Origin of the sequence: Enterococcus sp. 125944, from assembly GCF_051909435.1 — a bacterium.
Taxonomy (GTDB): Bacteria; Bacillota; Bacilli; order Lactobacillales; family Enterococcaceae; genus Enterococcus_D; species Enterococcus_D gallinarum.
This window is the reverse complement of the sequence record NZ_JBQASY010000020.1, coordinates 1-57,671: the sequence shown is the minus strand read 5'-3', so window position 1 is coordinate 57,671 and position 57,671 is coordinate 1. Positions and strand designations below refer to the sequence as shown.

The window sequence follows — 57,671 nt, the reverse complement described above, 5'->3', positions numbered from 1 at the left end:
CCACCTAGAATATAAGCTTGCGGGTTTTTAGTCGGATTCATCGAATAAGTTAAGTCTTCAATTAAATCCTCAAAAATCGCACAATACTGCTCCTCTGAGTAAGCGAATAAGTCGTCCATCATTTATGCCACTCGTTTCTTGGATAGATCTTTTGTAAGCTGATTCATCGAATGCCAATATGCTTTGAGCTCTTCCAATTCTTTCAAGTTTTTATCGAATAAATTACTCCTTTTGTGCTCTTTAAATTGTTGTAAAAGTAAGCACTCAAAAATAGACATATCCGTTTTATCATATCCTGCTTCTAAAATCATGTTTAGTAATCGACCATATACTCTTGCGGACAACTCTTTAATTAACTCAACTTGGTATACTTCATCATAGTTCACTTTCACGCTTATACCTCCTTAGCTTCAAATAAATTCTACTTTCATTTCTTTTCCCATTGCATGCGCAATGGAAGCTAATTTTTCAAAAGAGACGTTATCTCCACGTTCAATTCTAGCAATGGTTGCTTGTGTTGTATTTGCTCGCTCTGCCAATTCTTGTTGTGTGAGTCCTGCTTGTTCACGAGCATGATATAAGGCAACAGCTGTCTGAAGCTTTTCACCTTCTGCTTGATACAACTCCGCAAATTCTGTGTCTTTTTTCATCTCATGAATTAACTCATTGATTTTCATTATCATACCATTCCTTTCTTAATTCTTTTGCATGTTCAATTTCCTGTTTTGGTGTTTTTTCCGTCTTTTTCGTAAATCCATGAGTAATGATATAGCGATTGTCTACTACATGAAAATAGAACGCTCGTTGAATATTTGATCCTACTTTACTCCTTAATTCGTATAGATTTGTGTCAATCTTCTTGACCCATTTCAAACGTTGCGCAACTAATAACCCATTTTTTTCTGTTTCTGCAATGATTCGTAACAGTTTCGCACTGTCTTTTTTTGGCAATAATTTTATCCATTTTAAAAATTCATCGTGTCCATTTTTTCTCTGGTAACTTTCAAATACAATTTTTTCCATAGTATTATTATATCATAAATTTCTTTTAAAAACTATATATCATATGCAAAAAAATCATTTTCCACGGAAAAAGTCTATTATAACCGAGGTTTCGTCATCCGTTTCGTTTTTTCTTGTTCATATTCCTCATAGCGTTGAACAGACTTATTATAAAACAAAATGTCTCTTTCGACTTTTTGAAGTGTTTTTCTTAATTCTGATTGTTCTTTTTGTAGATTTTCAATTGCCTTAACAATTTGTGTATTTGTTCTCGCATACTTTTTATTTTTTTCTACATAATTCACAATTCTCTCATCCAATTGATCTAAAATCGCTTCCGTTTCTAGATAAGTATTTTCAAGATCTGTCCCTATCGCTTCAAAAGATTTATCAAAGCCTAACCCTTTACTGATAAGAAAATCAAACTCTTTCAAAATTTGTCGTAACTTTATCCTTGCTGAATTGGCATAAAGCGGGACATTCCCACTTTGATTTTCAAGATTTTTCACAACAGTTGATCCTAACATGATTTTATTTTTCCCAGGATTCTTTTCGTCTACAAAATAAAAACGATCTTGCTTCTTAATAAAAATCTGGTAGTTGCCATCTTCTAATTTATCGACACATCGTGCTGGAATTTTGATTGCTGCTTCTCGTTCTATCCCATAATCAACAGTTACATACAAAAATTTTTCCGTTTCTTTTTGGACTTGCCATTCTTCTACAAGAATTTCGATTTCTTTTTCTTGACTCTCATTTTTTATTTTTTGTTGCTGCTTCCAAAGGGTAACTACTTCTTCTTTAGAATAGCCCACCGTATTTCTTTTTAACCTGGCTATAAGATTTTCCTTCATCAATGTTTGATTTTTTAAACTTCGGTCTCGAATTTGTCGCTCTTGTTGACTATCCATCAATTGATACGTTACATATTTTTTTGTATCGTCTACTTTTATATTTAACGCACCTGCTTTTTCTTTAAAATCTTCCCAACTATTCGCATGTGTCATTAAAAATTTTAGTTTCGTTTTTATTTCATTCCGATAGGAATTTTGTGCAAGATACTGTTGATATTTTTTATGCGAATTTTTCAATGTCCGATCAATCACTTTCGCTCCATATTCCAAAGAAATTTGATCTGAAATTTCTTTTAACTCTTCAAATTGTATACTAGTTTGATGAAATTTTTTCAACGTTCTTGGATTTGTCGCATTTAAAACAATATGATTGTGTAAATGTTTTTTATCTGTATGCGTCGCAATGACAAACTCTGCTGAATCTCCTAGATATTTGTTCATCGTTTTTCTCCCAATTTCATGAATTTGTTCTGGTGTTAATTGATCTTCTGGTGAAAAAGACTGGACAAAATGATAGGCAAACCGTTCATTTTTTCTTGGTTGATTTCCCACTAACTTTGCAACTTCTCGAGTCAATAACATTTCTTCTAATGCTTGTTGTGGAACACGAATATTTTGTCCGGAAACCAATTCATAATTATTTGTCTTTTTTGGGTCAACAATATAATCCAATGTATTCGCTAATTGTTTTTCACTGTGAATGACACCGTGTGACTTTTTGGGCAAAGACATAACCGGCAATTTTATCCCTCCGAAAATTTTTTTAATACACTTTTTAATTTTATTTGAAGAGCTTTCAATTCATTTTGATAATTCTTCATTAATTCTTTTGTTTGATTTTGTTCTGACTCATTCAAATATTTTGCGATCTGATTTAAGTTATTTCCAATTCGATTCATTTCAAAGTTTGCTTGTGCAATGACAGAGATAATTTCTTCGAAAGAAGAAATATCCGCAACATAAATTTTTTTGTTTAAGCAACACTTACGCACATACAAACCAAAATTTTTTATTTTTGCTTTTTGCATATTTTTTTCAATCGCTTTTTGTTCTGGTTCATTTATCCAAAATTTTTTTGGAATATTTCTGGTTCTATTTTCTTCTTTCCACATTTTCTTTCTCCTACAAAAGTAAAAATCTTTTCCATTTTTTCGAGAAAGAATTTTTCTTTTCTCAAAAAAATCTTCCCACTTTCTTAAAAAATTTTTCCCGAAGGAAAAACTGCCACACTTTTTTTGCTTAGTCGAAAACTTCCTTGATTGCTTTTTGCTCTTTTTTTCAAAGCTTCTCTAGCCTCAAAATAGAATATCTCTTAAAATGCGCTGTTGCGAGCATCGCATGTGGGTTCCCACATGCCTAAAAAAATCCATCTGGCACAAAGCAACAACTAAAATAGTATTTTAATTGTCGCTTATTTCAGCTGGATTTTTTCTTCTTTGGGGCGCTGCCCCAATCCCCTTATTCTAAAAAAGATTTTGCTTTTTTATTTTTTGATTCAAAAAAATCCGACAACCAAAGTCAAAAATATATTTTTCAAACCAAATGTTCTCTACTTTAAAAAAATTTGAATTGAATAGTTTTGTCTCCATAGAGATTTATTTTTCTTTCCTCTAAAAATTTTGTTTTAAAAAATCAAATTTTTCATATTGTTTTACTACCAATTCGCAAATAGCTTCTATCGAAAACTCAGGTAATGATTGAATAAAATTTTTTGCTTGTATATATTCTTCTAATTCCTCTTTCTCAAGAAATGGTTCTAATTCTTTAACTATTACATTAAATGAATGAATTAACTTTTTCTTTGGAACTGGAAATTCTCCCGAATAAGAAATAGCCTCAAAGATTTCCCTTCCATATCGTTCTTCTTTTTTTAATACTTCACTCATAGGGGAACTCCTTCTTTTATTTTTGTTTCTTCCTGAAATTGTTTTTTATTTTTTTGTTGGTTTATTTTTTCTCTTAACTCATTTTGTAATTCGTTTTGTTTTCCTTTTGCCAATTCAATTTCAGATTGTAGGGTTGTTTTTTTCATTTGAACTTCTTTTTGCCTTTTCAATTCTAAATCAATATTTTCAATTAATTCTTTTGCTGCAGCTTGAACTTTTTCCATCACATCATACAAATCTTCACTGCTAATTTTATCTAATCCCCAAGAATTGAGATAGCCTATTGTATACTTTGATGTATCAATTCCATAATTATTTGCGACAATATACGCAGTCGATTCTGCTTCTAATTCTTGAATGGAATATTGTTTTTCTCCAAACGAAGTCTCAGTATTTTGATGAAGTTTTGCGTGCGTCACTTCATGAATGAGCGTATGAATTAAGTCCGCACCATGTAATTTCGAATTAATGAAAATCTTTTGTTCAGTCGAAGAATAATAACCGTCTATTTCTAACGGTTTTAGTTCAACTTCTACCTTGCTTATTTCTGCTAAAGCTATAAACAGCTCTTTCGTAAGACTTGTGTCTTGATTAAGATAAGCTACTGGTTTAGGAATTTTTTCATATTCTACAAGTTGTTTATCTTCAAATACTGTCCCCAATTTAAACCCTTTTACTTCCATTACTTTTTCATTTTTTTCGTTTAAAATAGGCTGGCCATCTTCGTACTTTGCACCGATAATAGGCATAAAAATTTTATACCCCTTCGATCCCTTTTTTATGTGATAACCTTGTTCTTTCCATTTTGTAAAAGTTGCTACATGTCCAATAGTAGGTTTTTGTTTGAGTAACAACTGAATATTTTTTATCGAATATTTCGGACACTTTGCAACAAAGTCTAGATAATTTTTAAATTGATCCGATTGTTTAAAATCTTCAACCTGATCTTTTAAAAAGTTTCCTAACTTACGTATATCTCGTTCTGCTAACAACGTTTGAAGTTGATCTGATTGTTTTGATGAATCTTGTACCATTCCTATACTCCTTTCAAAATGACCACGAAAAAAAAGCTCCCTTCACGCAAGAGAGCCCTTTAAAAATATTTTCGTCGTTAGAATATTTTCGTTTTCTTATAACCAAAAAACGTGGTGATGCTGACTAAAATTAAACCAAGAACTGACAGGACTGTTCGAGTTTCTTCACCGGTTTTTGGCAAGACTTTCGTTTTGCCGTCCACTGTTTTAATTTCGATATTACCGCTAGGAAGTTTCTTCACAGGAATCGACAGATCTTTTTCGAATTCCCCTTGTTCGTTTTTCACTAATGGTACCCCATCTAATACTCCGACAATCTCTTGACCAGTTGCGACTTTTAGTGGCGTGGTTGGGGTTGGAATATAAGTCAATTCATCCACATCACTAGTGACAATTGGAACACTTGTGCCTTGGCTCTTGTTTGATGTCGGTTGGCCACTTGGAGTTACTGTAACTGTCATTTCTTCTGCCGGCTCGGCTGGTTTCGATGGATTTGGTCTTTCCTCTGTTGGTTTTTCTACTGGCTTAGTCGGTTCCTCACTAGTAGACGGCGTGGTACTTGGTTCGGTTGGCTTGGTCGGTTCAGTCGGTTCAATAGGTACCGTAGGTTGGCTTGGCTCAGTTTGATCTACTGGTTCAGCTGGCTCACTTGGTACTGTAGGTTGACTCGGTTCGGTTGGTTGTTCTGGTTCTACAGGGACGGTTGGTTCACTTTGCGTGACAGGTGGTATGTCAGGGTCAACCGGTGTCTCCACGGGTGTTGTCGGTTCTGTTGGCGTAACAGGGATACTTGGATCTGTTGGTACTTCAACTGATGGTGTACTTGGATCAGTAGGAACTAATTCATCTGCAAATGCAGCCGTTCCAAATGAACCAAATAAAAGGGTTGCACTAAATAAACTGGTTAAGACAATTTTTTTCATAAAATATTCCTCCTAAAATTTTGGGTTCAGTGATTAATTTCAAAATGTTCCTCTTTAGGAACTGTCGTGACTTTGTATTGTTGGTCTTGTTCCTTGATAGAAAAGGACACTTGCTGGGTAGTCGTTTGTTCTTGACTATCTTGAAAGGTTAGGATATACGCAAGGTACCATGTCGAGCCTTTACGCTTAGCTTCCCAAGGTAAAATACTTTTGACTTGTTTGTCTGTCCCTTGAAAGTCTTTTAATACACCTTTATCAACAAATCGGTTGATCTTCTCTTGCACTTTCTCCCCTTCTGTTGTGCCGGTGTAATAGTTCGTTAAAAAATAGCGACTAAATGTGTCGATTTGTGGTTGTTGTTGTACTTGTTTTTCTAACTCATTCCATTGAGCATTGACTTCGTCAGAAATCTTAGAGTGAGACGGAACCATCGTTCCTAGATAAAATGTGCCTAAAAGTATGAAAAATAGACATATGATTTTAAGAAACATCGTAAGTTTAACCGTCATTCTTCCCTCTGTGTAAGGAGGATGAATGACGAATCTTCGCTTTTCTTTTTCTGGGGAAACTTTCTTTCGCTTAAGTGGCTTCTCTTGATTGAACGAAGCCAATAAGGCTTCGAAATTTGTCTCTTCCGAAACAGGGAGACGAATCGCTTCCGTGTGAATCACTTTTTCATCTTTCGTATATTTTGTAATTACTACTTTTAATCTCTGAATAGTAGATATTTTTATTAATTTTGCGTTTATATCAATTATTCGCGTAATAAAATCTTCAAAATAGAATAATTCTTCTGGATGTTGCAAAAAATCGTCTATTTCTGTCTCAGAAAACACATATTTAAAAGGTCTTTTAGTAATCATCTTTATGTTCCTTATAATCAATTCCCAATAGCTCAATCGCTTCTGCGACACTAACGTTGGATTCTTCCAACATTTCCATCAAATAATCCTTTTCAACATTCTCCATTTTCTTTTTTAGATCTTTCAGATCCTGATTAATTTTATTTCGTTTCCTAATTAATGCTTCTTGACGATCCAATAATTCTTGTTTCTTTTCTTGTAACGTCTGATCCATTTATTCATCACTCCTTTTTTCTAAAAAATCGCCAACAGCCTGTCGATTCGTACCTGCATACATATGATTTCGATAAATAAACGTTGGGACAGAATGAATATTGTATTGTGAGACAAAGCGCCAATTCTCTTTCTGATTAAGATTGATGAATTGGACATCTTGATGTAAAAAATCCCATAAATAGACCTGTAAAAATACTTTCTGGCAATCTGGACAATCGTCTCGGTAAAAAAAGGCAATTTTTTCATCTTGAATACTAGATACCACTGCCAGACTTTTTTCTTGCTTGGAATAGTCAGAACCGATGTGTCCAATAACTAGGAAAACAAGAAACACAAACAAAAGAATACATTTCTTTCGTCTATTCATTTAATGTCCCCATAGACTTTATTGAAACAAACTGGTTTCTTAGTGAGTCATATTCTGCTCGATACGTAAATTGTGCTTCTTGTGGCGTACTGCCTGCGATTGACACTGTATTTTTGATCAGAATGAATACGTTCTGTCTTTTGTCTTTAGTTGCCGAATAATAGATGGCTATCGGTTCATCGATCCGAGAAACCGATTGAACAGAAGCCTGATAAGAAGTTGCTTCTTTTGGAAAAATCTCTTCCAATGCCTCTTCACTTACAAATTCACGTGCTTTCTCACGTCTTTCTTTAAGCGTATCTTTTGCTGAATCATAATTAAAAAGACTTGAAAAAACCTCCGTAGCGGCATGTACTAACATTTCATTCTCAGTATTATTTTTTTGTGTAGATAATTGTTCGTATCGTTCATTTACCTCTTTTACTTTTAATACTAACTCCTCAATCTTCGCTTCTTGCTTTTGTACTTCTTTTTCTCCTTCAACATGAATACCAATAGAAACAATGAGCAACACAAAACAAATAATTGCCACTATCAGACAGATTCTTTTCCATACCGTCACGTTCTCTTGCATCTCATCTTCTCCCTTGTATAAATTCCACTTGTGCCACAGTCGCTTGATCAATCACACGCCAAGAACGTGTCCCAGAACCTGGATTCACCACATTCGTCTCGCTGACTAAGATACTCCCATCAGAATTGACATATTCAACGACGGCGATATGCCCGTAAGGAGGCGTAGACCCAGCTAAACCACCATAGAAGCTGGCCGCCCAACCAACTTGCGGCTTGCCTTTCACCACAGTATAGCCTTTTGCACGTGCAGAAGCGCCCCAGGAGCCACCATTTCCTCCCTCTCCTGAGAACCATGCGATCGGTGTTCCAAGTTGTGCCATGCGATTATAAGCTCCCCATGTACACTGTCCAAAAGGATAATTGTTACCGGCATAGTTTTTATTATCTGGTGGTGGCAAAGTTAGCTTACCTTCGTATTCTTCTGGAACATCTAACGTAGGTGCACGATTTATTCCGACAGACTCTTCGCTAGCAAATTGATTCACCACACACCCATCTTCATCTGTTCCAGTATCTAAATCATTTGATAGTCCATCAACAGAGCCAAACCAATAATCGCCATATAATACATTTTCTTTACAGGTTTCTCCAGGTTGTGGCTCTTCGATAATCTTGCCATCTCCAAGATAAATCGCCACATGGTGGGCATTGCCAGCAGAACCCCAAAAGACTAAATCTCCTGGTTTTGCTTGGTCTTCCTCCACTTTTTTTACCTCTGCTGATTGCGTTTCCGAAGTTGGCGGTAAATCAATCCCAACTCGTTGATACACCAACATGGTCAATCCACTACAGTCCATTCCAGTTTCCCATTCACGACCACCCCAGACATAAGGCACACCGATACGACTTTTGGCCAATTCAACGATTTTGTTCCGTTTTGATGCATTGACAGAAGTCTGATCTTCTTTCTTCTGAATTAGAAGCGGATCTCTCAGACTAGCTCCTGCTTTATAGGGGGTTGTCCCATATTTAGTGATCGCTTCTTGATCGAGCCATTGATACTTCTTTCCTAAACTCTCATAAGCTGCCAACAAGCTTGTTAAATAACCTGGATCTGTAGCCCAACCACCACGAAAAATCGCTTGTAACGTATTGGGGCCATTTGTATTGTTAATCGCTCCTGTATACAGCGTCTGATGTGCCATGAACTCAGCTTTACCAACAATGCCGGCATTGTAATCCTTAAAGTACGTGTAAGCACCACCGGTATTATCCCCCACATTGGTTCCAGGTTTCGTTCCAGTGATATCCACCGCATCTTTACCAAACGTTGCTAATGTGATGGGAAAATCTTCTAAACGTGAAGTTTTGACCCCTCCCATGTTGTGTGCCTGCCAAAAGGAGGTTCCCGAAGGATTCGTAAAATTAAACCCATTTTCTACCATAGTTTGCGCAATACTCGCAGATGGTAAGAACCCTCCTGCCTTCCAAGAAAGAATGTACGCATCTTTATGACTTTTAATAAAATCATCAATTGATCGTGGAGTCTTAGAAAGATTTTCTGTTGTGATACCACTATAACTAGGTCGAGAACATTGATTTTCTTTTATAGAAACAAATAGCGACAAAAATAAAATGAGCAAAATCCCTGTACCAACTATTCCAATTAAAGGAAAAGAAAAAGTACTCACAAACGAAATCGTTGTGGAAACAACCGATTTAGCTATGGTAACGGTTGAGGTCACTGCCTTTTCTGTATATACTTTTGCCTTAGACAGTGGTTTCATTTTAGGTAATTGTCGATTTTTTAAGGAATATGAAGGTTTCTTACTTTCTGGTATGGGTCGAATATACTTCTTCATTCCTCGATTATTTGTAAACCCATTTTTCTTGATTAATTTATCTTGTATTCCTTGTTTGGAGAGATAAATCATCTTTTTTGTGGGCTTTTTTAATAACTGTTTAAACGTATTCGTTGCTTGTTCTTCTTCATTTTCACTAGCATTTTGTTCTACAAATAGATTTACAATTGGTGCTGCTTTTTTTAGTTTTTTTCCTGATCTGTAAAATAAACTTTGACTTGATTGATACTTTTGTAGTTTCTTTAAGCTATGCTTTTTTAACAAAGGAATAGTTGAAGAAAAAGAATTGGAACGAGCAGAAACTCTTCTAACGTTTATAAATCCTTGTGTATGTTTAAATCTTCTAAACTTCGTTGGATAAGTTTTTCCTTTTTCCAATCGATAGTTTTTCCTAAAACCTGCTTTTCGTGTAGATTGGCACAAGTTTTTGGTTAATTTTTCATTTGTTTTAAACGTAAATTTATCTGATTGTTTTGCAGCCATATGAATCCCTCACTAATCTGTCTGCATAATCCGATACAATTCTGTTTCTTTAGGAATAGTGTTTTCAAAAGGAACAATTGTATTTCCCGCTATGATCAATCCGCTGCCTTTTGCTGGCGTTTTTAAATATTGTTCTTGTTGTTCGGTTAAGTTGTAATGCTGTTTGATAATATTAATCGCAAATTTTTTCTGCTTCAACAATACTAAGAATTCAGAATTAAAGAACATCGAACGTCCTTCTTCTGTTGTCAGTACGGTATCGATAAATTGGGTAATACCTGTCGGATTCCCACCATATTTTCTTATTCGTGCCCAAATATCTTTGAATTTTTCTCTCGTTATTTCACTTGATGTTCCGGATAATAATACTTGTATTTCATCAAAATACACCCAAGTTGTTATCCCTTTTGCATTATTCTCTACGACGCGTTGCCAAATTTTTTCTTCTAATGCCATAAAACCAAATGGCTTAAATTTATTTTTTAATTGGCTGATATTGTACACGGTGAATCTTGAAGTCAAATCAACATTCGTCTTATGGGCAAATATATCCATTGAGCCTGTAATATAAAGTTTTAATTTATAGGCTAAATCTTGTGCTTCTTCATTATTGATAGTAGCTAAAATCTGATACCAATCATGTAATGTTGGATACTGATGTTGTCTATACGTTTTAATTGTGACTTCATCAATGATCGATTCTTGAATTTCTGAAATATTCTCAAACAATGAAGAAAATAAACTAACTAAAAAGCTTGATTTTAAACCGATAGGATCATCATCGGTTTCCAACCACTCTTCATCCGGTAAATCTAAAATATTGATATGTTGCTTTGTCTTAGGTGCAATTTTCACCAGTTGTCCATCAAAGATTTGTGTCAACTCATCGTATTCATTGTCTGGCGAAAGAATAATCACTTCATCCTCTGGATTTTTTAAAAGAGTCGTAATGATTTCGTATTTTGCAGTCATAGATTTTCCTGAACCCGAAATTCCGGTAATTAACCCATTGGAGTTATCCATACTTGGATCTCTTCGATTAATAGCAATAATATTGTTAGAAAATAGATTAATACCATAGAATTTCCCTTTGAAATGGTTGATATCTACTGTTGTAAAAGGTGAATTAATCGACAAATTAGGGGTGATTAAATCTCTTTGATATGTTTTTTCACAATCAGTAAAATTCATTCCGATTGGCAAAATAGAATTTAGTGCCTCTTCTTGTAGATACCCAAGAAAAGCAAAAATTGCTCCGTATTTCTCCCCAATCGCTTTAATCATTCGTGCATTCTCGTCTCTTTCTTCAAGCGTTTTTCCTGTTACATAAATAAGAAAAATGGACGAAAATTGTTTGTCTCCTGTCTCACGAACAAATTTAATCACTTCATCAAGATCTGCTTGGGCTTCTTTCGTCGCTCGCCCTATAAAATCTGGTGAATACCCTTCTTTATACGCCACTTTTTGTTGTTTGATTACTTCACTTTCGACATTCGTCGCTTGTGCACGTAGCCGTTTATTTGTTTCCATAATAGAATACGGTTGTGCTTGAATTGTAATCACCAGTTCTTGTCCACATTCTGCCAAATCCTTAAAAAGATGATCAGAAAGCTCCATTGGAAATCCTCTTAAATACAACACTTGAGTGAAGCGTTCTTCTATATCAATCGCTGTTTTAGTAAATTTAAGCGAAGTTGGAGCAATTAAATCCTTTGTAGTCAACATTGATCGTTGAATATCACCAAAATTCCCGTATAGTGGCTTATCAGGGTTTAGAATCTTATTCATCACACGCAGACGATCTAAACCAGATAATGACTTGATTGGTACCTCAATACTGGCCAATGTATTTGCCATAAGTGTGTGCGTATTTTCCAATTTTCCTAATGCTTTTACTTTGTTTTCTGCTTTTGTACCGATAGTAATATATCGATCAATCTGATAATTGTTTAATCCTTTTTGATAGTTTGTCATAATCATTTCATTTAATTCTTTTCGTAAAGAATCATATTTATCCTTTTGTAGAGGGAATTCATTTTGTAACCGATACTCTTGTTCATCTATCTTTGAAACAACTAACGTAAGTTGAAAATGTTGATCATTTGATAATGTATTGATCATCGAATTATATTGCGTAATAATGTTAATTTGTTCCTCATTTGTTGCTGTTGCATAATTAGTCGATCCCAACTCATAAGTCATCGAATAATGATCATCGACAATATGCATCAAGCCATTTTCAAAAAGAGAAGTATAACGTAATACATTCTGACTTGAACTATTTTTTGCCTTCTGCGCATTTCTTTTTAACCGATTCAGCCTAAGTTTCTCAGTTTTGGATAAAGGTGGCTGTCTCTTTGACTTTTTTCGATTGAATAAATTCTTTACGTTCATAATTTACGATCCTTTCTGTTTGATACGTTCTTTTTTTGGGCTTATGTAAATAAGCCCGTTTCAATTTGAACCAATGATCACTTGGCAAGCCATTAATTTTTATCAGAAAGAAAAAAAGACCGATAAAAAGACTTACTATGAGTGGCAATTCAAAAAAAAGCGCATCAATATGAAAAAAAAACGAATTTAGAATCATAAAAATCGTCACAGTACCAATCAATAAAAGAGCAAGAAATTGTCGCAGTGTTAATCCGACAATCTTACTCTCTATCTTCGAACCATCTTTATATACTTTTATTTCCATACTATCCTCCTAGTCCTACAACGGATTTCGAAATTTTACCAGATTGAACAATTAGCACCATCACAATAACTGGTTGTACTAATGAAGAAAAACCTCCTGCGACTGCACCTTCTACTTGTGGTGCAGAAAATGCATTACTGATCCCTAAAATAATCAGGATCACAAAACCTTGTAAGGAAAGTGCAGAGTATTGTTTTAGAAAACCAATACCAATTGACCGATACTCACTGGAAGCAAACGAGGAAAACGCTATGGGAGCTAATATAGTATATACATAAAGCTGAAACGTACGCATACACACAATCACAACAATAACCAAAGAAGAGATAGAACCAACTAAAAAAGAAATCGCCCAGGAGAGAATTTTACCTAGTCCATCAAAAACACTAGGAACCGCTGGAGAAGCAAATGCAAAGAGTCGATAAGAGCCTGTTCCTTTGATTAAATTAATCGCACCAACGACAATCTCATTAATAAACGGCAAGATAAAAATTGCCCCAGAAACTAATGCACCAGCAAGCAGTGTATTCACACAGGCTTGAAACATCGTAATCGGTACAACTGTTCCTTCATTGTTTTTATTTGCAGTTTCAAAAATTTTTGCCAATTCAAAAATTAAGAAAAAAACAAGTAAATAGATCCCTACTTTCGTCGTGGACTTTGCCATAATCGTAGTAACATAATCCCACCCTTTTTCATTCAAATGCTCTGCTTGTCCACCGAGAACTTTAAATAAATCCATAGTACTCCCTCCTTCATTTTTTTAGAAAAAAGGGATAGTGAGTGGTTGACTATCTCCATTTGATCCCTTCGGTACAACGACGAACTATTAGCTGCCTGGAGGCGCCGTAAGCAACTGTACAAGTCCAGCAGCACCCCCTAAAAGTAAACCACCTAAAATTAACATGATTCCTCTTGTTCGTTGTCCACCATTGGCTTCTGCCATACTTTCTGCAATTTGGATAACCCCAACAATAATTAGGCCAATTGCACCAGCGCCAAAGAACCATGTCAATAATTTTTTTATCGTATCTAATGCTGTCGCACCAACTACTAAATGAGGCGTAAGACTTTCTAGCCATAATAATGCTTTTGTTTTCATTTAAGCCGCTCCTTCTATTTCTACAATTTGTTCGTGGGATAACATTTGATTGTAATAATCATATGCTTCACCCAACGTTCGAAATTCTGGTTTAAATTCATACCAGTTTTCGTCATTTTTATATTTACTCCATTCTTTTGATAATGGATGTCCTCCAAAAGGATATTTTTTTCCTTTATACATTGGCATTGAAGAAATCGAAACTAAACATTCTTCACGAGATAGTTCAGCAATCTCTGATTGGGTAATTAACTCTCTTCCTAAAACTTCATGACTAATAGAATACGAACCATTTCGTCCTCTGTTTTCCGAAATTTTTTTCATACGAATCGTTTCTTTCCCTGCACGTTCTGAAAAGAGTTTTTGTGTATCTGGTTCTGTAGAACCTGCCAGATAAAGCAATGTGTCGCAATTCCCAATAAAGCTTTTCCAGTCATCTTTATACATACTGATCAATTGATTGAGATTTTGTATGATAATATCAATGCTCATTTCACGAGAACGAAACACAGCCAGTGCTTCTTTTATATTGGGAATCTTCCCTAGATTCGCAAACTCTTCTAGGATAAAACGAATATGATTCGGTGGATTACCGCCATATACATAGTCAACTTGATATTCCAATGTTCGAAAAGCTAGAATAAAAATCATTGTAACGAGGAAATTGAATGTTTTGTCCATATCTGGAATAGTAAGGTAGACAACGGTCTTTTTTTCAATCCAAGTTTCAATTTCTAAATCATCGTCTTCTAATAGCTCACGGATATCTTGTAAATCGAACATAGAGAATCGTGCAGTGGCAATAGCTAAGACACTACTTCTCGTTTCACCTTCATAGCTTTTGAAACTCTCAAATTGCATTACAGCGTAATTGTCTGAACCAAATCGTTCTTCAAATTGTGAAAACATAATCTCTAATACCGAAGGAACTGCTTCATTTTCTCTTTTTAGTAAACGAATCAGCTCAGAAACATGGTATAGAGCTGGTAATTCATTCGTTCCTACAATTCCTTTTTTAGGATCGCCTTTGTATTTGTAGTACAAAAAAGAAAACAATGCGCTCAGCAATAACTCTTCTGATTTATCCCAAAAAGGTTCCCCTTTTCGATTATTTTCTCCGTTGGTCGCATCTATAATCACTTGAATCACACGTTTTAATGTAATCTCATCGTGTATATACTTAAAGGGATTGAATCGATTGCAGTTTTTAAATGTATTTACATCAAAGTTCTTTATCTGATAGTGGTGACTTTCCATCATTTTTCCAGTTTCATGAAGGAGTCTTCCTTTAGGATCTGTCACTACATAGGAGGAATGAAGTTGAGATAGATTAGGCTTCACAAATAGTTCTGTTTTACCTGCACCAGAACCAGCAACTAGAAGAATATTTTTGTTTCTTTGATATTTCAACGGCATATTTTTCGTTGTTAAACTCATTTTGACATCTTTTGAAAGGACAATATTATTCTCTTCCCACTTATTATCAGCAAAATTCTTCAATTCCCTTACAGTTGCCCAACGAGCAGAACCATATTCTTTTCCTTTCCGATGTTTTCCGTCTCCCAAACTTAATAAAAACAAAAGAAAGGCGATAATGAAGCCTAAAAAAAAGGCAACTAATGGATAAGCTTCGAAGTGGAAAAAAAATTTCCCAGCTGTAAGAGAAGTTAACGCATTCGTTGCACTATTTATTAATTTATATATCCCTTCTTCTTTCTCAATAAATAGAAAATAAGTAAATAGGTGAAAAAAATATCCCAAAATGCATCCTAAAAGTATAAAGCACACGAGTTTTAGTTTTGTTGCAAAAGAACTATCTTGCATCAAACAGTCTTCCTTTTCTTCATTGTTTTATTTAGCGATTGTTTCGGTTCATTCTTTAAGAGTTCTTGTTGGATTTGTTTAGCATTTTGGATTTCTTCCTTCAATGTTGGTTCTTTCTGTCCTTTGATTGGTTTTACCACTCCTTCTTTCTTTTGATATTTTTGCGAATTCTCTTGCATATCTCGCATAATTTTTTCTGTTGTTGCTAGAATCATATTTCGATCTTTCGCATGAAAAAGCAACTCAATTTTCCCATCTGGTAATTTCCGATAAAAGAAATCAACACCATTTGTTTTATACTCTTTTTTCAATACCTTTAATGCTGTTTCGCTATTGGCTAAACTTTCGTTTAATACTTCACTGTCTGTAAAACGAGCGATTTTTGCTTGTGTATTTAACTTTGTTTTTAATAAAGGATATAAATAGCGGATACTATCTTTCCCAGCAGTTAAAATGACTCTTACCGCTAATTCGTCTTCCAATTACGACCACTCCCTCATCAATTTAATCCGATGCTTATCGAAAAAGAATTGTCAGTTGAAGAATTAATTTCCATGTAACAAGCCAGGCCTTTAGTAATACACGAAGAGGTAAAATAAACGTCCAATAAAAAAACTTCTTCATTTTTTCGTCTCCTTCTTCCTTTAACGATTCATTGATTTATCGCTCAATTCAGAGCCTGGTACAAACTCCACATATTTGACTGGATGGCTTTTCTGTTCACCTGTTTCTTGATTCGTAAAGTAGATTACTTCCTCAATAATTAAAAATTTTCCAAATCGATTAAATTTGATTTCCTGTCCATTTTGCAAGTGTTCAATCATTTTATCCAACAATAGACTAAACAACTGATTAATCGTTCGGCTATCCATTTCCATATCTAAAGCAATTTCTTTTGCCAAATCACGCTTTCCTATCATTGAAATTCCTTCCTTTTTTCTGACGCTTATGCTTTGCGACTTCATGCCAATATTTTCTTGAAAATTCTCGATTTTGTATTTTTCTTCTTTCCTCTAAAGCCTCTCGATTTCTTATGCGACTTTTTGAATAAATTTTTCGTAATTCCATAAATGTAATATCATAACCATTTCGTTGTAGTTCTTCTATAAAAAATTTATCAAGTGTCATTAACACTGAACACTTCACCTCCTGAAAATAAAAATAACCTCTAAAATGATCTTCTATGATGTTTTAGAAACAATCTCGAAGTTTCTTTATCGATTGATTAAAACACCTGAAATCGCAAAATAAAGCTTATTTCCATAAATCAATGAAGAAATAGAAAACATAGCCCTACACTTTCCGAACAAGACCATCATTACTTCTCTATTTATATTTTTTGATTTTGAAGTATGAGTTCTATTGCTTTATAGAACGCTACTTCCTTTTTTGTAGCAGGAACTAAATCTAATTCTTTAGTGTCTACACAATCAAGAAACATGAGCTTTTTCAAATCAATTTCTTTTGGATCAACCACAAAAAAATAGTAATAATTTTTATAAACCGCCTCACTTTCCTTATCCCTGTACTTATCTGGCAACGGTTGATTGTCAATTGCTTTGTATAGATGATTTGATAACTTTTCCTTATAATAGTTTCCTTGTATGATTTCCATGAGAATCCTCCTGTATTGAAACTATTAATACCAAAAACCTCGAGAATCACTTTCTCTGAGGCTTTAAAAATATTTCTGATTAGATTTCTTTATTGATCAAATAAAATAGCTAAAATCGCAAATAACGCCTTGATAAGAAAACAAGCGGCTAGTTGTCTAACCGCTTGTTCGTCCTTTTTAGTCTTTGGCCTTGTATAAGTCATAACCAATCAATCCTGCCGCAAGAACAAAGATCAATCCAATTACGACCCATACACCATTGTCTCGAGAGCCTGTTTTTGGCAACATCGGTACCGTTGCAGCTTCTTTGACTTCTGGTTGTGGTTGTTCAGGTGCTTTTGGCGTTTGAGGTTTTGGCGCCTCCACAATTTGTACCGTTTGATCTTTATTCGTTAGATCCACATTGTGTTTCGCCACCTCTTCGAACGTTTCTTCCTCATCTTCTGTTTTCGCTTGAAGCCATTCCGCAAAACTCAAGCCTTTTCCAGCAAGATTACGACCATCTACCAAGAATTCAAACAAGAATTCCATGGTTTCTTTGTCTGCCGTAAAGATTTTTTCTGCATGGGTGCCTTCAAATGGCGTGCCGTCTGGTGTTAAGTAGCCTTGAACAATCAGCTTGTACAACTGACCAATTGCTAGACCGTCTACTTTGACCCATTCCAACACGGTTTGATTTGGCAAAGCGAAAATCTCTTTTCCACCATTTTTATTGGTGGCTTTGGTGGTAATGGTTGGATTGACAATTTTGATGGTTTGGTCTTTATCGGTAATATCTGCGTGAGAGGCTAATAGTACGCCTTCTCTGAAGAGATTTTCAAAGACAACGACTTCTTTTCCACGTAATGCACGTGCGTCCAACACAAAGTCTAGATTTACTGTACCGTCGGTACTTTCTGCCACAAACGTTAACGTACTTGTGACTTCTTTACCATCAACTAGCACTGGTTTTTCTGTTGCTTTGTCCATTAATACCCCATTGACTGTGTAGGTTTTACCAACGATCAAATCGTGGTATTTCACGGCGTCTGTAATGGTGACTTTTGTTAATGGATTGACCACTTTCAAGCCAGTTGTTTTGTGTGTAGCGGTGGTACGAACACTTGGATTTGTGATACGTACCGTTTGCCCTTGGTCATTGATGTCTTTGTGATTTGCCAGTTCTTCGTCATTTCTGAATAAGCTTTCAAACACGACGATTTCACGACCATTTAAGCCGGTTAGATCAAAAGTAAATGGTACGATCACCGTTTCATTTTCTGCTTTGGCAATAAAGCCAACCGCACTTTCTACCGGTTGATCATGCACAAGCAACGGTTCACCGGTTGCTTTGTCCATTAAGATTCCTTTGACCAAGTAAGCTTTTCCTGGAAGGATCTCGGTAATTTCAACGGTATCGTTTAAGGTGAACAGCCCCGTTGGGTCTGCGACCGTCAACCCGTCTTCAAATACAGCTGTGGTATGAACCGTTGGATTGTTTACCCGAACGCTTTGATTTTCATCGGTAATATCTTCGTGTGCTGCGACTTCAATACCATCACGGAAAAGTTTTTCAAAAACAACGATTGTTTGACCTTTTAAGACGCTGGCATTGACCACAAATTCCAGGTCTTTTGTGCCATTGGTTTTGTCTGCCACAAACGTCAACGTACTTGTGATTTCTTTGCCATCCTGCAAAATCGGCGCATTTGTGGCTTTGTTCATCAATACCCCTGAAATCGTGTACTCTTTGCCGACAAACAAGTTCGTATAAGAAACACTGTCTTTGATTACCACTTTTTCAAGTGGATCAATGACTTTTTCCCCGTCTTCTTTATTCGAAGCTTGTGTTTCCAAGGTTGGTGGAATCAAGTAGTTGCGTACAGAAACTAACAAGGTTTCGCCATCATCTGGCGCATTTTGTTTGAATGCGACGGTAAATGCTTGTTTGTCTGTATTTGGTTGAAAGCTTTCTAATGGCGCTTTTTCGACAAAGTAGTAAGCCCCGGCTACTAAACCTTTTACTAGGAGTTCACCGTTGGTATCAGTGGTGTATTCCCCTAAGGCTTTTCCTTCGCCGTTATACAGCGTAAACGTCACACCGGCAAGCGGTGTTTTCTTCTTGTTCCATTCTTCATACTTGAACAATTTCACGTTTTTTCGTGCTTGACGGTTCGCAAAATTGATCACTTTGATCGGTTCTGTATCATCGGTAATCGAGAACACCAACGGTGTTTTGTTCAACACATAATTTCTCGGTGCGTTGATTTCTTCGATACGGTAGCGATTGTTTCCATAGGTAAACGTACCGTTCGTAACAAGGTATCCTTTGTCATTTGTCCGGAAAATATCCGTTACTTCGGTATCGTTTGGAATCGCAAAAGTAACATACTCATTCGCTAAGGTGTCAAAGATCTTGAACTCCGTATTAGCAAGTGGAATCACTTTGCCTGTTTCTTGATCGACTTTGACAATTTTAACTTGTTGCTCAATGATTTGATCTTCTAACACGTAACGGAAGGTTTGACCTTGTTCGGAAATCGTTACTTCGAACGGTTCAAACAATTTGTAGCCTTCCTTGCCTTTGGTTTCAGAAACAATATAGGTATCAAAAACAACAGCATTTTTACCGAAGGTAAAGTAACCGTCTTTGTCAGTCAAGACTGCTTTAACGACTTTCCCGGTTGTTTTCGAGGTCAAAGAGATTTCAATGTCTGCAAGTTTTGGTTTATTGTCAGGATCTTTCGTGTCCACAAAGTCTTTATTGCCGACTTTGACCCCTTCAATCGTTCCTTTGATCACTTGGTCTTTTGCCGTAACTTCTTTTGTGACGGTTTCTTTGTTTTGATCCCCATAGACTAATTCAAAATGAATCTTATTCGTATTGAGATTGTATCCAGCTGGCGCTTTTTCTTCTAGCCAATAGTAAGAGCCGAGTTTCAGATCTTTGACTTCTGCTTGGACTTTCCCATTGATATTTTTCAACGTAACAGATTTGATTTTCTTCCCGTCTGCTTGATACAATCCATAGACTGCGCCTTCTAAGGTCGCAGCACCTTGTGCGTTGTTTCCAGTTTCTGCATCTTCTTTGAAAATGCGCGCAATCCCTTTTTGTTCTTTGTTTTCAAGGGTCACTTTGATTGTTCTATTCGCTTCGATCGTGAAATCTTTGCTTGTTTTGTTCAACACGTAGCCACTTGGGGCTTTGATCTCCACAACAGTCCCTTTTGTGCCATGCGTTATATTCTTGATCGTCGCAATCCCTTTCTCGTTGGTTTTCACGGTTTGGTCTTTGCCATTGATCGTCACTTTGATTTCTGCATTGGCTAGGGGTTCTTTTGTGTCTGCATCGATTTTCAATATTTCAAGGTTGCCTTGTTTTAGGACGTTTAGGTTTAAAACAGAAGCTAATGGATCATCAGGAGTTAACACTGCAACAGTTTGAACACCTGCTTTTCTGTAAACTAATGGAGTACCTACTACTTTAATACGATCTAAAGTAATTTTTGCCTTTTCAGATGCATCTTTCGTTGCAGTGATTACCAATTTATTGCCTTGAATTTTTGCGGTAATCCCTTTAGGTACATTAATTTTCGCGATATTCTTTAAAACATTATTGGTATCTGGTACTTCAATTGTTTCGCCAATTTTTATCGTCTTTGTTTGATTGTTAAAAGAAGCTTTTTTCGTTGCATTATTCACTAAACCTAGAACTTCTTTTTTGAACGCATCGTAGTTCAACACTTTATTAACCATCATAGGTTTTGAATCCAATTGCTCATGAATTAATAATTGTGTTGCGATTCGACGATGAAGTGACTTATCTTTACTATTTTCCCAGCCAAAATATGAAATTAACGCTAATTTTTTTCGAAGTTCAGGATCTTTTTTATATGTTTCTAAAGCTGCTTCTGTAAATGTCCCTGAAGCACCTTTTACCCCAGGTTCAATACAAAAGGCAACTTTCCCATTGACTTCAAAAAGATCAATTTTATCATAAGCAAATGGCGTTCCATTTGGTAAACGCATCTCTGCCCAATAGACACCTTCTGTCGGTTGTGGGGCAACTTCTGTCATTTTTACATTTGCCGTATTTGCGGCACGTGTAGAAACAGCAGCACGACGAACACGAGCAGACCGAGGTTGCGTGACAACGAACGTTTCTTCTACTTCTTTCTCCGACAACGCCGTTTCTTTCGTATCAGTAGTCACTACGGAGTCTTCTGTCTTTTCTTCCGTATCCTTAGTGTCTACCGATTGTCCCGCTGGTTTTTCTGTATCAGTAGCGGGTGTATCTGTTGCGTTTTCTACAGAAGGCTCTGTTGAGTCAGACAACTCAGGTGTTGGATTACCTTCTGCCGGTTTTGTCTCTGATGTATCTGTTGTTTCGGCTGGTTCAGAAGAGGATGTCGTATTCGACGTACTTTCTTCTGAAGATTCCGGTAAAATGGCTGTTTCTGATGTTTCTACCGGTTGTGTGACCGCTGGACTGTCTCCTGGGTTTTGCGCTTCCCCAATCGTTTGATCAAGAGCTGCTTTTGAGTTGGTTGTCGGCGCATCTGTTCCTGGCATAGGCTCAGCTGGTGTTTCTATAGCTGGGACTGCTTCTTCTGCCGGTTGAATTTCAACTGCTTCAACGGGAGCTGGTACCGTTGTTTCTACTGTTGGTTGACTGGGTGTCGTTTCTTCTGCTTGTGCTTGAAACCTCCCGGTCAAAAAGCAGAACTGAGAAAAAGCCAGAAGCGCAGCTGCTTTTAACCATTTCTTTTTCATTCTTGTCCTCACAAGAATCGCTTCCTTTCTTAAATTTTTCTATAATAAAACGCCGTTACCAAAAGCTATAACGACGTGAATGATTATTTTTATTCTATTTGGTCCGGGGATCTTGCCCGCGGGAATTTTCTCATCATGTTTTCCTCCAAACAAAAAAGGCACTAAGAAGTTTCTTAGTACCTAGCTATTCAAAAAATTCTGTTTTATTATTGATCTGCTTCATAAAAATCAACACTAAATTTATTGATAGGATCATTATTTTTGTTTACTAAATCATAAAAAGTAAATCCATAACCATACCATTTACTATTTTCATCTTTAATTTCTTGCCAACCATACGCTTCTGCCTCATCTCTAGAATTAAATACTTTTCCACTGTTTCCAATCATAACTGGGTCTGGTTCTTGATCCGTTACTGTTGAAGGATCAATGACAGGAATTGTTGTCGATCCACCTTGTTCCCCACCTGTACTTGGTTTTTCTGCTGGTTTGCTTGGTTGCGTTGGTTGACTTGGCGTAGCTGGCTTACTTGGTTGAGCAGGTGTTTCTACTTTCCCTGAAGAAGTTGTTGTCCCCTCAACAGAACCGATTGTCCCGGTTTGACTACCGTTTGTCCCACTAACTGCAGCACTTGTTCCTTGACTGCTTGTAGCCGTTTTGCCGCTAGTCGCAGGTGTTCCTTGCTTGTTTTGTGATTGAGAAGACGCGGTTGTTCCTTGTGCTTTTTCTTCTGCTTGTTTTGCAGGTGCTTGTTTGCCTACGGGTTTATTCGCATCATTCTTATCTTGTGGTTGAACCACAGTTTGAGCTACCGTTTCACCCTTATCATTTTTGGCAGTAACCACATTGCCGTCAAATACTAACGTATTGCCTGCGTAGATTAGATCCACATTCGCAATCTTATTTATGTCCGCAAGTTTCTGCACCGTGATATTCGTTGCTTGGCTGATTCCACTCAATGTATCTCCCCAGACAATCGTATATTGATTGTCCTTGGCTTTCGCAATGTCTGCTTTAATTTGATCGACTGTACGAGGCGTCCAAACCCCATCAGCTTCTGACGCATGAGCATCGGTACCACCTGTGACAAATACGACTCCTAAAGCTGCACCTACCACCAAACTTGCAAACATCTTTTTCATTTTTTTAGTCCTCACTTTCATTTATTTGGTTATTTTTCATAAGCTCCTCATATAATTTATGAACAGCTATTTTTATTATTGAGCGTCTTGAAAAGGACGCACCATAATATTGTTTTTCGAAAATTTCTTTCACAATTTCTACTTCTTTTTGTGTTTCTTCATCTACATTAATTGACGAATATCTAGACATTTCTATCCCTTTCTTGTACTATTTCCATAAGATCTTACGAAAATATTTTACAACAAGAAACATTCACATGCAACGGATTATATTCCTATTTCGGTAAAGTTGTTTTTTGTTGTTCACTATGAATACGAACGTTCATTATTAAATAAAGAGGTGTGTTTTCAATGACAAATCGTTTTAAAATCATTGTTTCTTTGTTATCTATTTTACTAATAATTTTTGTGTTTTTACAAATTATTTTTCCTGTCCCTTCTTACGCCCCTACTAAAAACAGTGAAACGATAGAAACAGCTTTAACTTCTAGTTCTACAGAAAGTAAACCTACGATACCTCTTTCTTTTGAAGAATTACAGAAAAAAGAAGGAAATGAACTAATCAATCTCGGAAGTTATCAAATCACAACAATCGTCTTTCAAGGAGATCCCAAAGCAATCCTTACTGGAGATAACGGCCAAAAACAAACATTCCCAATCAAAGTAACCAATAAAGAGAAAAACGAAATCGTACTTTCTACAGTCAAATATTCGCCAACCAATCTTGTGATTGAAAAACGAGTTGGATTAGCGCATAGAGATAGTGAATATTTCATGTATCGAATAGATTAAGTGAACTCATATGCTCTCCTCCGAATTAATGATTTCTGTCACTAACAAACCGACCATCCTAATTCATCTAATCGTCTTTGTTTTTTTAGTTTCTGAATTTCCAATGGTGGTAGTTCCGTCACACTGAAGCCTTTTAACTCGGTGACTACATCAATAAAGCGATACTTGATTTCTGTGATTTCCTTTGCAATGTAAAAAGTATTTTCTCCCAATTCACAAACATCTCCAACGTTTACCGTTCGCTTTTTTTCCCAAGAAGACATCGAATGTATCGAAGATACTTTGTAGGTGCTTATGATTCTTGTTTCTCTGGAAACTCGATTATTTTTATCAAATGTACCGACTTTTTGTGCAACTACTGTTGCTTCGATTAAGTCATGCTGAACCCCTTTCATTCCACCAACATTTACATGTCGGGCTTTGATTCGATTTCCACAGATGGCTCGTATAATCCATGAAGTACCTTCATGATTAAAGAAATCATTTCGTTTTATGGAGTGATTAAAGCCAATTTTTTCTAATTTCATAACTTTTAGCATTACTTCACCCTTTCTGACTTTCTATCATTCGTTGACTATTTTCTTCCAAGTTTCCAATGAATGAATTCTTCCATCGTTACTCCATGCATGTTGCAGTAGCGCTCTAATTCATCTTTTTTCCAAGTAATTTCTGATTTGCCTGTATCTAAGTTAATTGTCCGGATTGAAAACAAGTTTTTATATTCCCAAACAATTTCAAATCGTTCTTCTTTCGTAAGAGGCTCTTGGATTTCAACTAATTCCATCACTCGTTTTATAATTTGTAACTTTTGATTAAAGGTTATGTCTTCTCTCAAAAGTTCATCATTTATCAGTTCTGCTAAAAGCATTTCTTTGTCACTGATTGTATCCGTATTTTCACTGATTATTTTGGCTATCGTATCCGATCTTTTTTCTACAATATCCATGTTCTTTCCCCCATTCTATCTTTCCATACATCTAATCTGCTGACTTCTATAAATGTCGGGCAAGGTTTAATTTCTTCCAGTGATAAATTAAAAAACACTCCCTGCTTCTCTAGTCAATCTATTTTACAACATATAGAAACAGTTCATATTCTCTGTTCTCTTCTTCGATCTACCCTAACGGGTATTCGACTGGATTATGGCGTCCGGATCCAGAACCCTAGTAGACAACGGTAAATGCTCGCCTATCTTTTCCATAGGGTCCTGGCAAGTGCCTACATGTACTCCCGCATACGCTTAGGGAAAAGTCTTTTAAAAAACTTCCCCTAAGTGATCTCCTCATTACTGGAAATCTAATTTTCTATTTCAAAAATGTACGTAACCTTATCCCCTTAGTAGCGGTTCTGATTAAATAAGGCGCTATAGCTGATCATTAGTCCCAATTCCCACAATCTTCATTCTTGTGTCATCCATGGTTTACCGAAAACCCTCATTGTTTTCGTTCATTTCCGTTCCCAGCTCCTACAGCATGGACTCATAAGCACCAATTCGTTGTTGTACTTACGTAAAAGAGAACCGACGTTGGTATCAAAAAAGGTCTAGCTAGTATGCCCTAACTTTAGCCGCAGACTCTCTAAGTCTACTATGCTCACTAAGTTCTCCATGGATTTTCCAAGTATCCAATAGCTTTCCTTGTTTCCTTTGATCAGATGTTAAGGTACATCGAAAAAGAGAACATCAATTTTTGTGTATTCATTTTTATTTTTCATCCACTGGAAGCACCCACCGTAACGGATGACCAGGTCTCAACCGATGTGCGATTATCTTTCCACAGGCATTGGTTACTTGCTTAATATTTGGATAAATATCTTTCAACGGAACGGTTTGTTTTTCATACCGTTTGCACTCTACCCCTTCCATGTATTCTTCAAACTCAACAACATTTCTGCCATCAACACGAAATTTTCGTAATCGCCGAACGATACGCGTCTTTTCTTCAGGAAGAGAAACTGTTTCAAATACAGGGAAACAATGACACTCTTCACCAAAATGTTGAATATCTGTCATACGAAAAACCCTTTGATCTTTTGCTCGTGAAACTGTTTTTTCAATTTTATCTTGTTCTTTCCCCATATTTTTTGCCTCCTTTTTTAGACAATTGCTTTAATGCAGGAAAGTGACTATGCTCTGCTTATTTCCGATCTCTGTCATTTGGGATATCTTCTTTCTGCTTAATCGATTCAAACATGAAAGAGCCTTTAGGTAAACGATATTTCTGTCCGCATACTGGGCATTCCCAAATCCATGTCTGAATGAAATGTGGTGCCCCGCAGGGCAAGCGTCTATAACGAACGATATGTTTCGCTAGATTCCCGCAATCACATTCAATATAAGTTGGTGGCCAGCTAGCATGTGCCATCGTCTCAAGCGGCACATGATACCCGTTATAACATCTTCGATTCGTGTTTCGAAACATTATCTTCCTCCTTCACACACTTCAGCACTGTTTTACGCAAATTAATCAACTCTTGATCCAATTGTGACAGTGTAAATTTATCAGGAAAAACAGCTTGAATCACACTTCGTTCTGCCAATTCATTCGCTAAAAGTTTTTGTCTCAAAGATTCAATTTCAGAAAAAGAAACAACCGTTTCTGCCAACAACACTAATTTCCAGAATTGAGTCATCATCCGATAAAAATAAGCAAATATATCTTGAATCGGTTTTCTTTCATGGCAACTGGTACGATATTTAAAAATAAATTTCTCTACCTCGTGTTCCAAATCTTGTGCCCAAAGTTCTCCGTTTAATCGTAATAAAAGACGAAAATGAATGGTTAGTATATCCGCATACTCTTTTTCTACTTTTCGTTTCGCAGCATAAATTTTATTGATCATTTTTTTTGCATCTGTTCCAAAATGAGAAAGTAAGTCAATTGTTCGATCCGTCAAAAATGGGAAATCCCCCATTTTTATTGCTTCTTTTTCTGAGATCTCTGAAAGAGGAATATTTGTTGGTTTCTCGTATCGATTTGTATCGTTATTATTTTCAGTATTACTAGAGTAAGTATTACTAGTATGTAAATTTTCCACGTCCGTACGTGTATTTTCTACACGTGTAAAATTTACACGTCCTTGCCTCCCAAGGGATTCAGCCGTTTTTTCTGTTTCTCTAGAAAGATCTTCTTTCGGAAGCGGAAGTTCATTACCAAAATAATCAAGTCGTTTTATTAAGCAATTATTCGAATCATATTCTTCAATAATTTGATGTTCAGCTTCTACTAATTGAAGATAGAGCCGATTGGGTTTATTTAAGCCTTGTTTTTCTTCTCGTAATAGTTTTTTCTGTTTTAATTCTTTTTTGATCTTTGTAATCGTCTTATTCGACTTATCTAACAATTCCATCAATTCTTCCACCGTAAAAATTAAAAATACCGAGCCATACTCATCAACAAAATCAACTTTTCCAGATTCGTAAGAACGAATCGATAATTGACAACGATTATACAGTGCCCCATAAGCCAATTTGGCATCATTTGATAATTGTGCATAGTCACTCGTATATCGAATCTTTTTGATAACTTTTCCCGTTTTGTCTTTGATTCGTTCTGTCCGTGTCATAAAGATTTGGGGAATTTGATAAAATGTTTGGGTAGTTAATTGGTTAACTGTAATATCTGCCATATCATGATCTCCTTTCAGATTTTCTACTTCTCCGCCAAGAGAAATATGAAATATCCCATAAAATTTTTAAGCAGGCAACGGGAGTCGAACCCGTACTCGCCAATGTCAAAACATCTGAATACCTGCGGCTCAGCATAGTCATCAATAAAGATTTGGCGGAAACTATACTGATAGATTAGAAGGAGAAATAATTAACTTACCCTTGGAGCTATTTCTAGCTCCTATACAAATATAAGGAATCGAACCTTTAAACCGACCATTTCGGATATTTGTTTTATTGCTCTCCATATCCGCCTAAACAACAAAAAAGAGGACAGATTTTCTCTATCCTCTTACTTCTAATTTCTTTTTTTTAATCCTAACTAAACACTAGACACTTACAGCAGGATTTCTCCAAAAACTTTCCCTCTATATATCAGCTTAATGCCACATCTCGTTTGTTGAACAACCAGTTTGTCAAAAAGTAGATCAATAAGCTGTATAACAAAAGTCCAATCGTCATTTCCCAATAATTCAAACCCGGATCAATTATTGCATTTTGCATATCCGTTTGATGCAATAATGTGGGAACGGTATCTTTGATATTCATAAAATTAAATGGATTCCACTTCAACCAAGGATATTTTTCTATCGCAAAAAGCATGATGGAGTTGATGATGCTGCTCCCGAACAACACAGCTACTCCTAATCCCACTGCCATACTTTGAGAGCGAATGACGGCAGAGATGAACAGAGTCATGGTCATATAAAATACAATCAACAGTAAATTCGTTGCTGCATAGACAAGAGCCACAACTATAGCAGGCAATTGATTATAATCCGTTGATGTGAAGGGAGATTCAGCTACCAAAAACAAATTGCTGGCAAGAAAACTGCTTAGAAATAAAACCAGTGTGCCAAGCAAAGCAAATAAGAGTGTGTTGATGGCTTTTGCGGCTAATATCTGACTTCTTGAAAATGGCCGAATCAACAAAAACTTGATGGTCCCTCGACTAAATTCTTCTGCTACCGCTGAAGCTGCCACAATAACAACAAATAAATTCAAAAATGACGTCATGTCGCTTAGAAAAATAAATAGATCGTTGGCTTTAGTATCAGGCGAGCCTAAGCGGACCACATAGGTGAGTCCGAATGTTAAAACCACCAAAAGTCCCAACATGATCCATGTGGACTTTTTTTTCGTGACTTTGATCCATTCATTTTTTATTAGTGTCCTCATTCTAGAGCCCTCCCTCTTCCGTCCAAGCCAAAAATGTTTCTTCCAACGAAGATTGCTGCAATTTCATTTCCTTTAAACCAATCCCTGCATTAACGAGGGCAGCAGCGATCTCAGAACGATTATCCGTTTCAAGTGAAATCTGTAATCCATCCGTCAAAGCAAGCCCATCGATTTGGAATTTAGTCTTCAAGACATTTAATGCTTCCTGATCGTCATCTGTTTTGATGATCAGTAGGCTTTTTTCTGCCTTCAAGGTATCCATCGCGACTTGATGGGTCACTTTCCCTTTTTGGACAACGATCAGATGATCTGCAATCTGTTCGATATCACTTAATTGGTGACTCGATACTAAAACAGAAACACCCTGTTCTCTTAACATGAGAATCATTTCCCGAAACTCTCTCATACCCTTTGGGTCAAGTCCGTTCATTGGCTCATCTAATACTAAGAGAGTAGGACGATGGATTAATGCCTGCGCCACACCCAATCGTTGGCGCATCCCTAGTGAATACGTTTTGACTTTTTGATTGATATATTCTTCTAAATGAACTTGGCGAATCAAGTCATCCATCTCAACTGCCGTCATTTTTGTCTTCGCCATGCGCTGGTATTGCATCAAATTTTCGTAACCAGTCAGATAATTGTAGAACTCAGGATTTTCTACAATCGCTCCTACCGAGGCAATGGCTGCTTTAAAAGACGTTTCTAGGGAATTCCCCATGATCGTAATTGAGCCTTTATTGTGCTTCATTAAGCCAACGATCATTCGAATAATCGTCGTCTTACCCGCACCATTCGGTCCTAATAACCCGACCACTTGCCCTTGTTCCACTGAGAAAGAAGCATTATCAATGATTTGCTTGGTTCCAATCAGTTTCGATACATTTTTCAGTGTTAGTATTTCTGTCATTTCATCCCTACTTCCTATTCGCTATTTTTTTACTTTCATGATAATAGTTATTACTACCATCCCACTAGAGTATTAAAAAGTCAACAGGAAAAAGAATGATCTTTTCAATTTGGTCTTCTTACTTCCGAATGAACTTCAAAGAATACGAGCCAGCTTCATCAAATTGGGATTTTAAATTAATGACATGATTTAATAAAAAATAAACGTAGTAGAAATCAAATTGTCATTTAACAAATGATGGAATTGGACTGAACATATAAATTTATAAAGAGGAGTTTTCTCCGAAATGTGAATAATTCACCTGCTGCTAGGAAAACTGATGGAAACTTAGGCTGTCAAAAACTGTTTATGCTTTTCGCTCCGAATTTTATGAATCTTTTCTTTCAAACGTTCCCAGTCACTGCTGGTGGGCTGACCATTCCAATAAAAAATCTCCATTTGTTTGTTTGCCCCTAGCTGGCGATAGATTGGGTAATCACTGATTAGAATATCTGGTTCATCAACTGAAGGAACATGCTGGATTGCTCGATGGGAGGTGTTCAACAATCGATTTTTGATCCATAATTCTTGTGTCTTGCCAAATTTCGATTGAATAGAAAAAGTTACTGGACGCTCATATTTAATAAAGACTGTTCGAACGAGCATGCAGTATTGAAAGATAAGACGATCATTCTTCTTTGCAAAACCAACAAGTGGAGGGATTTCTCTTTTTATTGCGATCAAAAATCGTCTCATCGTTGGGTACATGACTGGGAAATAAGCTTCAAGCTCACTTTTCCGCGTTTGTTTTCCAAACCCATTTATTTTATGTTCTGTTCCAAAAACTGATGAGTAGGAATGAATCATGAGTAAGTTGACCAATAAATAATTTTTTTCTTTCGGAGTGAGTGCCAAATCAAAGTATGCAGACAGTTTGTCAACAATGATCTCCTCAGTCGAATACTGCTCATTATCAAACCAATCCTGATGGATTTCAGTCAGATCCTCTTCCAAATATGTATTCATTACTGCAAACATAAAATAAAGAAAACTGATTTCTTCGTCCGTGAGATCACTCACAGCGTAAACATTTGCCTGAAAAAAAGGTGCCAGTATGCATTCGGTGAACTTTCTTTTAGTCATCAATGGATGCTCGAAAGTCGTTATTTCATCAGGAATTTCTACGATAAAATGTTGCTGTTTGATTCGCTGCAATGAAATAGCCAGCAGAGATAAAAATTTATTGCAATCAATTTTTCGCATGTAAGGAGCGTGACGCTCAATTTGAGTAGCAATAGTTTGCTTGTCCCTTATCGTTGCTAAAAGATCTGAATCCGTTTCATCAAACAACTGCCAATACATGACATGATAAAAATAACGTATGTAGTACTCTTTTCCTTCAAGTGGATTTCCTTTTCTTAAACTGTATGATAAATGATAATTTGCTAACACTTGATTCAATTCAGTCAATTTTCTTTGAATCGTCCGTAAACTGCTATATGTCTCTTGGCTTAATTGCTCTAATGAGTGGTACTTTCCCTTAAACAACAAATCAAGAAAGGTAAATCCGACAGTTCTTTCCACCAAGATTGCATAAACTTTGCTTAGCAGAAATCTAGGTGAAAATTCTATCTTGATAGTTTTTGATTCTGATTGATAATTAACCGTATACTCAGAATATTGCTCCTGAAATAGTTCTACCTGTTGAATAACAGACAATAGCTTGCTAGTTTTATAGTTAAACACAGCCATCAGCTCTTTGGTTGAATAAGTTGTTTGATTCCTTTCATAACAATAGGTGAGAAACTGGTTGATTTGTTTTTCTGTTGTGTCAAATAATACATGAAACACTGATTGACCCTCGCTTAAATAGTTATTCAAACTTTGCCTTCATTTAAGTTTGATTTCATCTGGACAAGTAAAAAGATCTTACAATATTGTAAGTTAGTGAATGTTTTGCGATCATACCACTTCAAAGGAACGATTGTCAAACTACCCGTCAAAGTCTTTTATTAAAAAATATCAGCTCAACAAATCTTGCGATTTGTTGAGCCGAATAAATTGTAACTGTTCATTTCTGGGGAAGAAATTTCCAATCATTTTGCTTGTGCTGCCTTTTTGCGACAATCTCTCAAGAGAGTTTACATGCCAATCTGTCTATTCTTTATTTACTTCATTATCAGCAGCGACCGCTTTTTTATTTACAATATTAAATGAACTTCTTAAATGTCTTTTTCTGTTCTGAGTGTTTGTCCTGCCACAATTAATTTTCATCATTATTATCGTATGAGGAAAGACTATTGGGATTGCTCGTCTCCTTAAGTATACTAGTGTCAATGCTGGAACTCTCAGAAGAAGACGGTAGATCAACAATAATCCATTTACTTGGCTTTAAATTCTCTATAGTTGTAACGTCACCATCGTAAACAATCACTAAATCCACTTTGTTTTTACACTTGATCTCAGACATTGGTAAATCTCCACGAATTCTTAAAAAATTCTCAATACCGGAAACCCATTCTACATTCGTTAAAGTCGTTTCACCAATGACCTTATTCTCAGTACCCTTACCATCCCAACCATAAGTTAACACTGCTCGAACCGATTTGGCTGATCGTGTTTTATTCGGACGAATAGGTATCGTGATCCACTTTGACTGCTCATCATAAATGATACGGTTCGTTCGTAAAGTCAAAGATAGTTTACTGGGAGCTCGTTCATTTGCCAAACTATCTATTTTAAAGAAAACAATAAATAAAATAATAAAAAAAGCAATCAACAAGGGGATTTTATTCATTTGCCTCACTTCCTAAATCTATTTCAGGTTAACTTGATAATGAGATTATAGTAGTTTTTTTAGGTAACCACGCGCCAAAAAAAAGACAGAATCAGGTGGAAATTGGCATTTTTCAGAAAACAACCAAAAAAGACTGACACAAGAAAGACAAAAAGTCGCAGTGAATTCTTCGAAAAATCCAGCAGCAAACTACCACTAACTAGATCAATATTTTGTCTCTTCTTATGTTCAGCCTTTTAAATCTGTAAGGATATTAGATTTGAAGCGATACATTCACACGTTCATCCAATCTCCAATTCATTTTTTCTTTTTATTTTCGTTTATAGATAACGTAAGAAATCAAAAGCATGCCCCCGAGAATCATCCATTTATCATTGGTCATTCCGGTTTGCGGTAATTGAGGATTCCCTCCATTCTTTGGCGGTGCCCCACTCTGACTTACTTTAGGAGCGGATAATGAAGAGTTGTCCACGCTATTACCGTTACTGTTGGAAGTCGCACTCTCGCTACTTGTTGTACTCTCACTGCTTGTGGTCGTACTTTCGCTACTTGTGCTACTTGTTGTACTTTCACTGCTTGTGGTCGTACTTTCGCTACTTGTGCTACTTGTTGTACTCTCACTGCTTGCGGTCGTGCTTTCGCTTGAAGTGCTCGTTTCTCCGGTACCACTGCCCCCGCCTCCATATTTCGGCGTGTAGCCAGTAGTTGTGTGGACTGCTGCTGAATCATTGATCAATGCTTGAATGGTTCCCTTGTTTGTATATTGCTCCAAAGACCCATCAGTTTCTGTTTTATAGGTGATATAGATTCTCTCACTCGTATCCCGCAAAGGAATTTCAAAAGTGCCGTCTGAATTAAGCATAATTGGGACTTGGTCAACATAAGTGGGATTAGTTACGCTTGGACCATACACCACTCGTGCCATGGTGCTGATCAATGCTTGATGGGGTCCAAGAGTATCAATGAATCTCCCATTTTTAATTGAAACCTTATTCGTATCATAAGAATTGATATAAATACGCCAATCAATCGTTCGTTTGGGTTCTTGTGTGCCTAGATACAGCCCTTGTTTCGTAAGTAATGCACCTGTTCCAGTATCCTCAACCCCTCGAATAAATAAAGGAATTGTCTTAATTCCATTAACTGTTTCAAAATCGAGTTGATTGATCTGATCGACAGTAATGTCTTCACTAAATTTTGTCCAAAAGTAAAAGTCTCCATGCACATTGTTGTTCTGCTCAACAAACTCAGTAAATACAAAAGTAAGCTGATTCCCAACTTGGGTGACATTTACTACTAAATGACCGTTCTCATCATACAGTTCATAGCTATTATTGACACCTTCAATCTCTACTGGGAGGATAATCGTCGCTTTGTCCCCGGCCTTTAAGTCACCTAATCCTTCGAGACTCCATTTGAGATCAATTCTGAAAGATTCGTCTTCATCTAAAGTCGTCACTTCTTGATTCTGACTATTGACAACGGATACATCAGTGATTAAGTTTGCCCCCACATCCGTCTCTCCATATACGATTTCCATACCGGTAAAAATGGGGATAGTTAGCAACAGAGCAACAAGTACTTTTGCAATCTTTGAAAGCATGTGATCCCTCCCTGATAGTTAATAGGTCACCGTCAGTATAATTTATGGAAAATTCAGAAGCAAATCATACGAACTGTGCGAGTTATATCACAAGGCAGGGCTTCACTTTCAAATTAATCATCTGCTTTGCACAGAAAAAAACCTATCACTCAAACAAAGCGATAGGTTTTGGAAAAAGACTGACTGATTATTCTGTTGGATCTGCATAGCGATCAATTTGTTGATTATAACGTAGTTGACAACAAATATAAAAAATAACTTGGAACAATAAGTAAATACCTACGATTTCACCATAGAACTGCCAAACGGGCAATTCAACTAATAAACGCAGTGCGGTCATCGCAACAGCAAAATGAATCATTGCCACGATAGTTGGCAAAAAATACATAACTTGTAGCTGATGACGCAGAATTTTATGCCGTTCTTTTGGTGAAACACCAAGCACATGCAAGGAGCGATGGTAAGCGCCGTCCTTGTCAAGATCCGCAAACAGGCGGAAATAGATGATTGATGCAGAGAAAATAAAGAAAACGGAGCCCAGTAAAACAGTGATCATTAAAATGAGACCATTGCCTTGACATGTTTCCTGGAAAACTTTGTATTTTGATTGATAACCAATATGAGACGGAATGCCTTCAAGTGCTTTTGACCACTCTTCATCGGACATCTCGTTGACTTTGTCTGCTCCTAATTCATCGTAGATAGCGGATACTTTTTCATCTGTTTCTTTATTTTCTTGATCGATTTGCTGATTGATACCATCAATTAACGTAGGATCGTCTGCCCACTCGGGGTAATCTAACCAAACAAATCCTCCCGAATCTTCAGAATCATCAATTTCTTTTTGCCACTTCTCAAAAGTTTGATCAGTTACAACACCAAGGCCAAAATAGTTCAACGAAAGCATTGAGGGACTATGAACGATCGTCATATCTTGCTGAAAATCGCTATCTCCGCCAATTTCCAGCGGATACACATGTTGTCGTTGGCTTTGGTCAACCGACAACAGTTCTTTACGTCTTGAATAATTGCTGCTAAGTTCAAGCACTTGATCATCCATAACAGGTTCAGCTTTTTCTCCGATTTGGCTCATCAATTTGCGATAATCACTTTCTCGCATCAATGAAAATGCATTGTTCATGTAATATGGATCAGTAGCAATCGCTGGATTTTCAAGATTTGTGTAGGTCTCAATGAGATCCACTTGTTCCATAACCGGATGATAGCCTTGCGCTTCCAATTTTTCTTTCACTTCAAAAGCCTTCGTTTTACCTATTTCATCTTTTTCGTATTCCGAAAAAACATACGCTACACTAATTCCTTGAATCGAAGAAAACGAAGTGTTGCCAATCGCCATCATTACTGCTATTCCTACAAAAGCCACTGATGTACTAATGGCGATCAGACTGTACATTGCCGCATTGTCCCGCATACGAAAAATCCATTCACTAATCGTTAACAAGCGTGTTCCTTGTAAAAAAGAAGGACTTCTTTTAAGTTGTTTCAATAAGTAAACACTAAACTGATAGAAGGACAAGATCGTGCCTGCTACCGTCAACAAAACGCCTAATAAAAGAATCAAAAAACCGTCAGCTTTGAAAGAAAAATAAAACACACATCCGTAGCCGACAAAGAGCAAAAGCACCCCAAGGAATGCATAGATCCGACGACTCACAGGCTCCGGCCTGGGCTTCTCGTTTTCTTTGATCAATGATATGATCTTTTCCCCTTGTAAAGCACGCGTACTAAAAAATGAGATCAGCAGGAACATCAAAAGATACACGCCGATTGTTAATCCCAAACTAGTCAATGGAACCATAAAAGACAATCCGCGATTGAGATGCATCACATTCTGAGCAACAAGCAATAATAGCTTTGTTCCCAAAATTCCTAAGCCAACCCCTAGAAAGGTGGCCAGCGATCCTAATAGCGCATTTTCAATAAATAGAATCCTTCGCAAATCCTTCTCTTCAATCCCTAAAATGAGATAGATCGCGAGATCGCGTTTGCGACGTTTTAAGAAAACAACAAAGGTGTACCAAAGAAACATCAAAGATAAAAATGCAATTACTACTAAAGCAACCGCTAATCCCATCTTAGCTAGACTGGAAATGGTATCGCTCGCTGACAAGTTTTCTTTTAGTTGCGGATGGAGCAAAAGCAGACTAAATATATAAAAAATCATGGCAGCAAATGTACTGCTTACGAAATAAGCAGCATAGGTGCGGAAGTTACCTCTTAAATTACGAATGATCAACTGTCTGAAATTCATGACGGCGACCTCCTAGATGTGCAAGAACATCAAGAATTTTTTGGTAAAATTGTTGCTGATCACTTCCGCGATAGGCCTCATTGTAAAGTTTGCCGTCTTTGATGAAAACAACACGATCAGAGAAACTTGCGGAATAGGGATCATGGGTAACCATCATCGTTGTCACTTGTCGCTGTTTGTTCATTCGGCTCAAAATTTCCATGACATCACGGGCTGCTTTAGAATCTAGATTACCTGTCGGCTCATCCGCAAGCAACAGTTCTGGCTGATGTATCAGCGCTCGAGCAATCGCAACACGCTGCTGTTCTCCACCGGACAACTGATAGATCCGTTTTTTTCTTTTGTCATTGATTCCTAACTCTGTCAAAAGCGCTTCACAGCGCCGTTTCATCTCATCAACCGGTACTCGATCCAATGTTAAGGGCAGCATAACATTCTCTGCCACATTTAGCGGAGACAATAAGTTATAATTTTGAAACACGAAACCTAACTGTCGGCGTCTAAACTCAGCAAGCTGTTGTTTTGGCAATGTCAGCGGTTGGGCGCCATTGATGATGACCGAGCCGGATGTTGGTTGATCCAGAGTCGCAACTAAATTCAGCATGGTGGTTTTACCACTGCCAGAAGGACCCATAATGCTAATAAATTCTCCGGCAGGCACTTTGAGATCAATTTGTTTCAACACTTCCACAGATACTTCACCAGTATACGTTTTAGTGATATTTTTCAACTCTAGTAAAGCCATAGCACTCACTCCTTTGCTGTCAGTGTAACAGGTTTTCTGAAACAAACTTATCGATTGTTTGAAAGATAACTTACAATTTTGTAAGTTTCGTTAGCTCTCGGGAAATTCTAATTGCAGGACAGTCCCTTGACCGACTTCAGAAGCAATCGTAACCGTAATCGAGAGTTTTTGACTAATGAGAGAGACTAAATAGAGTCCCATACCGGTAGCTTCTCCCCGCTGCCGTCCATTGTCACCGGTATAAAAAGGTCGGAACACTCGTGGCAAATCTGCCGCTGAAATGCCACAACCTGTATCTGTAATCGTCAGACTTCTGTTCGCATCATCTAATGCAAAAGTGACTGTTGCTTTGGGATTCGAGTATTTGACGGCATTACTGATCAATTGAAAAAGTAGAATCTGCAACCATTTTTTGTCTGTTGTTATCCAAAAATCAGTCTCATCCTTAATTTTCGGATAAATTTCATGCCGGATGAAATTGCGCTTCTGTTCACCGATGCTTTGCTTGATCAATGCTAATAAGGAGGTTGATTCAATCAAAAAGTCTTCTTCAAAATCTTCCAGACGAACAAAATTCAAGGCTGTGGCTAATCCGCTTTTCAAACGATCCGTCTCTGCTAAAAGATCGTAAGGGTCAATTTGACTACTCTCTGCCATCAGTTCTAGGACTGAGACTGGTGTTTTCATTTGATGGACCCAGATATTCATAAATTTGATATGGGTTTGATGATGGGCATCAATCGCTGCTAGTTGCTCTTGTACATGATGATGGTCGTCATCTAAAAGCTTTTTGACTCTTCTAGCTAAGTAACCAGCGCTTCTTCCAGATAATCCTGTTTTTAGATAGTGGTAGAAACTGCGATTGGCGAGATAATCAATCGTGAAAACTCCTATCGCTAACAAGCCCACTAATAGTAAGCCATAGCCGATCACAAAACCATTGCGATACCCATCTAACCAAACGAGCAAAAAGATCAAAGCAATCGACATCCCAAATAAAGCAATTGCTGGTAATTGAACTTTCAAATATTCTTTCATTCTGGTCTCCCTGCAATAAAAAGAGCATAACCCTTTCCACGAATCGTTTGGATTGGTTCATCAAGACCGAGACTTACCATTTTTTTTCGCAGACGACCAACATTTACTGACAATGTGTTATCATCTACAAAACGTTCATCGTCCCATAATTTATTCAAGATCTGTTCTCTGGAGACCATTTCTGGATAAGCCATCATTAGTAAAGTAAGCAATTCTCCTTCACGAACAGTTAACACTTCTTCCTTTTCTAGATAATTCATCTTTAAAGCCTCAGGATAATAAATCAATTCCCCAGCTTTTAGTTGGCGAGCACGATTGCTCTGTGCATAGTCTCCATATACTCGCCGAATATGACTTTTTATTTTTGCTAAGAGTAATTCATAAGAAAACGGTTTGATCAGAAAATCATCTGCTCCATACTCAAGTGCCATCACTTGATCCATATTACCGTCACGAGCCGAAATAAACAAAATGGGTACCAAGGATTGCTCGCGGATTTTTTGACACCAATAAAAACCATCAAAAAAAGGTAAATTAACATCTAACAAAACCAAATCTGGCTCTATTCTATGAAATTCTTCCAAGATCTTTTCGAAATCCTGCGGAATAAAGGTCTCGAAGGCATAGCGAGACAGCTGACTTTCAATCATTTTGACTAATGACTTGTCATCTTCAATTAGAAATATTTTCACAGTGCACCTCCTGAAGTACTTCTAGTTTACCAAAAGCAACGGATCACTTCCTTAAAAAAATCAGAAAAAGATTGTCTACTTATTTATTGTAAGCAAAATGATTTTATAGTATACTATTTCTCGTGACATGTTAAATATATCTAAAAGGTGGAAAATTGATGAAAAATGTTTTAGTTGTAAAAGCAAATAACCGTCCTGACGGAGTATCTGCAAAAATGTTCGATACTTTTGTAGAAAATCTAGATCGAACAGCAGTAGATGTAGTTACTTTTGATGTTTACGCACAACCAATGCCTTATATCGGACAAACATTGTTCGAAGCATTCGGAAAATTAGCACAAGAACAAGATTTAAACCAAGAAGAACAAGAATTGATGACCGTCCGTCAAGACGTCATGAATAAATTTGCAGCAGCAGATACGATTGTCTTTGCATTTCCTATGTGGAACTTGACGATTCCTGCGGCATTGCACACATTTATCGATTATATTTTCCAAGCCGGTTTCACTTTCTCCTACAATGAAGATGGATCTATGAACCAATTATTGAAAGACAAAGAAGTTGTCTTGTTAAATGCCCGTGGCGGTGTTTACTCAGGTGAAATGAGCGGCATGGAAAGTGCTGTTACATTTATGGAAAAAGTATTTGGTGGTATGTTTGGCATGACGATCAGCGATGAAGTAATCATTGAAGGTCACAATGCAGACCCTTCAAAAACAGAAGAAATCATTGCAGCCGGCCTAGAAAAAGTGGCAGAAGCAGCAAAAAAATTCTAATAAAAAATTAAAAATCTCAGGAATGATAAGCGAACCAACAATGCGAACTAGCAGTTATGGGACAGCTTTATTCCTGAGATTTTTTTATTACTGTTAAACAAGACCGTCTTTCCAATCAAGTGGTAAAAGCTGAGCAAGCGGCAGACTGCCCGCCTTCGTCAAGACTTGCGCAGAAAGATTGTCTTCAGACAGCTGACTGAGAAACTCGCGGCAACGACCACAAGGTGAGATCGGATGCCCCTGCCAGTCCACAGCCACAACTTTTGCAATGTGATGTTCTCCCGCAGTGATCATAGCTGCTGCAGCTGCATGTTCTGCACAAAAACCCATAGAACAACTAGTGTCAATGCACACTCCAGTAAAAACGTTCCCTTCTCTGGTAAGGATGGCTGCTGCAACACCGCCGGATTCTGCCCAGGGAGACAGTTTTCTTGGTGCAATCTTCGCTTGGGCGAAAGTAATCAATTCATCAAACTCCATCTATTCCTCCTGCTAAACCCATTCTTTCTTCAATAATCGAAACAGTTCCAGACTAGGTTAGACTGTTTTTACGCCATAGGATAATGTGGTTCATTGCTCCATGATCTTAGTCAACAAGTCTGGATCAAACGTTTGTTGCTGCAGCATGGCGATTTCAAAACCATAAGGAGCTTTTTTATTCTTTTTGTCTTCTCCAACATAAGGAGTTTCTAAAATTTTAGGGAGTTGTTTCAATTGTTCATGATGGACGATTTTATTCAATGCTTCAAAACCAATCGTTCCAAAACCAATATTCGCATGCCGATCTTTATGGCTGCCTTGGGGATTTTTGGAATCATTGACATGGATTACTTTTAAACGATCCAGTCCAATGACCTTATCAAACTCATTTAAGACACCATCAAAATCTTCTTTGACGTTATATCCAGCATCATTGGTGTGGCAAGTATCAAACGTCACCGAAAGCTTCTCATTCAGCGTAACACCATCAATAATTGCAGCAATTTCTTCAAAACTGCGTCCGATTTCCGTTCCTTTACCAGCCATCGTTTCTAAAGCAATCTGAGCCGTTTGCCCTTTTTCCAAGACTTCGTTCAATCCTTTGATGATTTGCTTGATACCTGCTTCTGGCCCTGCACCAACGTGAGCTCCTGGATGCAATGTGATTTGCGTTGCGCCCAATGCCTGTGCTCGTTGAATCTCCGCTTGTAAAAACGACACCGCAAAGCCAAAATTTTCTGGTTTGATGGTATTTCCCAAATTAATGATATAAGGTGCGTGGACAACAATATTCGAAATGCCTGCTTTCGTCATGAAATCTTGTCCAGCAGCAATATTCATCTCTTCAATTTTCTTACGACGGGTATTTTGTGGAGCCCCCGTATAAATCATAAAGGTAGTTGCTTGGTAGCTTGCTGCTTCCTCTGCCGCTCCCAGCAACATTTTTTTTCCACTCATGGAAACATGTGATCCAATTAACATTGATTGTCTTCCTCCTAAAAATAAGTCTTGTCTATTATGCGAAAAAACATTCATTCATGCTAGTTTTTTGCTTGCCGTTTTCTTTGATTTTATCCACTATATTAAGCCAATCCAAATAAAATCAGTACGAGTGTCATGAGAGGCAAACTAATCAAGAAACTGATAGAAGACACATAGCCGACTGCCTCTTCCTCCATACCTGCCAATACAGAATTGATCACACCGAATAAAGGAATTGGAGCAAATACCAGTAAACACAACACGGGCTTCAAAAAAGCGGGAAGAGGTAAAAAGAAAAAGCAGAGAAATAATAGCAAACCGATTCCATAACGCAAACTCAAAATCTTTCCTACCGTTGCAGCAGCATGTTTCGGTAAACGAAAATCTAAAAACAAACCAATCATGAACATCGATAGAAAGGTATTGGCATTACCGATAGGTTGGACTAGCTGGATCACCCCTTGCGGTAATGAGAGCCCAAAGCTGCGAATCAGCAACATGAATAAATAGCAAGTAAAGGTTGGCGATCGTAATAAATTAAGAATGATTTTTCCTGGCTCAAAAACTGTCCGTTTCCCGATTAGATACTCAATCAAAATGGTGGTGCCTCCTGCCAACATAATACTGTTACCCATATCAAACAATGAAATCAAGGGGATTCCTAATGGATAAAAACTTTGTGCAAAAGGAATCGCGAAATTTCCGATATTGAATCCGGAGCCACAATACATCGAAAACTGACGTAACACATCATTCTCTTTTTTGGTTAGGAAAAAGGCAGTCATAATCTGCACGAACGTGATGATTACCGCAATTAAAATTAATGCCAGTGCGTCCATTTGGATCTGCATATCGGCAAGATTAAGAATGATTGCTGCTGGCAGAGTGACATTGAGGATCACCCGAGACAGAATAGATCCATCCGCTTTTGATAGGACCTTTAGCTGTTTAAGAAAATACCCCAAAAAGATCATTGCAAAGAGACCAGCGGCATTCAAAAATAATTGTCCCATAAACGATCTGTTTCCTCCTCTATTGATTTGAAAAAAAGCGAACCCACTCAGCGGTTCGCTTTTTACTCATTTCACTCTCTAGCAACTGGCTAAAATGTCAACAAGAAATATTTTTTCTTCCCACGGCGAATAACAACATATTTGCCGCCGATACGGTCTTCTTCGTTGATCACGTAATTTAAGTCTTGTTGGCGTTCGCCATTCACATAGATTGCCCCGTTTTGGATATCTTCCCGGGCTTGTCGTTTCGATGCTTCGATTTTCGAAGTAGTCAACAATTCTACAATGTTTAACTCATCATCATTCGAGACTTGATAGGTTGGGACCCCTTTGAATCCTTGTGCAATTTCGTCAGCAGACAGTCCTTTGATATCCCCATTGAACAAGCTTTCAGAAATATGAACAGCTTGCTCATATGCTTTTGCACCATGAACTAATGTGGTCACTTCTTTGGCCAACGCTTTTTGGGCAACTCGTGTTTCTGGTGCAGCTAAGAATTCTTTTTCAATTGCTGCAATTTCTTCAAGGGATAAGAAAGTGAAGTATTTCAAGAATTTCACAGCGTCACGGTCATCCGTATTGATCCAAAACTGATAAAATTCGTAAGGTGTTGTTTTGTCGGCATCTAGCCAAACTGCATTCCCCTCAGTTTTACCAAACTTGGTACCATCTGCCTTAGTAATCAAAGGCATCGTCAAACCAAACCCTTGGACTTCTCGTTCGCGACGTAGCAGTTCAATTCCTGACGTGATATTTCCCCACTGGTCACTGCCTCCAAGTTGCAATAGACAGCCATGTTCATCATAAAGATTTAGGAAGTCATAGGCTTGCAGCAATTGGTAAGCAAATTCGGTATAAGAAATTCCCGTTTCAATGCGGCGTTTTACGCTTTCTTTGCTCATCATGTAGTTGATGGTAAAGTTCTTCCCCACATCACGTAGGAAATCGATCAATTTTAATTCGCCTAACCAGTCATAATTATTGGCTAAAATTGCTGGATTCGTTTGATCCTCAAAGTCAATAAAACGAGACAATTGATTTTTGATACTTTGAGACCATTCCTTGACGGTATCTAATGTATTTAATTGCCGTTCTTGGTCCTTGAAAGATGGATCCCCAATCATCCCTGTTCCTCCGCCTACTAATGCAATAGGAACATGTCCTCGTTGTTGGAAACGGCGCAGCATCAAGATCGGTAAAAGATGGCCAATGTGCAAACTATCAGCGGTTGGATCAAACCCAATATATAGTTTCACAGACTCTTCGTTTAATTGTTTGATCAATGCACTTTCGTCAGTAGTCTGATGAACCAGACCACGACCTTTTAATTCTTCAAAAAAGTCTGAACTCATTTTTTTTCCTCCTAAATCATTACTCACTGTTCATATTAACTGAAAATCCGCCTAAAGAAAAGCCTTAATCCCATTTTGGATCAATCCCGTATTTGTTATAATTTGATTGTGATAACGAGCAAAACTATCCAAGTGCGTTGATTTTTGCTATAATACAACGGAATCTATTCTAATATCATTGAGGTGACCATTTTTGCCCCAAAATAAGAAAAAACAACCAAAATCTCCAAGTACGAAAAAGAGCTGGTTTTATTTCAATATCAGCTTGCGCGTGCTCCATTCGCTCTTTTTAGTCGCAATTTCCTTTTTGATTCTGGGCGGTTCACTCGCACTAGGTATCGGTGTTGGCTATTTTGCATTTTTAGTAGAAGATACCGCTGCCCCGTCAAAAGAAGAACTGCAGCAAGAATTAACTGACATCACAGAGACTTCACAGCTAGCTTATGCGGATGGTAGTAAAATCGCCACGATTCGATCAGATCTGATGAGGACATCGGTTTCTTCAGATAAAATTTCTGATTATCTCAAAAAAGCGATCATTGCAACAGAAGACGAATATTTCAATCAGCATAATGGCGTCGTTCCTAAAGCGGTCGTCCGTGCCCTCCTCTCTGAAGCAACTGGCTTTGGTGGTGGCGGTGGATCGACATTAACTCAGCAATTAGTCAAACAGCAAATTCTCTCAAGCGAAACTACTTTTAAACGCAAAGCCAATGAGATTCTCTTGGCGATGGAAGTCGAAAAGTTTTTCTCTAAAGATGAGATAGTCACAATGTACTTAAATATTTCACCATTTGGTAGAAATAATAAAGGGCAAAATATTGCCGGCGTGCAAGAAGCGGCCCAAGGAATATTTGGCGTCAATGCTGCCGATCTTACACTGCCCCAAGCTGCTTTTATTGCTGGATTGCCACAAAGCCCGATCGTCTATAGTCCGTACACGAATACTGGTGAAATCAAAGAAAATCTCAGTGCCGGTTTAGATCGAAAAGACTTCGTCCTCTTTAGTATGTATCGTAATCATGACATCTCAAAAAAAGAATACGACGAAGCAATGGCTTATGATTTGAAACAAGACTTCAAAAAACAAGAAGCCATTGAGCAGACCGATCAGAGTTTCCTCTATTATACGGTTCTCAATGAAGCCAAAGATATCATCGCTAAACAATTGGCGGACGAAGATAAAGTTAGCGCAGAAGAATACAGTAAAGAAGAAACCTATCAGAAATATTTAGAATTAGCACAACAAAAATTAGTCAATGGTGGTTACACAGTTACCTCTACCATTGATAAAAACATCTATAATGCCATGCAAGACGCTGTGTCCAAATATGGCTATATGCTGGATAACTGGGGCGATGCGCCCATTGAAGTTGGGAATGTCATGATGGATAATGCAACAGGCCGTGTGCTTGGGTTCATTGGTGGTCGCGATTATCAGCAAAATCAATTCAATCATGCGTTCGATGCCCAAAGACAAGCTGGATCAAGTATTAAGCCAATGCTCGTTTACGGTCCTGCCATCGATGAAGGCTTGATGGGTTCTGAATCAATGGTCTCTGATTACGCAGCTAAATGGCGCACTGGTGAAAATGCGGATGAACCAATCGTTAACGCGACAAATAAGGGAACCAATACCTTTATGTCGATTCGAGAATCATTAGAAGTCTCTAGTAATATCGCTGCGACAAACATTTTTCAAGACATTTGGGAGCAAGAAGGTGACCCATTCTTCTCTTATAAGAATTATTTGAGCAAGATGAACTATCCTGAAGACAATAGTTGGGCTTATGAGTCTGCTCCTTTAGGGGTCACCAATGTAACTGTTTTAACTCAGACCAATGGATTCCAAACGTTAGCAAACAAAGGCGTTTACCAGGAAGGTTATGTGATTGAATCGATCAAGAACAACGAAGGCGAAGTCTTGTATCAGCATGAACAAAAACCAGTTCAAGTCTTCTCTGAAGCAACAGCATCAATCATGAATGACATGATGCGCAGTGTAATTGACGAACAAAAGACGTCTAACTTTAAATCCGTTGTTAGCGGTCTGGATTGGAACCTTGGAAATGCCGATTGGGTCGGTAAAACAGGTTCGACAAACAATTGGTCCGATTCTTGGCTCGTAGTCTCAACTCCTTCCATTACCATCAGTAGCTGGTCCGGTCGTGATGACAACAAAGCCACCGATAGTAGTGCCGGAACACGTACCGCTCAATACATGGCTTATTTGATCAATCGCATTTATCAATCCGACCAGAAGGTCTTTGGAGTAGATAAAAAATTCGAGTTATCCGATGATGTCAAAAAGGTCAAAGTGTCTAAGGCTACAGGAACACTTCCAGGCGGCACGGTCACAGTAGATAACACAAGAAGAACCAATCCAAGCGACACAGTCACTTCGTATTGGACAAAAGGCGGTCCCAAAGAAGCATCCTTTGAATTTGGGATTGGCGGATCGAATGCCAATTATGCAGATTATTGGAAGAAAATCGCCCCTAGCCGAACAACAACATCTACTTCTACCAATACAGCCACGAACAATGGCTCTTGAAGTACCAATAAAGAAGAAAACGCCACGAACAATAACAATAATCAAAAAGAAGCAGAAAAAACGGAAGAAAGGAAAAACGAGCAGAAAGAGGATGACTGATTACGTCATCACAGTCATTTGCCAAAATCTGTTTTACCTGAAGAACGGGAAGCACATCGTTGCTCCTGTTCTTTTTTATATCTATATGTAAATAAAAAAACCGCTCCTAAGAACGGTTTCTTCTTTTTTCTCACTTATTTCGTTGAACTCTTTTCAGAGATACCATATGGTAAAACAATTGTTTTTTGTTCTACTTCTTCTTTGTTCATCATTTTCGTTAGTAAACGCATCGCTACAGCACCCATGTCATATAAAGGCTGTGTCACGCTAGATAAACGTGGACGGGCAGCTTCTGCCAATAAAGAATTGTTGCTTGTAATGATTTCAAATTCTTCAGGTACTTTGACACCTCGGTCAATCAAACCGTCTAGAACACCGATAGCAAGTTCATCGTCTGTTACATATGCCGCTGTCGCTCCACTGTTCATGATTCGTTCAACTAATGCCAAGCCTTCTTTAAAGCTATAAGGCGCTTCAAAAATCAAGCCTTCTGAATAGTCTAAGTTGTTTTCTTTTAACGCTTCTTTATACCCTTTCAACCGGTTTTGACCGTTGATTGGATCAATCAATGCACCGCTGACAAAAGCGATCTTTTGATTGTTTTTGGCTAGTAAACTTACTGCATCTTTCGTAGCTGCTGTATAATCAATGTTCACGCTCCCCACTTGTTCATCGGGATCGATTGAGCCAGCAAGTACCACTGGTGTTTTTGAACGCGAAAATTCGCCACGGATTTCATCAGTGATCCGATGACCCATGAAAATCACACCGTCTACTTGTTTTGCCAAAAGATTGTTCAGTACGTTTACTTCCTTCATACTATCGCCATCGGAATTCGCCAAGATAATGTTGTATTTGTACATCGTTGCTACGTCATCGATCCCACGAGCCAATGAAGAAAAGAACATATTGCTGACATCGGGAATGATTACACCGACTGTAGTTGTTTTTTTGCTAGCCAATCCTCGTGCAACAGCATTTGGACGATAATCTAAGCGGTCAATGACTTCCAGAACCTTCTTACGTGTCGCTGGCTTAACATTTGGATTGCCGTTCACGACACGAGAAACCGTCGCCATCGAAACATTTGCCTCACGAGCAACATCATAAATCGTAATTGTTTGTTTTTCCATGATATATCTCCCTTTATTCTGTTTTCAGAAAATCTTATTTACATTTCTTTGATAGAATAGCAAACTTTTTGCGAATATGCAACCGTTTTAATTCCGCTTTCATGAAAACTTAGTCAATTTTACATATTTACGGACAAGCATTCTCCAGTAAAGCGTGCTAAAATGGAGAAAGAATACTTGAAAGAAGGTTTTTTCATGAATAAAGAAAAAATACAAGAAATGACAACGTGGTTAGCCAGCAATCAAGCTGAGGTCGCTTATATCTCAAATCCTTCAACGATTGCCTATTTTTCAGGTTTCAAGAGTGAACCTCATGAACGCGTATTAGCACTCTTTCTCTCACCTGATAATGACCCTTTCCTATTTACACCAGCTTTAGAAGTTGAAGAAGCTAAAAATAGTGGCTGGCCCTACGATGTGATTGGTTATTTAGATAGTGAAGATCCTTGGAAAAAAATCTGTTCAGAGCTAGAATCTCGTTATCACCTCAAACGATTAGCACTAGAAAAGAATGATTTGACTGTTGAACGTTTCGAAGCATTGAATGGTTTCCTTCCAGGAACTGATTTTTCACTTGATATCACTCCTGTGATCCAGAAAATGCAATTAACCAAAACAGCAGCGGAAATCGACACATTGCTTGAAGCAGGTAATTGGGCAGACGTCGCTTTTGAGATTGGTTTTTCTGCTGTCAAAGAAGGTATTTCTGAAATGGAGATCGTTGCAGAGATTGAATATCAACTCAAAAAACGCGGCGTTTCCCACATGTCCTTTGATACGACGGTCTTAGCAGGTGCCAATGCTGCAAGCCCTCATGGGGTTCCAGGTAAACAACAAATCAAACCAAATGAACTAATTCTCTTCGACCTAGGTGTGATCTGGAATGGCTATTGCAGCGACGCAACGCGTACCATTGCCTATCACGAGCCGACTGAATTGCAACGAAATATCTATGATATCGTCCTTGAAGCGGAACTGACTGCCCAAGCAGCTGTTAAACCAGGCATTACTGCGGGTCAACTGGATGAAATTGCTCGTGGGGTCATCGAAAGTCATGGATACGGTGAATACTTCAATCATCGATTGGGTCACGGAATCGGCACAACGGTTCATGAATTTCCATCATTGATTACCGGGAATGATTTGGTGATTGAAGAAGGCATGTGTTTCTCCATCGAACCTGGGATTTACATTCCTGAACAAGTCGGTGTTCGTATCGAAGATTGTATCTATGTTACTGAAACTGGTTGTGTGCCGTTTACAAAAACTGCAAAAGAGCTACTAGTATTGAATTAAAAAAGGAGATGGATTATGACGCAAAATGTATTGGTTTTAGGTGGGACACGCTTTTTTGGCAAACATCTCGTCAATGAACTGCTTACACAGGATGCGAACGTAACGATTGCTACTCGTGGAAAAACACCAGACTCATTTGGTCCAAAGGTAACTCGATTGATTTTTGACAGAGAAGATGAAGACAGTATCCGATCTGTTTTGACAAAAGAAACTTATGATGTGATTTACGATAATATCGCCTATACCTCCAATGATATTGATATTTTGATGCGTCATGTCACTACCGAACGCTATATTGTCACAAGCTCTATGTCTGTTTATCCAACTTTCCATGACAATCTGGTCGAGAAAGATTTTGATCCAACAGCACATGCTTATCGTCTTGTGACCTCAGAACAAGTGAACTATGCAGAAGGAAAACGCAGTGTCGAGGAGATTTTAAGCCAAAAATACTCACAAAATTCGGCATTTGTCCGCTTTCCTTATGTGGTGGGAATTGATGACTATACCAAACGATTCTCTTTCTATATTCAATCCGTTTGTCAAAAAAAAGCCATGTTTATTGACAATCTTTCCCATCAAATGAGTTTTATCGATTCTAAAGAAGCAGGAAAATTTTTAGCATTTTTAGGAACCAGTTCCTTTACAGGCCCCGTCAACGCTGCTGCTAAAGGTACCCTCTCACTGGCAGAAATTTTAGCTTATGTCTCAAAAGAAACTGGCATTGACCCACTTTTATCACCTACCGGAGAAGCCGGAAAATACAATGGCACGCCTGAATATTCGATAAATGTAGCACTAGCTGAAGCAAACGGCTTTCAATTCTCCCAACTATCTGATTGGATCTACTCACTATGTGATCAAGAGATCAAAAATGCTTAACTATGTGCGCCTTCGCTAAAAAAAACACATCCAAACTAGAAATAAATGCGTCTGTGATCTGTTTGATCGCAGGAACCGTGTTGTCACGGCTCGGCATTTTATCTTCGTTTGGATGTTTTTTTGCTACCGATTAAAAGCAGCTCCTTTAACTTTCAAAAGAGAAAGATTATGCTTCTGGATTATTTTTTTCCATTTTATCTTTTAATTCTTCTTTGACTTCTTCAAAATCTTCTTTCGCATCTTTGGCTTCTGATTTTGTTGTTGCTTTTACATCAGCCGCTTTTTTATTTGCTTCATGTTTCAATTCGTTTGCTGCTGATTTTGTTTCTTTTGCAGCATCATCTACGATTGGTTTAGCCTCTTCTGCCCCTTCTTTTACCGTTTCCTTCATGTCTGCAGCGGAAGATTTTGCATCAATAAAAATGTCTTCTGCTGTTTCTTGGACGTCTTCATGAAGATCACTAGCAGAATTTTTGACTTCGTCAGCAGATTTTTTGAAGCGCTCAGATAAATCTCCTGCCTGTTTTTTTAATTCTTCAACTGTATCGCTAGAAGAACTAGCTGCATTATCTTTTAAGTCATCTACTTTTGCAGTCAATGAATCAGTAAAACCTGAAGCTTGTTCGCCAAGTTTAGCTGCTTTATCTTTAGCGATCTCCACTAAATCGGTACTTTTATCTTTAGCCATATCACCATAATCAGAAGCTTTATCCAATAAATCATCGGCTTGTTTGGCTAGTTTGTTTCGCAAGTTTTTACCTGACTCGGGTGCTAATAACAGGGCTGCTACCGCTGCTGCTGTCCCACCAATTACTGCACCTAATAGAAATCCACCTTTTTTACTCATTGAAATTCCTCCTCTTATTGTTTTTTGTTACGGTCTTTGAAAAACTTCATTGCTGTTTGACCTACTTTACCAGCAACAGTTGCTTTAGCCGTTGTTCGACCTAAACTGCCAACTCGCGAGACCAAGTTCTTTCCTGAACTATTCAATTCAGAGACGCTGGTACTTAAATCTGCTACTGCAGTAAAGAGCGGATCAATGGTCGCAACTTTGCCATTTACATCCTGCAGCAATTCATTGGTCTTAACCAACAATCCCTCCACTTCTTTTGAAAGGATATCTACGTCTTGGGTGATGACTCGAATCGTGGTATTGGCTTCTTCCACTGTTTTGTCCACTTTGGTCATCGTTTTGCTTACTTGCATCAATAATCGTACAACAAAAACGACAAGTACGACGAATGCAATCGCAGCGATCAATGCTGCAATCTCTCCTCCTGTCATAAAATGTCTCCTTCCCCTTTTACTTATATTAAGAATAGCATTTCAAACGGCGTTCTACAAATAAAAGACTAGCGAATTTTGTTTTTTTTACTAAAATCTATCCGCTTTCATACAAAACCAAAAAAATGCCGAACAACTTTGATTGATCGTCAGTTGTTCGGCAAGCGTTCTTCTTACTTGTTCTCTTTTGTTGGTTTTGGCTGGGTTGCTGTTTTTTCAGTTGGTGTTAATTCTTTACTCAATTCAATCAAGTATTCTTTTAGGCTGTCTTTGACTTCTGGGTGTTTCAAGCCATATTCAATGCTTGTCTTCAAGAAACCAAATTTATCACCAACATCATACCGTTTACCAGTAAATTGGCGAGCAAATACGCGTTGTGTTTTATTCAACGTATCAATAGCATCAGTCAACTGAATCTCATTGCCGGCACCTGGTTTTTGATTAGCTAAGATATCAAAAATTTCTGGGGTCAACAAATAGCGGCCAATAATTGCCAAATCACTAGGCGCTTTGTCTGGAGCAGGTTTCTCCACAAAGTTCTTCACGTTGTATAATCCTTTATCAACTTGCATGCCAGGATCAATAATCCCATATTTTGATGTGTCTTCATGCGGAACATCCATCACAGCAATCGTTGAAGCATGCGTTGTTTCGTAATCATCGATCAATTGCTTCGTTAATGGGACTTCATCTTCCATCAAGTCGTCGCCAAGCATTACCACGAAGGGCTCATTTCCTACAAAGGCTCTTGCTTGTAGGACAGCATGCCCTAACCCTTTAGGATGTGATTGACGAATGAAGTGAAGATTAACATCTGTGGTTTCTTCGACCAATTTCAATAATTCAGTTTTGCCTTTTTCTTGCAGATTCATTTCTAGTTCTAAGTTTGCATCGAAATGGTCTTCAATTGGGCGTTTTGCTTTTCCGGTAACGATCAAAATATCTTCGATACCTGATTGTAAAGCTTCTTCAACAATAAATTGGATCGTTGGTTTATCAACGATCGGCAACATTTCCTTAGCCATTGCTTTTGTTGCCGGTAAAAAACGGGTCCCTAATCCTGCTGCTGGAATAACTGCTTTTTTTACATTCATTTGTCTCTCTCCTTATCGTTACTTTTCAAGCGTAAACTCGTTCTCTTCTTTGCCATCTCTCAGCATGATTTCTTTGGCTGCTTGTTCGATTGCTTTTCCTTCATAAAGAACAGAATAAATGGTTTCGGTGATCGGCATTTCAACACCTAAAGCTGCTGCCAGTTCTCGCGCTGCTTTTGTCGTCGCTACACCTTCAACGATCATTCCCATGTTTTCTAATACTTCATCCAAACTGTGTCCTTTACCAAGTAAGTTTCCCGCACGCCAATTTCGTGAATGAACACTCGTACAAGTCACAATCAAATCACCGACACCACTCAAACCGATAAAGGTCAATGGATTGGCTCCCATAGCTACTCCTAGTCGGCTGATTTCAGCTAACCCGCGGGTCATGATCGCCGCTTTTGCGTCGTCTCCAAAGCCTAAACCAGCAATTGCTCCCGCACCGATTGCGATGATATTTTTTAATGCTGCACCAGTCTCAACCCCGATTACATCATTGTTCGTATAAATACGGAAATAGTCATTCATGAACAATTCCTGCACATATTTTGCTGATTCTTCATTTTCACTCGCTGCAGTAATGGTAGTAATATCATGGACAGCCACCTCTTCTGCATGAGAAGGTCCAGATAACACAACAATATCTTGTCGTTTCTCTGTAGGAATCTCTTCTGCCAAAATTTCAGATATTCTCTTGTGACTTCCTTGCTCTAATCCTTTCGATGCATGGATGATCACGGGACGATTGGTTGCCTTTTCGGCAAACTCTTTAGCGACCGCCCGAATTGCTTTCGTCGGTACAACGAAAAGAATGGCATCTGCATCAATGATCGCTTCTTCAAGAGCCTTAACACCTAAAATATTTTCTGGTAGCTTCAAATCCGGCAGATAATGACGATTCGTATGGTACGTATTGATTTCATCGATTTGAGCTGGATTGTTGCCCCAAATTTTCACTTCATGACCATTCTCGGATAACACTTGCGCAAGCGCAGTCCCCCAAGAGCCAGGGCCTAATACGGCTATTTTTTGTTTCACGATGGAAACCTCCTCTGTTCATTTACAATAAAACTTCACTCAATCATTTTACCATAGTTGCTGAAAAATAACTGCTAGATTACATATTCATTTTCTCCATAGGAACGGTTGTAATCTTTTACTTTTGTTTTTTTACGGCGCCAGATCAAGACGATGATTGCACCAAAGAATAACACAGCTGATAAGACTTGCGATACTCGGATCGGTCCAAACAAGTACAAACTATCCGTTCTCATTCCTTCAATGAAGAAGCGTCCAAAACCGTACCAGATCAGATACCCTAGGAAGACTTCGCCTTCTTTTAAAAGTCCTTTTTTCTTACGGAGTAAGACCAAAACAATAAAACCTAAAACATTCCAGACAGATTCGTATAAGAATGTTGGTTGTCGATAAGCTCCATCGATATTCATATTATCAATAATAAAATTAGGTAGATGGAGACTTTCTAGAAAGGAACGGCTGACTTCTGCGCCGTGAGCTTCATGATTCATGAAATTCCCCCAACGTCCAATTCCTTGTGCCAACAACACGCTAGGTGCTGCAATATCCAAAAAGGTCACTGGTGAAATAAAATTGCGTCGGCAAAAGAAATACAGCCATATTCCTCCAGCGATCAAAGCCCCATAGATTGCCAATCCCCCAGAACGAGTATTGAAAATTTGAATTGGATCTTTCAAATAAGGTTCTAAATCAAATAGGACGTAATACAGTCTGCCCCCGATAATTGAAACTGGCAAGCCAATCAACATAAAGTCCGTTACATCATCGGCCTTCAATCCCACACGGACTGCTTCTCTCGTACTCAACCACATCGCAATGATGACACCGGAGACAATAATGATCGCATACCAATAGATTGGCAGACCGAACAACTCAAAAGCAACACGATTTACTAAAGCTAACATATAAACTGTTCCTCTCTAATTTCCAGAATTTTCTTCGATCAACTGTGTCAATCGATTCTCAAACGTTTGTGTCGCATCATAACCCATTGTTTTTGCCCGGAAATTCATGGCTGCAACTTCAATAATGATGGCGACATTTCGTCCGGTTTTTACTGGAATCTTGATTTGCGGGATATCTACTTCACCAATCTGAACAGTTGTATCATCCGTACCTAAGCGATCATATTTTTTATCTTTAGCCCACGCTTCAAGGTAAACTGCCAACTGCACTTGCATATAGCCTCTGACTGCACTGGCACCAAATAAGTTCATGACGTCGATAATTCCGATTCCGCGAATTTCAATTAGATGTTGGAGGATTTTGGGCGGTTCTCCCACCAGTGTCAGTTCATCTTGCTTATAAACATCTACTCGATCATCAGCAATCAGCCGGTGTCCACGCTTGATCAACTCTAATGCCGTCTCGCTTTTCCCGATGCCACTATCTCCTTGAATCAAGACACCTAATCCATAAACATCTACCAAAACTCCATGTACGCTTGTTCGAGCTGCTAATCGTCCATCTAAATAGCTCGAAAGTTCACCTAGCAATCGTGAAGTTGAAATAGGCGAACGCAAAATTGCGATATTGTGCTCTGCACAAGCTTGGATCATTTCCTCTGGGATAGCCAATCCTCTAGAAACAATGAATCCAGGTGTATCTTCTGAACACATTTTACGCAAGACCATCAACCGCTCTTCCGGCATCATTCGTTCAGCAAAAGTAATTTCTTTACTTCCAAATAGTTGTAATCGATCATGGGAATAATAATTGAAATAGCCGGTCAATTCCAACCCCGGTCGCGAAATATCCCCGGTGATGATTGTCCGTTCCAAACTTGTTTCATCCCCTTGGACGATCTCTAAGTTCAAAGCCTCAGCCAACTCATTGACCTTGACGGTTTCTGTCATAATAGTCCCTCTCTTCATCTCCATTGATTCTTCAGCTGCTTCTTTTTCGCAAACTGTTCCTCTCTATTTTATCATTCTATCTTAAAACTTACTACACGTGTTATTGGAACTACCTATTTCTTTTTATTTTATGCTATTATTTTTAAAGAGGAGGGATTTAATTGAAATTTTCAGACTATACTTACGTACGACCAGATTTTGATTCTTACAAACACAATTATTTGGAAGCGTTACACAACCTTGAGGAAGCAGCCAACCTTGAATCTGCGAAAGCAGCCATCGATGAATTGAATTATTTGCGGGGAACGATCGACACGGCAGTCAACTTGGCTTCAATTCGACACTCAATTGATACGACGGATCCGTATTATGAAGCAGAAGATACATTTTGGAATGAGTACCAGCCTCATTTTGAATCACTGGATTTTCGTTTCTACCGTTGTCTACTCGCTTCACCGCTAGTGGAAGAATTAAAAACTATCTATCCAGAAACGTTCTTTTTATTTGCTGAAAGTCGCGTGAAGTTATTTGATGAATCACTGATCGAATTATTCCAAAAAGAGAATCAACTGACTTCTGATTACGGCAAATTGATTGCTTCCGCCCAGCTGGAGTTCCAAGGAGACAGCTATACCCTTGCACAACTACGCCCTTTTACTGAACACAAAAATCGTGAAATTCGTTTGGAAGCAATAAACATTCAAACAGCATTTTTTGCTGAAAATGAAACGACATTCGACACAATTTATGATGAATTGATCAAAGTGCGTACAGAAATCGCCCATAAATTAGGCTTCGAAAATTATGTTGCTTTTGCAGATGTCCAAATGAACCGCTGGGATTATGATCGCAAAATGATCGAAACCTATCGAAAGGAAATTTTAGAAAAAGTTGTCCCAATCACTCAAAAGCTGTATGCCCGCCAAGCAAAACGTAATCAGCTATCAAAAGCCACTTTTGCGGATTTGCCATTGGTCTATCCGAACGGAAATGCAACACCGAAAGGCACCGCAAACGAATTAGTGGAGAAAGCCCGTACCATGTATCATGAACTGTCTCAAGAAACAGGTGAATTCTTTGACTTCATGGTTGATCATGAGCTCTTGGATCTTTTAAGCAAAAAAGGCAAGCAATCTGGGGGTTACTGTACCTTTATCCAGGAATATCAATCTCCTTTTATTTTTGCGAATTTCAACGGGACTGCTGCTGATGTAGATGTCTTGACTCATGAAGCTGGTCATGCATTTCAAGCGTTTCAGTCTCGTTGGATCAAAGAGCCAGAAATTCTTTTTCCAAATTTCGAGTCTTGTGAGATTCATTCCATGTCAATGGAATTTATCGCTTGGCCTTGGATGGATGCTTTTTTTGAAGAGGAAACTGCAAAGTACAAGTTCGCTCATCTGGCTAGCAGTCTACAATTTCTACCTTACGGCGTGTTAGTTGATCACTTCCAACAAGAAGTCTACGAAAATCCTGATTGGACTCCAGAGCAACGCAAAACTTGTTGGAGAGACCTGGAACGCCGCTATTGTCCAGAACGTGACTACAGTGAATTTCCTGATTTGGATCGCGGGCTTTACTGGTTTAGACAAGGACATATTTTTGAGTCACCCTTTTATTATATCGACTATACGTTAGCTCAAGTTTGTGCCTTTCAATTTTGGTATCGTTCGATCGTAGCCCAAGATCCTACTGCTTGGCAAGATTATTTGGCCATTTGTCAAGTCGGCGGCACACAAACATTTCTTGAAATTCTCGAAACAGCTCACTTACGTTCGCCCTTTGAAAAAGGTGCGTTAGATGATACTCTGAAGGCTGTTGATGATTACCTAGAGAATGTTTCCGAAGAACAACTAAAATAGACCACACAATCCACGGAACGAACGAATCATCATTGATTTGTTCGTTCCATTTTTCATTGCAGTCCTTTAAATAAACGACATGCAGTCACGAACTAGTCAACCAGGTACGTTAAAAGAATAGTCAGCTCTTTTTTTGCCAGCTGCTAGGACTAACTTACTAAGGACCAACAAAAAAGCAACGAATACTCGCTGCTTTCTTGCTTGGCTATTGAGCCAATTTTATAAGCTTATTCGTTCGCTTTTTTCTTTCTTCTAAAGAAGAAGGTAACAACAAGCCCAATGAATGCAATCCCCACTAATGGATAAACTTGATTGTCACTCGAACCAGTTTTTGGCAAAACTCGCTGTTGACGATCTTTAGCAGTTGCTTTGATCAGCTTACTTCCAACATTTGACTTTGGATCAACTGGTTTAGTTTGATCGTTGTCGTTAGATTTTTTTCCATCGTCCGTTGCTGGTTGTTTTTCGATCACTTGAATCGTAGCCGTTGCCGTAACAGCCAATTGTTTGGTTGTCCCAAATATGCGCTCAAACAGCGCTGGATTTGCTACTTTCTCATCTGAAACAACAGAATAGTTCACCTGATAAGTACCGACCTTGCTGGTATCAACAGATCCTTCAATAAGAAGTCGTTCAATTGATAAGGTATTGCCCTCACGATCAGTTGCTGAAACAAAATTGTTCTTAGCCTCCCATTGATCGCCTACATACACTACTGAGTCCTTAACAACTACGCTTGTTTGATCTGCTAAAACTGTGATCGTAGCTATTGCTTCAACTTTACCATTGCGGTAGCTGATTTCATATTTGCCAGGTGTCGTAGTATCGACATCCCCTGTTATATCCAATTCAGCTACTGACAACGTTTTTCCCTCTTTATCCGTCGCAGAGACAAAGTTATCTTCTGCCTGCCATGTGTCTCCTACGTAGAGCGTACTATCTTTGGCTACCACGGTTGCTTGATCAGACACGACGGTAATCGTTGCCACTGCCTTAGCTGTTCCATTGGTATAGGTCACTTGATAACTACCTACTTTTGATGTATCAACATCGCCGCTAACAGTTACTTCAGCGATTGACAATGATTTTCCATCTTTATCTGTAGCAGAAACAAAATTGTCTTCGGCTAGCCATGTGTCTCCTACATACAAT

Annotated in this window: 57 protein-coding genes and 1 pseudogene (1 of these 58 running past the window's edge); 6 read left to right on the top strand and 52 right to left on the bottom strand. The window is 38.0% G+C overall.

Annotated features, from left to right (window positions below; translation table 11 throughout):
* The 26 genes from ACTFWY_RS15005 to ACTFWY_RS14880 form a co-directional block, all read right to left on the bottom strand.
* Positions 1 to 122, bottom strand: the beginning of a protein-coding gene (locus tag ACTFWY_RS15005) for a zeta toxin family protein (protein WP_439927151.1). It extends 847 nt beyond the left edge of the window; the window shows 122 of its 969 coding nt (coding positions 1-122); it begins with the start codon at positions 120 to 122; its stop codon lies beyond the left edge, outside the window.
* Entirely contained in the window at positions 123 to 392 is a 270-nt protein-coding gene (locus tag ACTFWY_RS15000; protein WP_179189880.1) for an antitoxin, read from the bottom strand.
* An 18-nt stretch (positions 393 to 410) separates the two neighbouring features.
* Entirely contained in the window at positions 411 to 677 is a 267-nt protein-coding gene (locus tag ACTFWY_RS14995) for a helix-turn-helix domain-containing protein (protein ID WP_123864213.1), read from the bottom strand.
* Entirely contained in the window at positions 664 to 1,023 is a 360-nt protein-coding gene (locus tag ACTFWY_RS14990) for a type II toxin-antitoxin system RelE/ParE family toxin (RefSeq protein ID WP_439927149.1), read from the bottom strand. Before ACTFWY_RS14990 ends, ACTFWY_RS14995 begins: the two co-directional genes overlap by 14 nt.
* A gap of 77 nt (positions 1,024 to 1,100) precedes the next feature.
* Positions 1,101 to 2,588: a relaxase/mobilization nuclease domain-containing protein gene (locus tag ACTFWY_RS14985; protein ID WP_439927158.1), complete on the bottom strand. Its 1,488-nt coding sequence runs from the start codon at positions 2,586 to 2,588 to the stop codon at positions 1,101 to 1,103.
* Positions 2,589 to 2,599: 11 nt separating this feature from the next.
* On the bottom strand, positions 2,600 to 2,968 hold the full coding sequence (locus ACTFWY_RS14980; protein ID WP_252704626.1) for a plasmid mobilization protein: 369 nt from the start codon (positions 2,966 to 2,968) through the stop codon (positions 2,600 to 2,602).
* 498 nt (positions 2,969 to 3,466) lie between these two features.
* Positions 3,467 to 3,742, bottom strand: coding sequence for a hypothetical protein (locus tag ACTFWY_RS14975; RefSeq protein ID WP_252704627.1), 276 nt, complete (start codon positions 3,740 to 3,742; stop codon positions 3,467 to 3,469).
* Entirely contained in the window at positions 3,739 to 4,776 is a 1,038-nt protein-coding gene (locus ACTFWY_RS14970) for an ArdC family protein (RefSeq protein ID WP_311873916.1), read from the bottom strand. The genes ACTFWY_RS14975 and ACTFWY_RS14970 overlap by 4 nt, the downstream gene beginning before the upstream one ends.
* Positions 4,777 to 4,853: 77 nt before the next feature.
* Positions 4,854 to 5,699, bottom strand: coding sequence for an LPXTG cell wall anchor domain-containing protein (locus tag ACTFWY_RS14965; protein ID WP_439927148.1), 846 nt, complete (start codon positions 5,697 to 5,699; stop codon positions 4,854 to 4,856).
* Positions 5,700 to 5,725: 26 nt separating this feature from the next.
* On the bottom strand, positions 5,726 to 6,562 hold the full coding sequence (locus ACTFWY_RS14960) for a hypothetical protein (protein WP_311873920.1): 837 nt from the start codon (positions 6,560 to 6,562) through the stop codon (positions 5,726 to 5,728).
* The gene (locus tag ACTFWY_RS14955; RefSeq protein ID WP_311873921.1) at positions 6,552 to 6,776 is read right to left on the bottom strand and encodes a hypothetical protein; all 225 of its coding nucleotides are present in this window, start codon (positions 6,774 to 6,776) and stop codon (positions 6,552 to 6,554) included. The genes ACTFWY_RS14960 and ACTFWY_RS14955 overlap by 11 nt, the downstream gene beginning before the upstream one ends.
* Positions 6,777 to 7,145 carry a thioredoxin family protein gene (locus tag ACTFWY_RS14950; RefSeq protein ID WP_123864064.1) on the bottom strand — a complete coding sequence of 123 codons (369 nt, stop codon included), beginning with the start codon at positions 7,143 to 7,145 and terminating at the stop codon, positions 6,777 to 6,779.
* The gene (locus tag ACTFWY_RS14945; protein WP_123864065.1) at positions 7,138 to 7,719 is read right to left on the bottom strand and encodes a hypothetical protein; all 582 of its coding nucleotides are present in this window, start codon (positions 7,717 to 7,719) and stop codon (positions 7,138 to 7,140) included. Before ACTFWY_RS14945 ends, ACTFWY_RS14950 begins: the two co-directional genes overlap by 8 nt.
* Position 7,720: 1 nt before the next feature.
* Entirely contained in the window at positions 7,721 to 10,006 is a 2,286-nt protein-coding gene (locus tag ACTFWY_RS14940) for an NlpC/P60 family protein (protein WP_439927146.1), read from the bottom strand.
* Positions 10,007 to 10,018: 12 nt separating this feature from the next.
* Complete coding sequence (locus ACTFWY_RS14935; protein ID WP_252704564.1) at positions 10,019 to 12,400, bottom strand: VirB4-like conjugal transfer ATPase, CD1110 family; 2,382 nt, start codon at positions 12,398 to 12,400, stop codon at positions 10,019 to 10,021.
* The gene (locus tag ACTFWY_RS14930; RefSeq protein ID WP_252704565.1) at positions 12,336 to 12,704 is read right to left on the bottom strand and encodes a PrgI family protein; all 369 of its coding nucleotides are present in this window, start codon (positions 12,702 to 12,704) and stop codon (positions 12,336 to 12,338) included. The genes ACTFWY_RS14935 and ACTFWY_RS14930 overlap by 65 nt, the downstream gene beginning before the upstream one ends.
* A 1-nt stretch (position 12,705) precedes the next feature.
* Positions 12,706 to 13,446, bottom strand: a complete 741-nt coding sequence (locus ACTFWY_RS14925; protein ID WP_252704566.1) for a hypothetical protein — start codon at positions 13,444 to 13,446, stop codon at positions 12,706 to 12,708.
* 87 nt (positions 13,447 to 13,533) lie between these two features.
* A complete protein-coding gene (locus ACTFWY_RS14920) occupies positions 13,534 to 13,806 on the bottom strand; it encodes a hypothetical protein (RefSeq protein ID WP_252704567.1) in 273 nt (90 codons plus the stop codon).
* Entirely contained in the window at positions 13,807 to 15,567 is a 1,761-nt protein-coding gene (locus ACTFWY_RS14915) for a VirD4-like conjugal transfer protein, CD1115 family (RefSeq protein WP_439927144.1), read from the bottom strand.
* Between the two features lie 62 nt (positions 15,568 to 15,629).
* Complete coding sequence (locus ACTFWY_RS14910; RefSeq protein WP_252704569.1) at positions 15,630 to 16,112, bottom strand: hypothetical protein; 483 nt, start codon at positions 16,110 to 16,112, stop codon at positions 15,630 to 15,632.
* Positions 16,113 to 16,274: 162 nt separating this feature from the next.
* Complete coding sequence (locus ACTFWY_RS14905) at positions 16,275 to 16,550, bottom strand: HU family DNA-binding protein (RefSeq protein ID WP_252704570.1); 276 nt, start codon at positions 16,548 to 16,550, stop codon at positions 16,275 to 16,277.
* Complete coding sequence (locus ACTFWY_RS14900; RefSeq protein ID WP_252704571.1) at positions 16,534 to 16,764, bottom strand: hypothetical protein; 231 nt, start codon at positions 16,762 to 16,764, stop codon at positions 16,534 to 16,536. Before ACTFWY_RS14900 ends, ACTFWY_RS14905 begins: the two co-directional genes overlap by 17 nt.
* A 196-nt stretch (positions 16,765 to 16,960) precedes the next feature.
* Entirely contained in the window at positions 16,961 to 17,245 is a 285-nt protein-coding gene (locus tag ACTFWY_RS14895; RefSeq protein ID WP_439927143.1) for a hypothetical protein, read from the bottom strand.
* A 177-nt stretch (positions 17,246 to 17,422) separates the two neighbouring features.
* Positions 17,423 to 21,997 (bottom strand): VaFE repeat-containing surface-anchored protein, encoded by a 4,575-nt coding sequence (locus ACTFWY_RS14890; RefSeq protein WP_439927141.1) that lies wholly within the window; start codon positions 21,995 to 21,997, stop codon positions 17,423 to 17,425.
* A 206-nt stretch (positions 21,998 to 22,203) separates the two neighbouring features.
* Positions 22,204 to 23,139, bottom strand: a complete 936-nt coding sequence (locus tag ACTFWY_RS14885; protein ID WP_439927139.1) for a LysM peptidoglycan-binding domain-containing protein — start codon at positions 23,137 to 23,139, stop codon at positions 22,204 to 22,206.
* Positions 23,140 to 23,143: 4 nt separating this feature from the next.
* A complete protein-coding gene (locus ACTFWY_RS14880; RefSeq protein WP_123864073.1) occupies positions 23,144 to 23,329 on the bottom strand; it encodes a hypothetical protein in 186 nt (61 codons plus the stop codon).
* Between the two features lie 161 nt (positions 23,330 to 23,490).
* On the opposite strand from ACTFWY_RS14880, the gene ACTFWY_RS14875 reads away from it, so the two are divergent.
* Complete coding sequence (locus tag ACTFWY_RS14875; protein ID WP_439927137.1) at positions 23,491 to 23,931, top strand: hypothetical protein; 441 nt, start codon at positions 23,491 to 23,493, stop codon at positions 23,929 to 23,931.
* Between the two features lie 41 nt (positions 23,932 to 23,972).
* On the opposite strand, the gene ACTFWY_RS14870 is transcribed toward ACTFWY_RS14875, so the two are convergent.
* From ACTFWY_RS14870 to ACTFWY_RS14805, 14 genes are all read right to left on the bottom strand, one after another.
* Positions 23,973 to 24,470, bottom strand: a complete 498-nt coding sequence (locus ACTFWY_RS14870; protein WP_252704691.1) for a hypothetical protein — start codon at positions 24,468 to 24,470, stop codon at positions 23,973 to 23,975.
* A gap of 35 nt (positions 24,471 to 24,505) precedes the next feature.
* Positions 24,506 to 24,877 carry a hypothetical protein gene (locus ACTFWY_RS14865; protein ID WP_439927136.1) on the bottom strand — a complete coding sequence of 124 codons (372 nt, stop codon included), beginning with the start codon at positions 24,875 to 24,877 and terminating at the stop codon, positions 24,506 to 24,508.
* 756 nt (positions 24,878 to 25,633) lie between these two features.
* Positions 25,634 to 26,008 carry a hypothetical protein gene (locus ACTFWY_RS14860; protein WP_439927134.1) on the bottom strand — a complete coding sequence of 125 codons (375 nt, stop codon included), beginning with the start codon at positions 26,006 to 26,008 and terminating at the stop codon, positions 25,634 to 25,636.
* A 58-nt stretch (positions 26,009 to 26,066) separates the two neighbouring features.
* Positions 26,067 to 26,351, bottom strand: a complete 285-nt coding sequence (locus tag ACTFWY_RS14855) for a hypothetical protein (protein WP_252704694.1) — start codon at positions 26,349 to 26,351, stop codon at positions 26,067 to 26,069.
* Positions 26,320 to 27,558 (bottom strand): replication initiator protein A, encoded by a 1,239-nt coding sequence (locus ACTFWY_RS14850; protein ID WP_439927132.1) that lies wholly within the window; start codon positions 27,556 to 27,558, stop codon positions 26,320 to 26,322. Before ACTFWY_RS14850 ends, ACTFWY_RS14855 begins: the two co-directional genes overlap by 32 nt.
* Positions 27,559 to 27,973: 415 nt before the next feature.
* Positions 27,974 to 28,777, bottom strand: a complete 804-nt coding sequence (locus tag ACTFWY_RS14845; RefSeq protein ID WP_311810590.1) for an ABC transporter permease — start codon at positions 28,775 to 28,777, stop codon at positions 27,974 to 27,976.
* 1 nt (position 28,778) lies between these two features.
* Positions 28,779 to 29,687 carry an ABC transporter ATP-binding protein gene (locus tag ACTFWY_RS14840; RefSeq protein ID WP_005471183.1) on the bottom strand — a complete coding sequence of 303 codons (909 nt, stop codon included), beginning with the start codon at positions 29,685 to 29,687 and terminating at the stop codon, positions 28,779 to 28,781.
* A gap of 327 nt (positions 29,688 to 30,014) precedes the next feature.
* Positions 30,015 to 31,517, bottom strand: coding sequence for a helix-turn-helix domain-containing protein (locus ACTFWY_RS14835; RefSeq protein ID WP_311810589.1), 1,503 nt, complete (start codon positions 31,515 to 31,517; stop codon positions 30,015 to 30,017).
* Positions 31,518 to 31,929: 412 nt separating this feature from the next.
* The gene (locus ACTFWY_RS14830) at positions 31,930 to 32,463 is read right to left on the bottom strand and encodes an adhesin (RefSeq protein WP_081131612.1); all 534 of its coding nucleotides are present in this window, start codon (positions 32,461 to 32,463) and stop codon (positions 31,930 to 31,932) included.
* Between the two features lie 310 nt (positions 32,464 to 32,773).
* On the bottom strand, positions 32,774 to 34,066 hold the full coding sequence (locus tag ACTFWY_RS14825) for an Ig-like domain-containing protein (protein ID WP_311810588.1): 1,293 nt from the start codon (positions 34,064 to 34,066) through the stop codon (positions 32,774 to 32,776).
* Between the two features lie 187 nt (positions 34,067 to 34,253).
* Positions 34,254 to 36,338, bottom strand: coding sequence for an ABC transporter permease (locus tag ACTFWY_RS14820; RefSeq protein WP_311810587.1), 2,085 nt, complete (start codon positions 36,336 to 36,338; stop codon positions 34,254 to 34,256).
* On the bottom strand, positions 36,310 to 37,083 hold the full coding sequence (locus ACTFWY_RS14815) for an ABC transporter ATP-binding protein (RefSeq protein WP_003126250.1): 774 nt from the start codon (positions 37,081 to 37,083) through the stop codon (positions 36,310 to 36,312). Before ACTFWY_RS14815 ends, ACTFWY_RS14820 begins: the two co-directional genes overlap by 29 nt.
* A gap of 90 nt (positions 37,084 to 37,173) precedes the next feature.
* Positions 37,174 to 38,121, bottom strand: coding sequence for a sensor histidine kinase (locus ACTFWY_RS14810; protein WP_311810586.1), 948 nt, complete (start codon positions 38,119 to 38,121; stop codon positions 37,174 to 37,176).
* Complete coding sequence (locus ACTFWY_RS14805; RefSeq protein ID WP_003126248.1) at positions 38,118 to 38,813, bottom strand: response regulator transcription factor; 696 nt, start codon at positions 38,811 to 38,813, stop codon at positions 38,118 to 38,120. The genes ACTFWY_RS14810 and ACTFWY_RS14805 overlap by 4 nt, the downstream gene beginning before the upstream one ends.
* Positions 38,814 to 38,971: 158 nt before the next feature.
* On the opposite strand from ACTFWY_RS14805, the gene ACTFWY_RS14800 reads away from it, so the two are divergent.
* Complete coding sequence (locus ACTFWY_RS14800; RefSeq protein ID WP_005471177.1) at positions 38,972 to 39,589, top strand: FMN-dependent NADH-azoreductase; 618 nt, start codon at positions 38,972 to 38,974, stop codon at positions 39,587 to 39,589.
* A gap of 93 nt (positions 39,590 to 39,682) precedes the next feature.
* On the opposite strand, the gene ACTFWY_RS14795 is transcribed toward ACTFWY_RS14800, so the two are convergent.
* The 4 genes from ACTFWY_RS14795 to tyrS all read right to left on the bottom strand — a co-directional run bounded on the left by ACTFWY_RS14795 (position 39,683) and on the right by tyrS (position 43,415).
* Complete coding sequence (locus ACTFWY_RS14795) at positions 39,683 to 40,069, bottom strand: cytidine deaminase family protein (protein ID WP_029486697.1); 387 nt, start codon at positions 40,067 to 40,069, stop codon at positions 39,683 to 39,685.
* Positions 40,070 to 40,159: 90 nt separating this feature from the next.
* Positions 40,160 to 41,050, bottom strand: coding sequence for a deoxyribonuclease IV (locus ACTFWY_RS14790; RefSeq protein WP_060815302.1), 891 nt, complete (start codon positions 41,048 to 41,050; stop codon positions 40,160 to 40,162).
* Between the two features lie 101 nt (positions 41,051 to 41,151).
* The gene (locus tag ACTFWY_RS14785) at positions 41,152 to 42,063 is read right to left on the bottom strand and encodes an AEC family transporter (protein ID WP_219645000.1); all 912 of its coding nucleotides are present in this window, start codon (positions 42,061 to 42,063) and stop codon (positions 41,152 to 41,154) included.
* Between the two features lie 89 nt (positions 42,064 to 42,152).
* A complete protein-coding gene (gene tyrS, locus ACTFWY_RS14780) occupies positions 42,153 to 43,415 on the bottom strand; it encodes a tyrosine--tRNA ligase (RefSeq protein WP_081131618.1) in 1,263 nt (420 codons plus the stop codon).
* Between the two features lie 193 nt (positions 43,416 to 43,608).
* Between tyrS and ACTFWY_RS14775 the strand changes: the two are divergent.
* Positions 43,609 to 45,966 (top strand): annotated as a pseudogene (locus ACTFWY_RS14775) (transglycosylase domain-containing protein); the annotation flags it as partial.
* 236 nt (positions 45,967 to 46,202) lie between these two features.
* On the opposite strand, the gene ccpA reads toward ACTFWY_RS14775, so the two are convergent.
* Positions 46,203 to 47,201 (bottom strand): catabolite control protein A, encoded by a 999-nt coding sequence (ccpA, locus tag ACTFWY_RS14770; protein WP_060815299.1) that lies wholly within the window; start codon positions 47,199 to 47,201, stop codon positions 46,203 to 46,205.
* 195 nt (positions 47,202 to 47,396) lie between these two features.
* On the opposite strand from ccpA, the gene ACTFWY_RS14765 reads away from it, so the two are divergent.
* Positions 47,397 to 48,497: an aminopeptidase P family protein gene (locus ACTFWY_RS14765; RefSeq protein ID WP_156247409.1), complete on the top strand. Its 1,101-nt coding sequence runs from the start codon at positions 47,397 to 47,399 to the stop codon at positions 48,495 to 48,497.
* Between the two features lie 15 nt (positions 48,498 to 48,512).
* Positions 48,513 to 49,379 (top strand): NAD-dependent epimerase/dehydratase family protein, encoded by an 867-nt coding sequence (locus tag ACTFWY_RS14760; RefSeq protein WP_219644998.1) that lies wholly within the window; start codon positions 48,513 to 48,515, stop codon positions 49,377 to 49,379.
* Positions 49,380 to 49,545: 166 nt separating this feature from the next.
* On the opposite strand, the gene ACTFWY_RS14755 is transcribed toward ACTFWY_RS14760, so the two are convergent.
* The 6 genes from ACTFWY_RS14755 to hprK all read right to left on the bottom strand — a co-directional run bounded on the left by ACTFWY_RS14755 (position 49,546) and on the right by hprK (position 54,657).
* On the bottom strand, positions 49,546 to 50,226 hold the full coding sequence (locus ACTFWY_RS14755) for a YtxH domain-containing protein (RefSeq protein WP_003126236.1): 681 nt from the start codon (positions 50,224 to 50,226) through the stop codon (positions 49,546 to 49,548).
* 14 nt (positions 50,227 to 50,240) lie between these two features.
* On the bottom strand, positions 50,241 to 50,666 hold the full coding sequence (locus ACTFWY_RS14750; protein ID WP_113849578.1) for a DUF948 domain-containing protein: 426 nt from the start codon (positions 50,664 to 50,666) through the stop codon (positions 50,241 to 50,243).
* Between the two features lie 173 nt (positions 50,667 to 50,839).
* Positions 50,840 to 51,760, bottom strand: coding sequence for a UTP--glucose-1-phosphate uridylyltransferase GalU (galU, locus tag ACTFWY_RS14745; RefSeq protein WP_003126234.1), 921 nt, complete (start codon positions 51,758 to 51,760; stop codon positions 50,840 to 50,842).
* Between the two features lie 18 nt (positions 51,761 to 51,778).
* Positions 51,779 to 52,801 (bottom strand): NAD(P)H-dependent glycerol-3-phosphate dehydrogenase, encoded by a 1,023-nt coding sequence (locus ACTFWY_RS14740; protein ID WP_113849577.1) that lies wholly within the window; start codon positions 52,799 to 52,801, stop codon positions 51,779 to 51,781.
* Positions 52,802 to 52,875: 74 nt separating this feature from the next.
* Complete coding sequence (gene lgt / locus ACTFWY_RS14735) at positions 52,876 to 53,706, bottom strand: prolipoprotein diacylglyceryl transferase (protein WP_103299686.1); 831 nt, start codon at positions 53,704 to 53,706, stop codon at positions 52,876 to 52,878.
* 15 nt (positions 53,707 to 53,721) lie between these two features.
* Positions 53,722 to 54,657, bottom strand: a complete 936-nt coding sequence (gene hprK, locus ACTFWY_RS14730) for an HPr(Ser) kinase/phosphatase (protein ID WP_003126230.1) — start codon at positions 54,655 to 54,657, stop codon at positions 53,722 to 53,724.
* Between the two features lie 161 nt (positions 54,658 to 54,818).
* Between hprK and ACTFWY_RS14725 the strand changes: the two genes are divergently transcribed.
* Positions 54,819 to 56,519, top strand: coding sequence for a M3 family oligoendopeptidase (locus tag ACTFWY_RS14725; protein ID WP_103299684.1), 1,701 nt, complete (start codon positions 54,819 to 54,821; stop codon positions 56,517 to 56,519).
* A gap of 227 nt (positions 56,520 to 56,746) precedes the next feature.
* Here ACTFWY_RS14725 and ACTFWY_RS14720 read toward each other — a convergent pair.
* The coding region (locus tag ACTFWY_RS14720) for a bacterial Ig-like domain-containing protein (protein WP_439939957.1) at positions 56,747 to 57,671 on the bottom strand (925 nt) is incomplete at its 5' end.

Coding starts and splice junctions, on each gene's coding strand:
- ACTFWY_RS14995 (WP_123864213.1), bottom strand. CDS start 677: ATGAAAATCAATGAGTTAATTCATGAGATGAAAAAAGACACAGAATTT.
- ACTFWY_RS14990 (WP_439927149.1), bottom strand. CDS start 1,023: ATGGAAAAAATTGTATTTGAAAGTTACCAGAGAAAAAATGGACACGAT.
- ACTFWY_RS14985 (WP_439927158.1), bottom strand. CDS start 2,588: ATGTCTTTGCCCAAAAAGTCACACGGTGTCATTCACAGTGAAAAACAA.
- ACTFWY_RS14980 (WP_252704626.1), bottom strand. CDS start 2,968: ATGTGGAAAGAAGAAAATAGAACCAGAAATATTCCAAAAAAATTTTGG.
- ACTFWY_RS14975 (WP_252704627.1), bottom strand. CDS start 3,742: ATGAGTGAAGTATTAAAAAAAGAAGAACGATATGGAAGGGAAATCTTT.
- ACTFWY_RS14970 (WP_311873916.1), bottom strand. CDS start 4,776: ATGGTACAAGATTCATCAAAACAATCAGATCAACTTCAAACGTTGTTA.
- ACTFWY_RS14965 (WP_439927148.1), bottom strand. CDS start 5,699: ATGAAAAAAATTGTCTTAACCAGTTTATTTAGTGCAACCCTTTTATTT.
- ACTFWY_RS14960 (WP_311873920.1), bottom strand. CDS start 6,562: ATGATTACTAAAAGACCTTTTAAATATGTGTTTTCTGAGACAGAAATA.
- ACTFWY_RS14955 (WP_311873921.1), bottom strand. CDS start 6,776: ATGGATCAGACGTTACAAGAAAAGAAACAAGAATTATTGGATCGTCAA.
- ACTFWY_RS14950 (WP_123864064.1), bottom strand. CDS start 7,145: ATGAATAGACGAAAGAAATGTATTCTTTTGTTTGTGTTTCTTGTTTTC.
- ACTFWY_RS14945 (WP_123864065.1), bottom strand. CDS start 7,719: ATGCAAGAGAACGTGACGGTATGGAAAAGAATCTGTCTGATAGTGGCA.
- ACTFWY_RS14940 (WP_439927146.1), bottom strand. CDS start 10,006: ATGGCTGCAAAACAATCAGATAAATTTACGTTTAAAACAAATGAAAAA.
- ACTFWY_RS14935 (WP_252704564.1), bottom strand. CDS start 12,400: ATGAACGTAAAGAATTTATTCAATCGAAAAAAGTCAAAGAGACAGCCA.
- ACTFWY_RS14930 (WP_252704565.1), bottom strand. CDS start 12,704: ATGGAAATAAAAGTATATAAAGATGGTTCGAAGATAGAGAGTAAGATT.
- ACTFWY_RS14925 (WP_252704566.1), bottom strand. CDS start 13,446: ATGGATTTATTTAAAGTTCTCGGTGGACAAGCAGAGCATTTGAATGAA.
- ACTFWY_RS14920 (WP_252704567.1), bottom strand. CDS start 13,806: ATGAAAACAAAAGCATTATTATGGCTAGAAAGTCTTACGCCTCATTTA.
- ACTFWY_RS14905 (WP_252704570.1), bottom strand. CDS start 16,550: ATGATAGGAAAGCGTGATTTGGCAAAAGAAATTGCTTTAGATATGGAA.
- ACTFWY_RS14895 (WP_439927143.1), bottom strand. CDS start 17,245: ATGGAAATCATACAAGGAAACTATTATAAGGAAAAGTTATCAAATCAT.
- ACTFWY_RS14890 (WP_439927141.1), bottom strand. CDS start 21,997: ATGAAAAAGAAATGGTTAAAAGCAGCTGCGCTTCTGGCTTTTTCTCAG.
- ACTFWY_RS14885 (WP_439927139.1), bottom strand. CDS start 23,139: ATGAAAAAGATGTTTGCAAGTTTGGTGGTAGGTGCAGCTTTAGGAGTC.
- ACTFWY_RS14880 (WP_123864073.1), bottom strand. CDS start 23,329: ATGTCTAGATATTCGTCAATTAATGTAGATGAAGAAACACAAAAAGAA.
- ACTFWY_RS14875 (WP_439927137.1), top strand. CDS start 23,491: ATGACAAATCGTTTTAAAATCATTGTTTCTTTGTTATCTATTTTACTA.
- ACTFWY_RS14870 (WP_252704691.1), bottom strand. CDS start 24,470: ATGCTAAAAGTTATGAAATTAGAAAAAATTGGCTTTAATCACTCCATA.
- ACTFWY_RS14865 (WP_439927136.1), bottom strand. CDS start 24,877: ATGGATATTGTAGAAAAAAGATCGGATACGATAGCCAAAATAATCAGT.
- ACTFWY_RS14860 (WP_439927134.1), bottom strand. CDS start 26,008: ATGGGGAAAGAACAAGATAAAATTGAAAAAACAGTTTCACGAGCAAAA.
- ACTFWY_RS14855 (WP_252704694.1), bottom strand. CDS start 26,351: ATGTTTCGAAACACGAATCGAAGATGTTATAACGGGTATCATGTGCCG.
- ACTFWY_RS14850 (WP_439927132.1), bottom strand. CDS start 27,558: ATGGCAGATATTACAGTTAACCAATTAACTACCCAAACATTTTATCAA.
- ACTFWY_RS14845 (WP_311810590.1), bottom strand. CDS start 28,777: ATGAGGACACTAATAAAAAATGAATGGATCAAAGTCACGAAAAAAAAG.
- ACTFWY_RS14840 (WP_005471183.1), bottom strand. CDS start 29,687: ATGACAGAAATACTAACACTGAAAAATGTATCGAAACTGATTGGAACC.
- ACTFWY_RS14830 (WP_081131612.1), bottom strand. CDS start 32,463: ATGAATAAAATCCCCTTGTTGATTGCTTTTTTTATTATTTTATTTATT.
- ACTFWY_RS14825 (WP_311810588.1), bottom strand. CDS start 34,066: ATGCTTTCAAAGATTGCAAAAGTACTTGTTGCTCTGTTGCTAACTATC.
- ACTFWY_RS14820 (WP_311810587.1), bottom strand. CDS start 36,338: ATGAATTTCAGACAGTTGATCATTCGTAATTTAAGAGGTAACTTCCGC.
- ACTFWY_RS14815 (WP_003126250.1), bottom strand. CDS start 37,083: ATGGCTTTACTAGAGTTGAAAAATATCACTAAAACGTATACTGGTGAA.
- ACTFWY_RS14810 (WP_311810586.1), bottom strand. CDS start 38,121: ATGAAAGAATATTTGAAAGTTCAATTACCAGCAATTGCTTTATTTGGG.
- ACTFWY_RS14800 (WP_005471177.1), top strand. CDS start 38,972: ATGAAAAATGTTTTAGTTGTAAAAGCAAATAACCGTCCTGACGGAGTA.
- ACTFWY_RS14795 (WP_029486697.1), bottom strand. CDS start 40,069: ATGGAGTTTGATGAATTGATTACTTTCGCCCAAGCGAAGATTGCACCA.
- ACTFWY_RS14790 (WP_060815302.1), bottom strand. CDS start 41,050: ATGTTAATTGGATCACATGTTTCCATGAGTGGAAAAAAAATGTTGCTG.
- ACTFWY_RS14785 (WP_219645000.1), bottom strand. CDS start 42,063: ATGGGACAATTATTTTTGAATGCCGCTGGTCTCTTTGCAATGATCTTT.
- tyrS (WP_081131618.1), bottom strand. CDS start 43,415: ATGAGTTCAGACTTTTTTGAAGAATTAAAAGGTCGTGGTCTGGTTCAT.
- ccpA (WP_060815299.1), bottom strand. CDS start 47,201: ATGGAAAAACAAACAATTACGATTTATGATGTTGCTCGTGAGGCAAAT.
- ACTFWY_RS14765 (WP_156247409.1), top strand. CDS start 47,397: ATGAATAAAGAAAAAATACAAGAAATGACAACGTGGTTAGCCAGCAAT.
- ACTFWY_RS14760 (WP_219644998.1), top strand. CDS start 48,513: ATGACGCAAAATGTATTGGTTTTAGGTGGGACACGCTTTTTTGGCAAA.
- ACTFWY_RS14755 (WP_003126236.1), bottom strand. CDS start 50,226: ATGAGTAAAAAAGGTGGATTTCTATTAGGTGCAGTAATTGGTGGGACA.
- ACTFWY_RS14750 (WP_113849578.1), bottom strand. CDS start 50,666: ATGACAGGAGGAGAGATTGCAGCATTGATCGCTGCGATTGCATTCGTC.
- galU (WP_003126234.1), bottom strand. CDS start 51,760: ATGAATGTAAAAAAAGCAGTTATTCCAGCAGCAGGATTAGGGACCCGT.
- lgt (WP_103299686.1), bottom strand. CDS start 53,706: ATGTTAGCTTTAGTAAATCGTGTTGCTTTTGAGTTGTTCGGTCTGCCA.
- hprK (WP_003126230.1), bottom strand. CDS start 54,657: ATGACAGAAACCGTCAAGGTCAATGAGTTGGCTGAGGCTTTGAACTTA.